Origin of the sequence: Corynebacterium sp. 51B, from assembly GCF_008930785.1 — a bacterium.
GTDB lineage: Bacteria > Actinomycetota > Actinomycetes > Mycobacteriales > Mycobacteriaceae > Corynebacterium > Corynebacterium megadyptis.
Genome location: NZ_PQMK01000006.1, coordinates 1 through 57671, shown reverse-complemented (window position 1 = coordinate 57671; position 57671 = coordinate 1). Strand labels below are relative to the sequence as shown.

Below are 57671 nucleotides of genomic sequence, written 5' to 3'. Positions count from 1 at the left end.
CCTCGAGGCATTGCGTGGACACGACAAGTTCCCCAGGTTTCGGAGCAAGGTCTTTTTCGTCACGGTCGACCATACGCACACGAGAGGTCACCAGCCGAACCTTCGTCTTAGGAAGCTTCTTAGCAAGCGCCGCCGCCACATCGGAGGCAGTCTGCACGGTATTCACGAAGACAATGGAGCGTGAGGTTTCCGTATGGGCGCGCGCAGCCTGTTTTACTAATTCCCTGACGGGAGAAGACGCCGTGCTACACACGATCGAGGCTAAACGCGGTGCATTGTATCTCTCCAGTGCTCCGGAGGTCTCCTGCTCGGGAAGAAACTGGATAGTGTCCTCCGCATCGGGGTCAAGTACATCAACGAGATGGTCGGGAATGGTGGCGCCGAGACACGTCAGCGTCGTGTTTGCCATCGTCGATACTTGCCGAAGTGTGTCGACCATTACGGTCGACAGATGGGGCTCATCGACAACCCACGCGGCATCGTGGCTAATCAACCCAGTGTGAATGATCGCGGTGTTGGGAGTCACGCCGGGAGCATGACCCAATACTCGGAGCACTAGCTGGGTAACGGTGGTGGTGATAATGGTCGCACCACGGGGCCTATCCAGCCACGTCCGGTCGTCACGCCGAGATCCATGAAAACTCGTGACGCCCAGTGGCTCGGCTCCTTCAGCAGCAAGCAGCAATAAGGCATCAGAGACCATGCGAAGGGCCGGTATGGATGGCTCGAGTAATGCCCGTTGCAACTGACGAACGTGAGCGTCCGCCCCGTCGACGACCGCTCGTCGTTCAACAGCATGGACGTAGCGCTGCCCCAGCTGGTGAGGCAAATCTGCGGCTGTGGCGCGGCCAAGCGCCCACACCCAGACGTCCGCTAACGCCGTTTTTCCTAAGCCTGTAGGAACATCAATCATGAGGGGAAGTCGACCCGTGCGAACTGCGTAGTTCGCCGCTTCTTCCTGCCACCGATAAGGCGGCACCCCATGGACCCCATGGAAGAACTCCGCGAAGCTCGGAAACATCGTGGCATCTCCCATTAGTCATCATCTCCTGTGTTAGTGCCAATGTTGCCGACGGGAACAAATAGCGAGTCCGTCGTCAGCGTAGGTCGAGTTTCTGGTGTGGGTGTCTCCACGGTGACCGCGTAAGGAACAAAACCACGTGGATGAAAAGGCATACTCATCGGCGCACAGCCCTTGAGTCTGGGCGAGGTTGATTGATGGCTGAGGAGATGTACTCCCGCCTTCGACGCGTAGTGCTCAAGATAGGCTGCTGCCACTGTTCGGTCGGCGGGACCATAGATGGGTACCGCCGTACGCCAGCGCTGAGACACAGCAAAATAACTGCTCAACCGAGTCCATACTCGACGATCCGCTGGGTCATAACGCAATCCGAGGTTCTCATCCTGCAGCAACCGGTGGGCGGCTGGAATTCCGCGAACGGCTACCCCCATGAGAGCTCCGTTTCCGTGCTCCGGATCCGCGTTTACCAACGGGAAAACATCACCATCACAACCAGCGACAGATCGTACATGGTCCACCGAAGCAGAGATTCTCCTCGTGTCCTTCACCGTCCGGTTAAACGTCAGCGGTATCCACCCGTCGTTATCTGGGTTCTGCGGATCGCGATGATCTGGAAGGTAGGAAACTTGACGTGCGGGCACTGTGGGAACATGAGCTCCAAGCTGATGCTCTTCCTCGAACCTTTTATCCAGTGCTGCCCCGAACCCAGGCTGCCACGTGCGCACCTGGCCGGCTGGGTTCTCCACTCCGACCCACCTCTGGGCGTTTTCTACTGCGCCGGAATCATCGCCTTCTACGACCTTCATGATGCAGCCGTCCATCGACGTGCCGAAGTAGCCGACTGCTGCGGCAGCTTTGTCTAGCAACTCCGCGTGCTCCGAAGAAACGTCTACCACGTACGTCACGCGAGTGGCGAGCACCGGTTCTGGAAGCCGGGCGGCTCTTTTCGCCTGCATTTTCGTCAATTGGCCCACAGAAGCAGACTTCCGAGGCAATCCCGAGGGCTTTTTCGCCACGAATGCATCAGTCCAATCGGCTTCTGGGAGCCGATACTGCCCAGTAAAGATATCCGGCGAGGCGCTACGCTCCACCTCTCGAAGGACCGCGCGAATAGCCTCGGTAGTGGAATCAGACAGCTGCGCGTTGTGGCAGCCCGCCACTAAAGCAGAGTAGAGCCGAGCTGGGGACGGTGGCCATTCCCTCTTCCCTTGGCGATCGGTACCGTGAAATGTCGAGTTAAAGTCGACATGGATGGTAATCATTGGCCGCCTCTACTCGTCGGTGGACGACTTCGCTGCAGTAGCCAGAAGTGCGTCTAGTACCACCTGTGCCATGCTCGACGACATACGCAGCTTGATCTTGCGCGCACCGCTGCCCTGCTCTGCCGCCGGCAAGAAGCCCGCCTTAACAGATTCCTCCAGCGCCTCTAGGGTCTCTTGGCGAAGCTCGTCTACGTCCGCCTCGATACGACGCGCTCCTCGCTGGCCGCGTACACGAAGCCCCCATGCCGGTGGTGCAATCTCGACGAGATCGCATTCGCTACGAATATGCCCGTCGTTTGCGACTAATTCGGTGGCCAGCATAGAGACTCCCAGTGCGGCTCGGATCACGGGTTCTTTGACCTCGTATCGATCGAGCGCTCGCAAGTCGGCTAGGGACACCGACGTCAATGATGCAATGCTCTCGCAGGTGTAGTGAATCGGAACGGAATCACCGGAAGTAATGATGGCGCCCAGACCAAAAGCTGACGGCTGCTTAGGTTTGATCCCCTTTACCTTGGAGTCGGACTCGACGACGGTGAGCTCTCCATCGTCTAGAACCAGTCGAGTACGACCGGAGGCAGGCAGTTTACCGGGCGTTTTGGTGGCGAACACGGGTGATGGTGACGCGCCGGTGCCGATGATTTGGGAGGAAATTGACCGTGCTCGTCGATGGGTGGACGTCGCTCCACTGGCCAACCAGTACCCCCAAATCACTGAGTTCAGGGAGACACCGGCGATCGTAGCGGCCTCTGAAGAAACGATCTCTCGATAGAGATCGCAGCTTGGCTGGGACCAGAGTGCTTTTCCGTTTTCCTCTGTCAGGCTGTAGCGCACCCAGCTATCAATGTGACGGTGCGACAGCTCCCACGAGGACGTCCGCAGCTGCTTCAGGACATCACCCAGCTCTGCTCGACGAGCCTGAGATTCTAGGCTGGGCATATTTTTAATCGCCCTAGCCATTGATTTTTCAACGGCTTCCTCGATGTCACTGTCGGAAGGCGCAGTGATTTCCACTGCGGGCAGCCAAGGATACAACTCAGGATCGTGGTAGATGACTGGCTCAGCACGCGTTGCCTCGCCTGCAACAGACGAGATGACAACCGATGGTGCTGTCCGTCCTGAGTTAGTGAACAAGAAGCCCTCATCATCGGGCAAGAGGACTGGCGCATTCTGGTTGATGCGATACGTGCGACCGTCGGTGTCACTGGGGTAGACAGCCGGAGCTACCGGCGTGGCTGGTCCGGCCGCCGGCTCAAGCTGGGCGTGACGAACAAGCGAGGGAGATTCAGAATGGAGGATATCCGAAAGCAGAGACATATACAGTGCCTTTCAAGAGTGTGGTTAGTGGATGGGGTGTACGTGAGCGAGGCCTAGTCCGTAGTTGAGGCCTCGCCCGAGGCCGTGACTGAGAACGTCATCGAGTTCAGCACCACCTCGGACAGTTGCGGTGATGGTCACTGCGGGAATGATTCCCGTGCGGCCAGCGGTTCGCCTGACATTGAACCTTTCGCCCACTGCCAGATCATCCGGTTCGAGGTTTCGCCGATTGAGGAGATCGAGAGCCCACTCATGGAGTTCATCTGGAGGAACCGGTACTCTACGCCCGCGAGGAGAATGTTGTTGGCGAACTTCTGGAGGTAGCGATCCCCTCTGGGAGCGTGCAACTAGGGCGTTAACAGTTACTTCAAGGTGGTATCGCTGTTCTGGATCTGTGGCTTGAAGCGCGCTGCGTTCCGCAGACAAGCCCGGTATCTGATGGTTGAGGTCGGGCCGGTGGCGCACGATAAGGTTATGCTCAGAAACGGCAAAAAGACATCTGGCGTCTGAACGAGGCATCGCCTCGTCCAACTGCCCATCTTCAAAACCGGACATCACTATTCTGTGGAGATCTTTCCTCGTGGCGTGTCTCAGATGGGATGGAAGCCCATATTGTAAGTCCACTCCAATACTGTCTTTGTGGCTCATGGTTTAACCATAGCTAGGCCCTCGGACATGTACTCAGAATTTGAACGCTTTTCGTATGTGTGTTCGCTTTCTCGAATCGGCATAAGTCTGGAAATCCTACGAAAGAATACCCTCGGCATACAGGTGTATGGCTAGGACATGATGGAGCAGTTCGGGGACTTATTGTGTGTGACTTATTTGTTTTGCCACGCGCCGCCGCGCGGGCAGCAACACGAGAAACCAACAACAGGCAAGGACCACCCCCACCACCGAATAGGGCCCAGAACCGCTCTCAATCACCGCCCAGGGCATGCCGGCAAAGAACTCGGCGCAGCGGTGAATCCACCACGTACAGGGTTCGATAATCCGCACTGCCACAGCGGCCAGCGGCTCCGCCCGCAGCGCCACTAAGACCACAGCGAACAAACCGACGATCGTCACCGGCGCCACCGCCGCGGCCACACACACATTGGCCGCCACCGCCACAGCAGAGACCCGCCCCACCATCAAGGCGAGCAGGGGCATAGTCACAATGTCCGCGGCAATCGCTACAGACAATGCTCGGATACACACATCAGGCAGCAGCAGCCATGCCAGCCGCGGGTAGAGATACGGGTGCAAGGCCACAATCCCTGCGGTAGCGGCACAGGAGAGGGCAAATCCATAGCTCACCGCCAGATCGCTGTCCCATAGCAACAGCCCCGTTATCGCCACAGCGAGCGCGTGCAGGGGTTCAGCCCGAGAGACACTCACCACCGCCACCAGCCCCACCACCCCGGTTACGGCCGCTCTTTTCACCGAGGGCTCCGGCCCCACCAGCACCACAAAGGCCACCAGCGCTATCCCCGCGGCCGCGCATTGCCAGCGCGGCCCGCAGCCGGCGAGCCGGCAGGCGATCACGCACGCGGTGGTCACGATGGCCACATTCGCCCCCGAGACGGCCGATAAGTGGCTGAGCCCCGTGGCGAGATAGGCCGCGGTTTCCTCCTCGCTTTGCAGGGAGGTATCGCCAAAGACCATGCCGGGGATGAGCCCCACCGAGCGCTGCCCCACGTTCTGCTGCACAAGCTCCATGAACCGTGCCCGCACGGTATGTGCGCAGTGGTCCCACCAGCTCGGCTCGCCCACAACACGGCCGTGCTGCAGCCGCGCCACCACGGCGTTCAGCCCGACGCGGGTGTCCTCCTGCAGCTGCACGCTGGCGACTACATGTTCGCCGCGATGGGGCTGCCAGCGTTCGCACGGGTGAAAGACGGGCAGCTCGGCTGGATAGCGAGCAAGGCGCAGGCGGGTAAGGCAGGTGCTGCCGCCGGATACGTCCGTGCTGCTGATTACTCGTCCCGCAAGCTCGTAGTGGCCGCGGGCCTGGGTTATGGGGTGCTGCTGGATGAGCAGGCGCCGCAGCTGGGCGACGCCACCGTGCACCACGACCGTAGCGGTCAGCAATAGGGCGCTTCCCGGCGCGCGATACGCCCACGCGGCGGCGACAGCGACCACCCCCAGCACCGCGAGGAGCAGCGGCCCATGCTCGGTGGCCACCACCACCCATGTGGATGCCCACGCCATGCAGGCGATCGGAATGAGGCGCAGCTCGATGAAGGCGACGGGAGGGTTCACAAGGTAACCAAGTCCTTTATTGCCTCGAATTTGGCGGGGCCGATTCCTTTGACCTCCAGCAGCTGATCGACGCTCTCAAAAGGCCCGGATGCCTCGCGATGGGCGATGATCGCTGCGGCGGTTGCTGCCCCCACCCCGGGCAGGGTCTCTAGTGCGGCGCTATCGGCGCTGTTGAGCGCTACCTTCCCGCCCGGCGCAGCGCCCGGTGCTGCGGGGTTGAGTGGGGCTGCACCGGCAATGGGGAGATCCTCCTCGGGGCCGGGCACATAGAGTTGCTGGCCGTCGCTGAGTTTTTGGGCCAGGTTGATTGCGCTGAGCTGCGCCTCCGGCAGCGGGGCGGCATGGCGGAGCGCATCATCGGTGCGCGCACCTGCGGGCAGGTGCTGCAGCCCAGGATTGGCGACGTGCCCGACCACGGCCACCACGATCTCCTTAGGTTGCTCGGTGGTGGTCTCATCTTCATAGACAGCCACCGATTCGACCGGCGGCGGGGATGCACCGCGGAGCTGGGGCACAAGAAATACCCCGCCGAGGAGCAGCAGTACCACGGCGGCGATCAGGCCGTGGCGCGGGCTCAGCCGCAGGCGGGGGTTATCGGGATAGCGGACCTGCAGGAGGTCTTCTTCGCCGGTGGGGCGAGTTAGCTCGCGCAGGCGATCAAGCGGAGAGGCGGAAGTCATGCCCCGCAGGCTAGGTGGCGGGCGAGGTGGCGTCGATAAGCGTGTGGTGCGGGCTGTGTACTACAGCTCCTTTTCCACAGCCAGGGCCTTGATGACGGCGCTGGGGTTGCCGCGAGTCACGCTCACCGCTATGGTGCCTGGCCCAGTATGGGTGGCGAGAGCCGGTTCGAGGCGATCCAGCCGCACCGTGGAATCAACATGGATGCGCTCCACGATGTGTATGGCCAGCTGGCGGGCGGATTCGCGGGCCTCGTGGTGCAGCACCGTCACCACCGCCGGTTCCTCGCAGCAATACAGCTCCACGACCTCGGCGAGCTTCGCTAGCGCCTTGGCTTGGGTACGGGTTTTCGCGGCGATCTCGATGCGGCCCTGTTTGAGATGCATGAGCGGGCGGATCGCGAGCGTGGCAGAGAAGAGCACATTGGCGGCCGAGAGACGCCCAGACTTGCGCAGCTCATCGATCTTGTGCACGTAAAACCACACCTCGGAGTGCTCGAGCACCTCCAAAGCGGCGTCATAGCAGGCATCAAGATCGGCGCCCTCGCGGGCCTTGAGGGCGGCGGCAATACAGGCAATACCAATGGTGGGCCCTAAGGATTCGGTGTCGAGCACGCGGACGCGGCTATCCTCAAATACCCCGGCGGCGGTGACGGCCGCGGACCATGTGGAGGAGATCTCCTTGGACATGTGCAGGGCGAGCACGCCCTCGTCGCCACCGCGTTCTAGCTGGCGGGCATAGGCGGCCACGAGCTCGAGCGCGGATAGCCCCGCGGTGGTGCGGTCTTTGTCCGAGTGGGTGACATGAATGTCTACCACCGTGATGCCGAGCTGCTCCGCGAGCGCGGGCGGCAGGCAGGCGGTGGAGTCGGTGACGATGCGCACCGTCATGGGTGCGTGCTTTCACACACCGTCAGCCCTGGGGTCACACCCACGTTCCATCCCTCGAGATACCACTGGGCATTGTCCAGATTGTCGGCGGTGAAGGACTGCGGCCGAGTGGAACCGGGGGCATAGTGCGGGCGGGCCTGTAGCTGCGCCCAGCAGGTATTAGACACCGTGGACAGCCGGGAGAATTCCTCGGCCGTAGCGAAGCCGAGCAGCGAGCCGGTGAGGGCGTTGATCGTGCCGCCGTGGGCGACAAACAGAATGGACTTGTCTTCCCACTCCTCTACCTCGGCCATGGCCTCATCCACTACGGCCCGCGCCCGAGCGGCAACCTCAAGGCGGGTTTCCCCACCCGGCGGCGCCCAAGACACATCATGGCGCCAACGAGCGCGCGCCCCAGGGGTGGCGGCGTCGATCTCCGCGTGGGTTTTGCCCTGCCACTCCCCGAGATGGGTTTCGCGCAATCGCTCATCGGTGATGAGGGGAATGTCCAGCAGCGTGGCGACTTCCCGCGCCGTATCGTGGGCGCGCTGCAAATCAGAGCAGACCACGCGCACAAAGTTCAGCCCCGATAGATAGCGGGCGGCTTGGCGCGCCTGAATCACACCACGCTCGCTGAGCTTCGTGTCGAGCTGACCTTGCATGCGAGCGGTGGCGTTATATTCGGTCTCTCCGTGGCGTAGCAGGACGAGTCGTCGGCCCATCGCGCTAGATTTCGTTCTCGGAGGGATCCTCGCCGGCGAGCGGGATCTGTCCGATGTCGTTGACCTCGCGGATATCCACCTCGTCGCCCCAGTCCTCGGGGCGGGTGAGCGTTTCCAAACCCTCGACGTCTACCAGCGGGCAGTCCGCCCAGAGACGATCGAGGCCGTAGAACTGACGCTCGGGGCCGCGGAAGATGTGGACCACGATGTCTTCATAATCCAGCAGCGCCCAGCGTCCCTCACGGGTACCTTCGCGGCGCGTGGGGTGGTTCCGGCCAGCCTTGGCCAGCTGGTCCTCCACCTCCTCCACGATGGCGCTGACCTGGCGCTCGTTATCGGCGCTGGCGATCACAAAACACTCGGTAATGGCGAGGCGCTCGGACACATCGATCACGGCGATCTCTTCGGCCAGCTTCTCGCTGGCGGCAAGCGCTGCGATCGACGCGTACTTAATGGCGGATTCTCGTGCTGTCACTTAATAAAACTCCTTAAAATTCTTCTTCTACCGTAATCTATCGACTGCCTTCGGCGTGAGTTTCCGCGCCCGCGCCCTCATAGGACGGCTGCGATAGGCGATCCCGCCCCTCGGGCCGGTAGAGCTGCCGCTTGGCTATGTATTGCACCACTCCATCCGGCACAAGGTACCAGACCGGCCGTCCGGCCCGCGCCCGAGCGCGGCAATCGGTGGAGCTGATCGCCATTGCGGGAATTTCCACGATGGATAGGTGCTCATGATCGACTTCGGGAAGAATATCCTCCTCCAGCTCATAGCCGGGGCGGCTGACACCCACGAAATGCGCGAGGTTAAACATCTCCTCCCAGTCCCGCCAGGTGACGATCTTCGCCAAGGCATCCGCGCCGGTAATAAAGAAGAGCTCGGCGCGGGGAAACTGTTCCCGCAGATCGTGCAGGGTGTCGATGGTATAGGTACTCCCACCGCGATCGATATCCACCCGCGAGGTCGAGAAGCGTGGATTGGAGGCGGTGGCGATCACCGTCATCAGGTAGCGATCCTCCGCATCAGAGACATCGCGCCCAGCTTTTTGCCAGGGCTGGCCGGTGGGAACAAAGAGCACCTGGTCCAGCTGGAAACGATCGGCCACTTCGCTGGCGGCTACGAGGTGGCCGTGGTGAATCGGATCGAAGGTGCCTCCCATGATTCCGATACGTGCAGGGGCGCTCACGGGCGGGTGTGGCCTTCCCCACGCACAATCCACTTGGTGGAGGTCAGCTCCGGCAGCCCCACGGGGCCGCGGGCGTGCAGCTTCTGGGTAGAGATTCCGATCTCCGAGCCGAAGCCGAACTGCTCGCCATCGGTAAAGGCGGTAGAGGCGTTGAGCATCACCGCCGCGGCGTCCACTTCGCGACCGAAACGCTCCACCACGCCGCTGTCTTGGGCGGCAATGGCCTCGGTGTGGCCCGAGGAGTGGGCGCGGATGTGCTCGATCGCCCCAGCGACACCCTCCACTACCACGGCGGTGATATCCATGGAGAGATACTCGGTGTCCAGGTCCTCCGCCGTGGCGGCCACGGCTTCATCGTTGAGCTCCAGCAGCTGCTCATCGGCGTGCACGCGCACCCCGGCAGCCACCAGGGCGTCGATGATGGCACGACGGCTGGAGGTGTCGAGGGCGGCGTCGATAAGCACGGTCTCGGTGGCGTTGCACACGCTCACCCGACGGGTTTTGCCATTGAGTAGCAGGGCGATGGCCTGCTCCAGATCCGCCGAGGCATCAATATAGAGGTGGCAGTTGCCGGTGCCGGTTTCGATGGTGGGCACCGTGGCGCCGGTGACCACAGCATCGATCAGGCCGGCCCCGCCCCGCGGGATCACCAGATCCACCAGCCCGCGGGCAGTGATCAGTTCAGTAACGCTCTCGCGGCTCTCGCAGGGCACCAGCTGTGCGGCGGCACGCGGCAGGTCATGCGCGGCGAGCACATCCTGCAGGATGGCCACCAGCGCCCGGTTGGATTCCACTGCGGACTTAGAGCCGCGCAGCAGCGCCACGTTGCCGGACTTCAGGCACAGGCCAAAGGCATCAACGGTGACATTCGGGCGCGCCTCGTACACCATGCCAATTACTCCGAGCGGCACCCGCACCTGGCTGAGTACCAGCCCATTCGGCAGAGTGTGGCCGCGGGTGATCTCCCCGACGGGATCGCTCAGCGCCGCCACTTGGCGCAGGCCATCAGCGATGCCGCTAATCCGCTCGGTGCTCAGAGCGAGGCGGTCGAGCAGCGCCTCCGAGGTGCCAGCAGCGCGTTCCCGTTCCAGGTCGCGCTCGTTGGCTTCGATTATCTCCTCGGCGCGCTCTTCGAGGGCCGCCGCGGCCGCCAGCAGCACCTCATCCTTCGCCGGGGTGCGCAGCTGCGCGATGCTCGTACTTGCCTCACGCGCGGCGCGGGCTAGGTCCAAAGTCGTTGTAGTAGCGTTCATAGCTCACAACTCTAGCGTGCACTGACGCTTGACGACGCCATCTCGCAGCCACAGCAGCCCGGCAGGCCACTAATAGCCCTGATCCACCGTCACCTCGGTGGGCATGGTCTCCCCCGCCTGATAGGCGGTGAAATTCTCCACGATCTGGGGAGCAATCAGCCGGCGGATTGAGTCCTTCGTATTGGCGGTATGAGGGGTGATCACCACCTGCTCCATCTCCCATAAGGGGTGGCCATCCGGCAGCGGCTCCGGCTCGGTCACATCGAGTCCGGCGCCGGCGATCTCCCCACGATTGAGGGCATCCACCAGGGCGTCGCTATCTACGAGCGGGCCGCGGCCAACGTTGATGAGCACCGCATGCTCGGGCATGAGCTTTAAGGTGCGCTCGTTGATCATGTGGTGGGTGTCGTCTGTGAGCGGGGCGGCGAGAATCACCGCGTCCGAGGAGGACAGCACCTCATCGCGATGCTCCGAGGAATAGGTCTTATCGGCCCCCTCCACGGGGTTACCGGAATTATTGACCGCGAGGACAGTGCAGCCGAAGCCTTTAAGCATGGGCACCAGCTCGCGGCCGATACCGCCGGCACCAATGATGCTCACGGTGCTATCGAAGAGCCAGCGGGTGGCGCTATCCACCTGCTTCTGGCAGCTCCACGACTGGGCGCGGGCCACCGGGGTGTGCTGGTGCAATTGGGCCAGCAAGAGCGCCACGGCGGACTCCGCCACTGGGCGGGCGAAGGTGCCGGAGCAATTAGAGTAGCGGCGCGAGCCATCGATAACGCCATGCGTGAAGTAGGCATCAATACCGGCGAGCCCAAACTGCACCCACTTCACGGAGTCGGGCAGCTCGGGAAAATCCTCGGCCGAGCCGTTGTATACGAGCAGCTCTGCCTCGGAGAGATCATCGGTCAACTCACCACCGACGGCAGCGAGTTGTTCTTCTACGGTGTCCCAGTGCGTCGGTCCCATTGCATATTTCATGCACCCCACACTACGCATGTGAGGAATAGCTCGACAGGTAATCCGCGTGGATTACCGGTCGCTTCATGCCCTCCGGCAGCTCGTGGGTGTGCTTGCCCAGCATTCCGTGCAAGGTCTTGGCATCATAGGAAACCTCGCCACGGGCGATGGTGGTGCCCTTGGGGTCCTGAATTTCCACAATGTCGCCGGAGCGGAACTCGCCATCCACCTCGGTGATACCCACGGCCAAGAGCGAGGAGCCGCCACGCTGCACCACGCGCGCCGCGCCCTCGTCCACGCGCACCACGCCAGAAACATCCGCGGCATAGAGCGCCCAGAAGTTCCAGGCCTTCAAGCGTCCCTGCTCCGGGTGGAATACCGTTCCCACCTGGGCAGAGGCGAGTGCCGGGCCGATATTATCGGCGCTGGCGAGCAGGACGGGGATACCGCCGCGGGAGGCGAGCCGGGCAGCAGATACCTTGGAGGCCATGCCGCCGGTACCCACCTTGCCGCCATCGCCGGCCACAACACCTGCGAGATCCTCCGGCCCAGTGACATCGGCGACAAACTTCGCTCCGGGCTCGGCTGGGTTGCGGTCATAGAGACCATCCACATCCGAGAGCAGCACCAGCGCATCGGCCCTGATGAGGTGGGCGACGATCGCCGCGAGGCGATCATTGTCGCCGAAGCGCAGCTCGGAGGTAGCCACCGTATCGTTTTCGTTGATGATGGGCACACAGCGCAGCTGCCGCAGCCGCTCCACGGTGCGCTGGGCGTTGCGGGCGCGGGAACGCTCCGCTGCGTCGGAGGCGGTGAGCAGCACCTGGCCGGTGGTGCGGCCATAGCGGGCGAAGGAGCGACCCCACTGATAGGCCAAGTGCACCTGGCCCACCGAGGCGGCCGCCTGCTTGGTGGCCAGATCCCCCGGCCGGCTTTTCAGGCCCATGGGGGCCATGCCGGCGGCCACCGCACCGGAACTGACGATAATCACATCGGTGCCAGCCTCCATGCGGGCTTGGCAGGCGTCCACGAAACGGTTGATCTTCTCCGCCGAGACCGCATAGTTCTCGTCTGTCACCGAGGAGCTGCCCAGCTTGACCACGATCTTCTTGGCCTTGGCAATCTCCCCACGCAGTCCTTCTCCAGCGGGTTCGTCGAGCACCGTCTCCGGTATTCCGGCGGGCGGGAACTCAGCCGTTGGGGTGTCCTGCAGGGCATAGGGGGTAGTGGGCAGCAGTGTATCTTCGTTCATCTATTCCTAACCCTCCCAGCGGTCGCGGGAGGCTTCTTCGTCACCAAAGTCGAACTCATCGATCAGGCCGCGGCGCGCCTGGGAGGCGCGCTTACGCTCTGCGGCGGTAGAACGGGTGGAACGCCCAATGCGGGCATCGGTGCCACGGGCGGTAGCTGGGGAACCGGACTCGCTGACACCAGCGGTGGTTAGCGGCTCCCACTCGAAGGTGATCTCACCAATGGTCACCTCGGCACCCTCGCGGGCGCCCATCTTATACAGAGCATCCTCTACACCCAACTTGGCCAGACGGTCCGCGAGATACCCCACCGCCTCGTCGTTCTCGAAGTCGGTTTGTTGAATCCAGCGGCGCGGCTTCTCGCCCAGCACCTCGTAGCCGCCGGGGTTATTCGGATCGGCCACCACGCGGAAATCATCTTTCTTATGGGCGTCCACCGCAACCGGGCGCACCACGGTGCGCTGTTGGCGCTGCTTGGGATGCTTCTTCCGGTGCTCCTTCACCAGCTCCATGAGGCGATAGCGCAGCGGGTCGAGGCCCTGATGCGCCACGGCGGAGATGATGAATACCGGCCAGCCGAAGGCCTCGCGGAGATCCTCCATTACGAACTCGGCCAGCTCCCGTGCCTCGGGGATATCGGCCTTATTCAAGATGATCACACGGGGGCGTTCGCGCAGATCGCCCAAGCCGGTGTCATGATCGAGCACCGACTGGTAGGCGGCCAGCTCATTTTCCAGCGCCTCGATATCTGAGACCGGATCGCGTCCCGGCTCGAGCGTGGCAAGGTCCACCACATGGGCGAGCACGGCGGTGCGTTCAATATGGCGCAAAAAGTCCAGACCAAGGCCCTTGCCCTCGGAGGCACCCGGGATCAGCCCCGGCACATCCGCGATGGTGAAGGAATCATTGCCCATGTCCACCACCCCAAGATTGGGCTGCAGGGTGGTAAAGGGGTAATCGCCGATCTTGGGTCGCGCCGCGGAGAGCACGGAAATCAAGGACGACTTACCGGCAGAGGGAAAGCCCACGAGCCCCACGTCTGCCATGGACTTTAGCTCCAAGATCAGATCGCGTTGCTCCCCTGGCTCGCCCTTCAGCGCAAAGCCCGGGGCCTTGCGCTGCTTATTGGCCAGCGCCGCATTGCCGAGGCCACCGAAGCCGCCCGAGGCGGCCACGAAGCGGGTACCCACGGCCACCAGATCCGCCAGCACCTCTCCGTCCTCATTGAGCACTACGGTGCCCGGCGGCACCTCGAGCACGAGGTCCTCGCCGCGGGCGCCATTGCGGTGATCGCCGGCGCCATTGTTGCCGCGGGAGGCCTTCAGGTGGGGGCGATAGTGGAAATCGAGCAGGGTGTGGGCTTGGTCAGAGACCTCAAGGATGATGTCTCCGCCATGCCCGCCATTGCCGCCATCCGGTCCGCCGAGGGGCTTGAACTTTTCGCGGTGCACAGAAGCACAGCCATGCCCGCCGTCACCAGCCTGCAGGTGCAGTACAACGCGGTCTACGAAACGGTTCATGTGGTCCTTTAGATCGAGGAAGGTTAAGCACCTGATTGTAACTCACAGCCGCAGCAATCCACACGATCCCCGATGCGGAGAGCACGGGCGGCACCTTCATGCCGGCCCTAACGCCGCGTGTAGCCCACCGGAGAATGATTAAAGCCGCCTGCCTCCCCGTGCGGGGAAACAAGCGGCTTAGATCTGAAGCTCTACAAGCTTTAGGCAGCTTCGGTCGGAACGATGTTCACCATGCGACGGTTGCGCTTGGTGGTGAACTCGACGGAGCCCGCTGCAAGAGCGAACAGGGTATCGTCGCCACCGCGGCCGACGTTCTCGCCGGGGTGGAACTTGGTGCCGCGCTGACGGATGAGAATCTCGCCTGCGTTCACCTTCTGGCCGCCGAAGCGCTTCACGCCGAGGCGCTTTGCTTCGGAGTCACGACCGTTGCTGGAGCTGGATGCACCCTTCTTGTGTGCCATGACGGTTTTTCTCCTTTAAGCCTTCTCGGCCTACTTGATGCCGCTAACCTTGATAACGGTCAGGTTCTGACGGTGACCCTGACGCTTCATGTAACGGCTCTTGTTCTTGTACTTCAGGTTACGGATCTTCGGGCCCTTGACGTGCTCGATAATCTCCGCGGAAACTTCCACCTTGGCAAGCTTGTCGGCGTCGGTGGTCACATTGGCGCCGTCGACGAGAAGAACCGGGGTGAGAGCCACGGACGAACCCGGCTCACCCTCGATCTTCTCGACCTTGACGAGGTCACCTTCGGCAACCTTGTACTGCTTGCCGCCGGTCTTGACGATCGCGTACATAGGAGGGCTACCCCTTTTTCTAAAAACTCGGCTCGGGCACTCGAGGCGCCCGATTTAAGGACTTGTACTTTATTTCATGCTGAACGCACTGCGAACAGCGACTGTCCAAGACTACCTTTATCGGCTAGCAAAACACAAACCGCTACTTTTTGTTTGTGCTCCGGCGTGTCGCGCGACGCCTCCGGCCCTTGCTTGTCGACGCCGCCTGGCGCTTCTCCGGCTGTCGCTTCTCGGACTGGCGCTTCTCCGACGCCTGCTCTCGCGCGGGTGCCTGCTCTGCACGGCTGTTCTTGCGCACCACCCGGCGACGACCACGCCGCCGCCGCGGGGACGAGTCCGAGGACTCCTCCTTATCCGCGCGCTGCTGCGGCTCGGGGACCGGCTCGGACTGCGGAGCGGGGCTACGGTTCTCCTCGGAGCAAGCGCCCCGAGTGGAGCTACGGCGCCTGCCGCCGCGGCTGCGCCGCGAGGACTGGCGACGGGAACCATCGCCGGAGTCGCGTGAGTCACGCGAATCCGCTGCGTCCTCGGTCTCCTCGGCCTTGTCAGCGCTGGGCTGGGCAGGCTCGAAGTCCTCTCGCTTGGGCGCGTGATCCGAGCGGGAGTTCCCGCGGGTCGCACGCTTGCGGCGCGGGGAGCGTTCGAACTCCGCCATGGCCTCGTCGAAGCTGGCCGGGGTGTAGTCCGCACCCGAGGGCTCGTCTGGGTCTTCCGCATCGGCGGTGTGGACCGCCTTGGCGGCGATGGCCTGCACATCCTCGGCGCTGCTCTCTTCGGCACGCTTCTTCTCGGAGCGCTTCTTCTTGGCCGGCTCCTCAGCCTGGGCAGAGTCCTTATTATCGGCAGCACGCTTCGTATTCGTGCGCTTGGTGCTGCGGCGACGGCCGCGGCGCTGACGCTTCTCGGATTTCTCTTCGCGCTCAGCGTTCTCCGCCGAGTCCTCCGTGTTCTCCGCTTGGGAATTGAGCGAGATGACGGCGTCGGCAAGCTCCTCGATGCTCTTCTCCGACTCCTCCTCGCGGTGCATCGCGAGGGCTGCGGGGTGCGAAGCCGGATCGTGGAAGGAGTGCTTCTTGTCCTGCTTGTCGTTCTTCTCGTTCTTCTCGCGACGCTCGGAGCGATCGGACTTGTCGCCCCTATCGCCGCGGCGGCGCGGCTTGTGCGCCGGCTGCTCGCTCTGCTCGACCGGGTCGGTGTGAATAATCAGGCCACGGCCATCACAGTGCTCACACTCGGTGGCGAAGGTATCGAGCAGGCCGGTACCCAGCTTCTTGCGGGTCATCTGCACCAGACCCAGCGAGGTCACCTCGGACACCTGGTGGCGGGTACGGTCCCGGCCCAGTGCCTCCTTGAGGCGGCGCAGCACGAGATCCTGGTTCTCGGGCAGGACCATATCGATGAAGTCCACCACGATCATGCCGCCGAGGTCACGCAGCCGCATTTGGCGCACAATCTCCTCCGCAGCCTCGAGGTTGTTCTGGGTGACGGTCTCCTCGAGATTGCCGCCGGTGCCGGTGAACTTACCGGTGTTCACATCCACCACGGTCATGGCTTCGGTGCGATCGATCACCAGGGTGCCGCCGGACGGCAGCCACACCTTGCGGGAGAGGGCCTTGGAGAGCTGCTCATCCACGCGGTAGTGCTCAAAGGCATCCACCCCACCGTGTTTGTTGGGGTCATACTTTTCCATGCGATCCTCCAGATCGGAGGCCACGGAGTGCACATAGGCGTAGACGGTGTTCCACGCCTTCGAACCATCCACCACGAGGTGGGAGAAGTCTTCATTGAAGAGGTCGCGGATCACCTTCACCAGCATGTTGGGCTCTTCATACATGGCGACCGGCTTCGAGCCCTTGGAGGACTTCTCCTTCTTGGTGCGCTCATCGATCTGCTCCCACTGGGCGTGCAGACGAGCCACATCAGCAGCGATGGCCTCCTCGCTCACCCCTTCCGCAGCGGTGCGGATAATGGCCCCACCCTGCTCGGGAACAACGCGCTTGAGAATGTCCTTCAGCCGAGCCCGTTCTGGGGCGGGCAGCTTGCGGGAAATACCTGCGGTACGACCACCTGGGACATATACCAAGAATCGACCGGCTAGCGAGATCTGGGTGGAGAGCCGTGCACCCTTGTGCCCGATCGGGTCCTTCACCACCTGCACGAGCACCTGATCGCCGCTCTTGAGAGCGTGTTCGATGGTGCGACGACGCCCGCCGAGACCGGCGGCACGCCAATCCACCTCACCGGCGTAGAGCACACCATTGCGGCCCTTGCCGATGTCGATGAACGCGGCCTCCATGCTGGGCAGCACATTTTGGACGCGGCCCAGATAAATATTGCCCACCATCGAGGACTGGGTATCGGAGGTCACGAAATGTTCCACCAGCATGCCGTCTTCCAGCACGCCCACCTGCGTCACCCGTCCTGGGTGATCGGTGCGTTCCTTTTCCCGCACCACCATGGTGCGCTCCACGGACTCGCGGCGCGCCAGGAACTCGGCCTCGCTGACGATATGGCGTTCATTCTTGCGCGCTTCTCGACGCTCACTCCGGCGGCGACGCTGCGCCTCCAAACGGGTCGAGCCCTTGATGGCCTTGGGCTCATCAATCGGTTCGGGATCGGCGTCCTTCTGTGGCGACTTCTTGGACTTTGCCGGCTTATCCTCGCGCTTGTCCTCATTCGACTTGCGGGACTTGCGCTCGCGCAGCTTGTCCTCGCGGCGCGGCTTCTCCTTCTCCGCGGCCGGTGCGGTCTCCTCCGGCGCGGCGGCGTCGACAGCGGGAGGGATGAACAGCGGCATGGGTGCCGCTGCGGCGGAAGGATCCTCCGGCGCTGGGGTGATCTCGGGGACGATCTCCTCGAGAAGCTCCTCGGAGGCATAGCTCGCGAGCTGCTTGTCCACCTTTTCTTCGATCTGGCTGATCTCGTTTTTCACGTTGTTTTCCACGCGCTTACGGATCCGCACCTCCGGGGATTCCTCCCCGTTGTTGGGCTCCGGATCTGGGGTGCCGCTGCGGAGGGCCTCGAGCAGCTGGGCGGCCTCGTCCTTGGTGAGCGAGGACTGCGCCACCTTGACCAGTCCGATCTTATCCAGCTCAATGATGAGTTCCTTGGAGCTCATGCCCAGCATCTTCGCCATGGCAAAGACTCGGGTTCGCTCCCCTAGCTGGTTGATATCAAGTTCAGTTGTGTTGGGCTTTTCGGCCACGTTCTACTCCTTTATACGAATCCGCGAGGGAGCTCGGCTCGACCACGCGCGATTCAGATGGGGATGAAAGTTCGGTGTGAAGTTATTGCTTGGTGAAATCTCCGTCTTCCTATTGTGGCACATCCCCGAGTCCACCCTTGGAGTTAGACCGGCCCGGCGTTGCAGATCGCCTGAACCGAACACATGTGTGGCAGGTAACACAGCTGGGGAGGTAGGGATCCTCTTCACGCCCGCGTTAATCTGAAGAGAAATTCAACACGTTGCATCAAGGTGAGGAGAAACAGCGTCATGCTGATAGGTATCCCGCGGGAGACCGATCCCGCACAACCCCTCGTCTCCGCCACCCCTGATACCGTCGCCAAGCTCTTAAAAAAGGGCTTTGAGGTGCAGGTTCAGCGGGGCGCCGGTGTGGCCAGCGCCTATCCGGACGAGCTGTATGAGCAGGCTGGGGCACAGCTGGTGGGAGAGGACGTGTGGCATGCAGACATCGTCACGTGTCTCGATACCCCGGACCACGAATCGCTCAGCGCCCTGCGGTCGGGGGCCACGCTCATCGCCCGCATGGACCCCGCCCGCAATGAGGATGTACTCACGTATCTGAGCGAACGCGGCATCACCGCGCTCGCTATGGATGCTATTCCTCGTATCTCTCGCGCCCAGTCCATGGATGTCCTCTCCTCCATGGCCAATATTGCCGGCTATCGCGCCGTGATTGAGGCGGCCACCGCCTTTGGTCGGCTCTTCACCGGCCAAGTCACCGCCGCCGGCAAGATGCCGCCGGCCACCGTCTACGTCATCGGCGCGGGCGTGGCGGGGCTTGCCGCCATCGGCACCGCCCACTCGATGGGCGCGATTGTGCGCGCTACCGATCTGCGCCCCGAAACCGCCGAGCAAGTGGAGTCCATGGGGGCCGAGTTTGTGCCCATCCCCGTGGCCGCGGAGACCTCCACGGATGGCTATGCCAAGGAGATGACCTCCGCCCAGGCCGAGGCCGCCGCCCAGCTCTACGCCCGCGAAGCCGCCGGCGCCGATATCGTCATCACCACCGCAAGCATCCCGGGCCGGCGCGCCCCGATCCTGCTGCGGGGTGAGGATGTGGCACAAATGGCTCCCGGCAGTGTGATCGTGGATATGGCCGCCGCCAGTGGCGGCAACTGCGAACTCACCCGCCCCGGTGAGGTCGTGACCACAGCCGGCGGAGTCACCATCTTAGGCTTCAAGGATCTGGCAGGCCGCCTGCCCGCGCAGGCCAGCCAGCTCTATGGCCAAAATATCGTCAACCTCCTCGGCCTTCTCTGCCCCGAGCGCAACGGCCAGATTGCCTTGGATCTTGAGGATGAGATTATCCGCGCCATCACCGTCACCCACGACAACCAGATCTACTGGCCGCCGCCTCCGGTGACGGTATCCCAGGCGCCGCAAGCGCCCGCGGCGGAACCGGCGCCAGCAGAACCTGCAGAAGAACCGAAGAAGACGTCCTCTCGCCTCTGGTATCTCCTCGGTGCCATAGCGGCGGTGGCATTAGTACTGTCCAGTCCGCTCGCGGTGGCCTCGCACTATATCGTGCTGCTGCTCGCGATCGTGGTGGGCTTTTATGTGATCACCGCAGTCACACACTCGTTGCACACACCACTGATGAGTGAGACCAATGCGATCTCCGGCATTGTGATTCTCGGCGCGATCCTGCAAGTGGGATCCACGAATGTGCTGGTATCGGCCTTGTCCTTTGTAGCCATCATGGTGGCCTCGATCAATATTTTCGGCGGGTTCCACGTGACCTCCCGCATGCTCACCATGTTCCGGCAGGAGGGGTAGACAATGGATAGCGCACTTCTTATCGAACGCATCACTCAGGTCGCCTATCTGGCGGCGGCGCTGCTCTTTATTCTCGCGCTGGCGGGACTATCGCGACAAAGCACCGCAGCCCGCAGTAATCGCTTCGGCGCCCTCGGCATGACCATCGCGGTACTTGCCACGATCGCCCAAGCATTGATGAACTCCACCGCTGACCCCGTCCACTACCGCTCTCCCGTGGTCACGCTGCTGCTGGTGATCCTGGCCATGGCGCTCGGCGGGCTCATCGGCTGGGTGCGGGCGAATAAGGTGGAGATGACCGGCATGCCCGAGCTCATCGCCGCCCTGCACAGCTTCGTGGGTCTCGCCGCGGTGCTCATCGGCTTCAATTCCTATCTGCACGCCCATGCCGTGCCCGCGGACATGCTGGGCTTCCACTTGGGCGAGGTGAGCGTGGGCATCTTTATCGGTGCCGTCACCTTCACCGGCTCCATCGTGGCCTATCTCAAGCTCTCCGCACGCATGAAGGGCGCACCGTTGGAGCTGCCCGGCCGTAACATGATCAACCTGGCGATCTTGGTGCTCGCGCTGCTGGCGACGGTGGTATTTATCCGCATTGGCGAGTCCCACTCGGTGTGGGCATGGTTGGCGCTGCTGCTGGTGACGATCCTCGCGCTGGCCCTCGGCCTGCACTTGGTGGCGGCGATCGGCGGCGGCGATATGCCCGTGGTGGTGTCCATGCTCAACTCCTACTCCGGGTGGGCTGCCGCAGCCGCCGGCTTCATGCTGAGTAATAACCTGCTCATTATTGTCGGCGCGCTCGTCGGCTCCTCCGGCGCCTATCTCTCCTACATCATGTGCCAGGCGATGAATCGCTCCTTCATCTCGGTGATCCTCGGCGGTTTTGGCGCCGAATCGGCCAGCTCTGGGGCGCAGCAGGACATGGGTGCGCATACGGAGACCACCCCCGAGGAGGTGGCGGAGATGCTGGCCACCGCGCGCACGGTGATGATCACCCCCGGCTATGGCATGGCGGTGGCTCAAGCCCAGTACCCAGTGGCCGCGCTCACCGCCACCCTGCAGGAGCGTGGCGTAGAGGTGCGCTTCGGTATTCACCCCGTGGCGGGGCGCCTGCCCGGGCATATGAATGTCCTCCTCGCCGAGGCCAAGGTGCCCTATGACATCGTGCTGGAGATGGACGAAGTCAATGATGACTTCGCTGATGTGGATGTGGTGTTGGTGATCGGCGCTAATGACACCGTCAATCCCATCGCCTATGAGCCGGGCTCCCCCATCGCCGGCATGCCGGTGCTCAAAGTATGGGAGGCACAACGGGTGGTGGTGTTCAAACGCTCCATGGGCGCCGGCTACGCCGGAGTGCCCAATCCGCTGTTCTACAAAGACAACACCGATATGCTGCTCGGCGATGCCCGGGCGTCCGTGGAGGCCATCCGCGCCGCCCTGGATTAGCCCGTAGACGCCCACAGCCCTCCCCGCCAAGCGGCGGGGAGGGCTGTATCTATGAAGCGCGGGGTTTAGAGGTTCGGGAACCAGATGGAGATCTCACGCTCGGCGGACTCGGGGGAGTCGGAGCCGTGCACCACGTTCTCGGCTACCTCCAAGGCGTAGTCGCCACGGATGGAGCCCGGGGCGGCCTTGGACACCGGATCGGTGCCGCCGGCCAGCTGGCGCCATGCCTCGATGGCGCGGGGCCCCTCCACTACACCAGCGATCAGCGGTGCGGAGGTGATGAAGTCCACCAGCTCGCCGAAGAAAGGCTTATCGGAGTGCTCTGCATAGTGCTTCTCGGCGGTCTCCTTATCGGCGACGCGCAGATCCAGTGCCGCGAACTTCAGGCCTTTGCGCTCGATACGGGCGATAATCTCGCCCACCAGTCCACGGTTCACACCGTCGGGCTTAATCAGGATGAGTGTACGTTCAGTCATGGTTTCCTACTCTAATGCACCAAGATCGCGCGCGGGCAGAATCCTCCCCAACGCCGGCGTGAATGCAGGTCAGAGCCCATCGACGTAGTCGATGGCCTCCCGGAGTGTGACCCGGCGGTCATAGCGCCGCACCTGTTTGACAGCGGCCGCGGTGTCCGTGGCTTTGAGCTCACGCACATGCCGACGCTGCTCCACGCCGAGCTCCACGGGGCGCGGGTTCTTCGACCGGGTGTACTGCGACCAGGAGGTGACCGCGAAGATCACCAGCAGGATGAGGCTGGCGATAAACATCCAGCCACCGAAGTTGCCGTCGATAAGCATGAGCACCACCCCGATGGCAGTGATCACCACTCCGAGGAGGCTGATCATTATTTCTTTATTCATGTCGCTCCTTATCGAGGGCGGCTTTGACCGCCTTGGCCCCGGCGCCGGGAAACCAATACGCGAGGCGGGTGGCCGCGGCGGGATCATCGAGCTCTGCCAGCTGCTTCCGCTGCTGCCGGGACAGCCGGATGATGCCGCGCTGCTCTTCTCGGCGATGCCGCGTCCATGCGGCGAGGATCACCGGCATGAGCACCAATAACGCCAAGGTAATGAGGGGATGCGCCCCGAGCACTGAGGCGCCCACGATCAGCGCCGATAGGCCGATGAGCTGATAGAGATCGCGTTGGGAATTACGCATAGGTCTTTCCCGCTCTAGGTGTGCTGGCTGGCGAGATAGCCGCGCCGCATCCGCTCAAGAATGTTCTTGCGCAGGTAGAACACATAGGCCCACACCACGATGAAGACCACGGCCATGACGCCCATGGACACGTGCACGATGATCCCTGCGAGGGCGAAGATTTGGAGCACCCAAATGGCGGGCAGCGCCCAGCGGGCTTTCATCATGAAGGCCAGCACCATATGCGCCACGCCGACCGCACTCACATATACCCAGTTGAAGGTGGTCCAATAGGAGCCGCCATCCACGCGCAGGATCACGGTGAGCACCAGCAGCAAAGAGATGGACTCCATGCTCAAAATGCCCGCCATCACCCCGCGCAGTCCCTTCATGGGGTCTTTATCGGGGGCGTGGCCTGGACCGAGGGGACCGTATTCCACGTTCTTGCTCATGTTGGTTCCTTTCCAAACAGGGCGCGGGCCTCCCCGGCGGTGACCACCGATCCGGTAATCACAACACCGGAGCCAGAGACCATCTCCCCTACCTCGCCGGTGTCTTCGGCCAACTCGATGGCCAGCTCGACGGCGGTGGGCAGCTGCTCGGCCACATGCACGCGCTCTTCCCCGAAGATTTCGCGGGCGGTCTCCGCGAGCTCATAGACATCGCTGGCCCGCGGCGAGGTGTTCTGGGTAATGACCACCTCGTCCAACACCGGCTCCACGGCCTGCATCAGGCCGCGGGCGTCCTTATCTCCGAGAATCCCGAGCACGCCGACGAGGCGGCGGAAGTTGAAGTCTCGGTCGAGTGCCTGGGCCAGCGCTGCCGCGCCGTGCGGGTTATGGGTGGCATCCACGAACACGCTCGGGGTGGAGCGCACGCGCTCCAAACGGCCAGGGGAGCTGACCGTGCCGAAGCCCTCACGCACCGTGTTCAGGTCGAGGGGGCGTCCCGGACCGGCGCCGAAGAATGCCTCCACGGCGGCCAGAGCGCAGGCGGCATTGTGTGCCATGTGGGCACCCGAGAGCGGCAGGAAAATATCCTCATAATCCCCAGCCAGGCCGCGAATGCTGATGTCTTGGCCGCCCACGGCCACCGTGGAGCTGAGCACGCCACACTCGTGGCCATAGCGGGCCACGGCGGCATCGGATTCCACGGCGCGGTGCAGCACCACGTCCATCGCCGCCGGCTCCTGATTGCCCACGACCACCACGTTGTCGGGCGGGGTGAGCAGATCGGAGGCATCCCAGCGGGGCTTGATGATGCCAGCTTTTTCCGCGGCGATCTCCTCGAGGGTGTCGCCGAGATAGTCGGTGTGATCGACCCCGATGGGCATAATCACGGCCACATCCGCGTTGATCACGTTGGTGGCGTCCCAGCGGCCGCCCATGCCCACTTCCACCACGGCGACGTCCACGGGGGCGTCAGCGAAGGCGGCGTAGGCCATGGCGGTGAGCACCTCGAACTTAGACATGGGCACCTCCGAGGAGGCGTCCACCATCTCCACGTAGGGCTTGATCTCCTCCCAGGTGCGCACATAGTCGCGCGGGTGGATCGGCTGGCCATCGATGGCGATGCGTTCGGTCACCAGCTGCAGATGCGGGCTGGTCGTGCGGCCGGTACGCCGGTGGAACGCCCGCAGCAGGGATTCGATCATCCGCACCGTGGAGGTTTTACCATTGGTGCCCGCCACGTGAATGGTGGGATAGCTGCGCTGCGGCGAGCCCAGCAGATCCATGAGCTTTTCGATGCGCTCCAAGCTGGGGTCCAGCTTGGTTTCTGGCCAGCGCAGATCCAGCTCCGCCTCGCAGGCGGCGAGTGCCTGCATATCCGCAGGCGTGATCTCCTGGGATTCCGGCTGCTCTACCTCCTGGTTGACGTCGATAGGCAAACTCAACCCGGTCTCGGAGAGTTCTAGCTCTCCGAATTCTTCCTGATCCTTCATGAGAGCTGCTCAAGTCGCTTGCTAATGCGGTCAAACTCTTCGCGGGCCACCTGCTGGCGGGTGCGAATCTTCTCCACCACGGCCTCGGGGGCCTTGGCGAGGAAGTTCTCATTGCCCAGCTTCTTCGCGGTGGTCTCGAGTTCCTTCTCGGCGTTCTTCAGATCCTTTTCCAAGCGCTTGCGCTCGGCCGCGGTGTCCACGGTGCCGGAGGTATCCAGGTCCACGCTGACGGTGGCGGCGCTGAGGCGCACCTCCACGCTGGCGCTGGCATTGAAGCCCTCACCGGGGGCATCGAGGCGCGCCAGGGAGGTGATGATCTCGCGCTGATTATCGAGGTCGGCGCGGGCGAAGTCCACCCGAGCCGGCACCTTCTGCGAGGGCTTGACGCCCTGATCGGAGCGGAAGCGGCGGATCTCGGTGATGAGCTTGACCGTATCGTCGATGCGGCGCTGCGCGGTCTCATCGCTGTCCCGCTCCTCGGCCTCCGGCCAGGAGGCGATCACGAGGCTCTCGCCATCAGTGAGCGCGGTCCACAGCACCTCAGTGACGAAGGGCATGGTGGGGTGCAGCAGCCGCAGCACGGTATCGAGGGCGTGGCCCAGGACCCGCTGGGTGATGGCGCCACGGTGGCGCTCGGCCTCGCTGGCGGTGTCGTTATCGCGCGGGATCTGCACCTTGGCGATCTCGAGATACCAGTCGCAGAGCTCGTCCCAGGTGAAGTGGTAGAGCTCCTCATTCGCCTTCGCGAATTGATAGTCGTCGAGATAGCGATTGACGGTGCCCACCACCTCGTTGAGGCGGTCGAGGATCCACCGGTCGGCATCGCTCAGCTCGGCGCGTGCGGGCAGCTCGCCCACCTCGGCGCCATTCATCAGCGCGAAGCGGGTGGCGTTGAACAGCTTGGTGGAGAAGTTGCGGGCGCTCTGGGCGGCGTCCTCACCGAGGGGCAGATCCACCCCGGGGTTGGCGCCGCGGGCGAGGGCAAAGCGCAGGGCATCGGCGCCGAAGCGCTCCACCCACTCCATCGGATCAATGCCATTGCCCAAAGACTTCGACATCTTGCGGCCGCGCTCATCGCGCACCAGACCGTGCAGGTAGAGATCGCGGAAGGGAATCTGCGGACGCCCCTCCGCCGCGGTACCCAACCCGGTTTGGGTGGCGGCGAAGGTGCCGAACATCATCATGCGCGCCACCCAGAAGAAGAGGATGTCATAGGCGGTCACCAGCACCGAGGTGGGATAGAACTTGGCCAGCATCTCGGTATCGGCGGGCCAACCCATGGTGGAAAACGGCCACAGCGCCGAGCTGAACCAGGTGTCCAATACATCGGGGTCCTGCTCATAGCCGGCGGGGGCCTCTTCGCCCGGGCCGAGGCAAAGCACATCGCCCTCGGGGCCGTACCAGATAGGAATGCGGTGGCCCCACCACAGTTGGCGAGAGATACACCAATCGTGCATATTGTCGACCCACTCGAAGTAGCGCGGCTCCAAGGAGGTGGGGTGCACGGCAGTATCGCCCTCACGGATCGCGTCGCCGGCCATGCGGGCCAGCTCCTCGACCTTCACCCACCACTGTTGGGACAGGCGCGGCTCGATCGGCTCACCGCTGCGCTCGGAGTGGCCCACGGAGTGCACATAGGGCCGGATTTCCTTGACGATGCGCCCCTCGGCGGCGAGCGCCTCGCGCACGGCCACGCGGGCCTCTTCGCGGGTCAGGCCATCGAACTGGGTGCCGGTATCGGCGATGCGGCCCTTCTTGTCCATGATGATGGGCATGTCCAGATCGTGGCGCAGGCCCATCTCATAGTCATTGGGATCATGCGCCGGGGTGATCTTCACCGCGCCGGTACCGAATTCCGGGTCCACATAATCATCGGCGATGACCTGCAGGGAAAGATCATCACGGAAGGGGTGCGGCAAGGTTGTGCCGACGAGATCGCGGTAGCGCTCATCATCGGGGTGGACGGCCACGGCGACATCACCGAGCATCGTCTCTACACGGGTGGTGGCCACAATGACGTGCGGCTCGGCATCGTCGAGGGAGCCATAGCGCATGGAGACGAGCTCGCCTTCCACATCCTTGTACTCGACCTCGATATCGGACACGGCCGTCTCCAGCACCGGCGACCAGTTGACCAAGCGGTTCGCGCGGTAGATCATGCCGGCGTCATAGAGCTGCTTGAAGATGGTCTGTACCGCCTCGGACAGCCCCTCGTCCATGGTGAAGCGTTCCTTGGACCAATCCACGGAGTCACCGATGGCACGCATCTGGCGGGTAATGGTGCCGCCGTATTGGCGCTTCCACTCCCAGACCTTCTCGACAAACTCCTCGCGGCTGTAGTCGAAGCGATCCTTGCCTTCAGTTTCCTTCAGCATCGCTTCCACCTTGGTCTGGGTGGCGATACCGGCATGGTCCATGCCCGGCAGCCATAGCACCTCATAACCCTGCATGCGCTTGCGGCGCACGATGGAGTCCATCAGGGTGTGGTCGAGCGCGTGGCCCATGTGGAGCTGGCCGGTGACGTTCGGTGGCGGCAGCACTATAGAAAACGGCGGCTTCTCGGAGGCCGGGTCCGCAGTAAAGTATCCGGCGTCTACCCACCGCTGGTAGAGCTCGGGTTCAACGGTCGATGGGTCCCAGCTTTTTGGAAGCTGCTCGCTGCGGTTGGCCATACGGGTTGGCACTCCCCCTTCAAGATAGAAGTCGTTCGTATTTCTCCCATCTTAGCCCGTCGCTTATCGACGCCCACCCGAGCCTTTAAGGCATGAGTAAACGAGCCAAATGGGCGAACTGCTCATCGCTGATGGTGTAGCGCACCCGCCGACCCTGCTGATAACGATGAATGAGCCCCACCTCGTGCAACTTCTTGAGGTGATGGCTCACTGTGGGCTGGGAAATCTCCAGAATCTCTTCTAATTGTGCCGAGGACATCGAGCTATCCGAGGCCACGAGGGAGAGCAGGCGCAGGCGGGTGGGATCACCCAAGACCTTGAAGGCTGCGGCAATGGCCGCGGACTCGCGTGGGGAGAGGTGGTGGCTATTGAGCGAGCGCTCAACCGGAAGCTCACTGGTGCGCGTCGGGGCGCTCATCTTAGTCCTCCTAATTTTAGGTTTGGCTAACTTTGTCTAATGTACATCGCCGCAGGAGAGGGAAGCAAGCAAAAACCGCCAGATCCCACATAGGGCAATCTGGCGGTAGGAGGAGTACGCACCCGACAGGGCGCACGAGATGTTAGAGCAGGCCGGCGTTCTCTACGGCGGCGCGCTCCCCGAGTAGCTCCTTGACGTTCGCGGCAATACGCTCAGCCTGGAACTCGGAGATATCCAGCCCCTCGACGATCTTCCACTCACCGTTCTCGCAGATGGTGGGCTGACCGGCAAGGATACCCTCGGGCACGCCGTAAGCGCCGGTGCCCGGAACGGCGGCGGAGGCCCAGCGGCTGGTGCCGTTGATCCAGTCGTGCATGTGGTCAATGGCGGCGGAGGCGGCGGAGGCAGCGGAGGACTTGCCGCGCACCTCGATAATTTCCGCGCCACGCTTGGCCACGCGCGGCACGAACTCGTTGACATACCACTCGTGATCCACCAGGTCGGAAACCTTCTCGCCATTCACGGTGGCGTAGGTGATGTCCGGGAACTGGGTGGCGGAGTGGTTGCCCCACACGACCATGTTCTCGAAGTCGGCGGAATCCTTGTCCAGCTTGGTGGCCAGCTGCGAGATGGAACGGTTGTGATCCAGGCGCATCATGGCGTTGAAGCGCTCGTGGGGCACATCCTTGGCGGCGGACATGGCAATCAAGGCGTTGGTATTGGCCGGATTCCCCACCACGAGCACGCGCACATCATCAGCGGCGTGATCGTTAATAGCCTTGCCCTGCGGGCCAAAGATCTTGCCATTGGCTTGCAGCAGCGCGGAGCGCTCCTCGCCCTTGCCGCGCGGCTTGGCGCCCACAAGGAACGCTGCATTAGCGCCATCGAAGGCCACAGCGGCGTCATCGGTGATGTCGATGTTCTTCACCAGCGGGAAGGCGGAATCCAGCAGCTCCATGGCCACGCCCTCCGTGGCCTTGACAGCCTCAGGAATCTCGAGGAGCTTTAGCTCCACGGGAACATCCTTGCCGTAGACATCGCCGTTGGCGATGCGCCACAGCAGGGAGTAGGAGATCTGGCCGGCGGCACCGGTGACGACGATTTTCTTGGGGGACTGGGACATGATGTGGCCTTACCCTTTCTTAGTAGAGTACTTTGAGCCCAGCATAGCGAGTCCGATCGCGTTTTGCTTGTTTGATTGCACACATCACATGTCTGAAATCTGGGATAATACCCACGGAAACACCACAAACTCGGAACTTTCCTGTCCGAACCCTTGTGTGCAGGCCAATAAAACGGACATGCCGCTGGCCCCGCCGAGTGAGCGTCGATCAGCGAAAAAGTACGGATCTAACACCACACGCGGGTGAGGGAATACCAACCCCTAAATGGTGTGATGAGCTTCGTACTCGCGGTCGGAGGAATATGCGGGTAGTACCATAATTTGGGGTGGAAAGGACGCCACCCCTGTCCGTTGTGCTTCACCGCGAGGAGCGTGAGGGCACGATTGAATAGTTGAAGAAACACCGCACGTGACGGCCGCACGACCCACTCAGAACGGACGTCAGTGGCCCGATCTCAAGGAGGATAGCGCAATCATGACATCTGACTCCTCGCCCTATAAATACACCTCTACGGACGCCGCTCAGTCCTCAGTGTACGAGGGAGAAGGTCTCGCTCCCTTGAAGTTCGAAGACGGCAGCATGCCACTACCCACCACCCCCGAGGCGGACTCTGCTGCGGCCACCGCCCCAGAGAATGAGGAGGGGGTCACTCCGGAGCATGTGGTGAAGGTAGCGCTGCGTACATTCGCCACGCACGGCTTCAAAGACTCCCGGCTCAAGGCCATCGCCAGCGAGTCCGGGATGTCCAAGCGCATGATCCACTATCACTTTGGTGATAAACGCGGGCTGTATGTGCGGGTGATCCAGCGTGCCATCGCCGATCTGCGCCCAGTCATTGATGAACAGGCCCTCGAGACCGCCGTGCCGGTGGAGGGTATGCGCTCCATGGCGGAAGCGATCTATGACCAAATCACCGCACACCCACTGGCGGCACGGCTCTTGGTGATGGAATCCCAGCAGAATCAGGCCAACATGGAGCTCTCCGGCCCCTTCGCGGATCAGTCCCAGGCGATGCTGCACATGGAGAAGCTACTGATGCTCGGCCAGGATTCGGGAGCATTCCGGCCGGGGATTTCGGTGATCGATATCTACACCATCATCATCGCGCCCACGCTCATGCGCAGCACTTACTATTCCGCATACCTCAATCTCTACAACGTGAACCTATTGTCCCAGGAGAATACCGAGGGCATGCGCCGCATGGCGGTGGATACCGTGTTGAGCTTCTTGACCTCTAATATGCAGTCCAGCGGCGGGATGAGCTATCTCAGCGCCGATGCCACCACGCATCTCAAACACGACAATCAGGCCGGCGGCGAGGACATCTATTCCATGGAAGACAGCCTCTACGGCAGCTCTTAGCAGCGGCGCTTATCGACGCTGCTCTCCCCCAGCCATCCTCAAGCACACGAAAAGCCAGCCCCTCGGGGCTGGCCTTGGTGCATCTGCCAGTGTGGCGCGTCCGTCCTTAGGCAGTTTTTTCCGCGCCGTCTCCCTCTGCGGAGTACTCCGGCTCTTCTTGCCCACGGGCGGCAGCACCGGTGATGGTGACGGTGGAGACATCCTCCCGGTCGGGGACCGTGTACATGATCGGCACCAGAATCTCTTCCATGATTGCGCGCAGGCCGCGGGCACCGGTCTTGCGCTCCAGAGCCTGATCGGCGATGGAAGCCAATGCCTCCTCCGTGAAGTGAAGCGACACGCCATCCATCTCGAAGAGCCGCTCATACTGCTTCACTAGGGCGTTGCGCGGCTCGGTGAGGACCTTCACCAAAGCCTCGCGATCGAGGTTGCCCACCGATGCCACCACGGGCAAGCGACCAATGAACTCGGGGATCAGCCCGAACTTCACCAGATCTTCTGGACGCACCTCAGTGAAAATATTCTCCGTGGTCTCCGGCTTGAGAGAGCGCACCTCAGCACCGAAGCCCAAGCCCTTCTTGCCACGGCGCTCCTCGATCACCTGCTCCAAACCAGAGAACGCACCGGCCACGATGAAGAGAATATTCGAAGTATCGAGCTGGATGAACTCTTGATTCGGGTGCTTGCGCCCACCCTGCGGGGGAATAGCAGCCACGGTGCCCTCCAGGATCTTCAGCAGAGCCTGCTGCACGCCCTCACCCGAGACGTCACGGGTGATGGAGGGGTTTTCGGACTTTCGCGAGATCTTGTCGATCTCATCGATGTAGATGATGCCCGTTTGGGCGCGATCCACGTCGAACTCTGCGGCCTGCAGCAGCTTCAACAGAATGTTCTCCACGTCCTCGCCCACATAGCCGGCCTCGGTGAGCGAGGTGGCGTCGGCGATCGCGAAGGGAACATTGAGCAACCGGGCCAAGGTTTGGGCGAGATAGGTCTTGCCCGAACCGGTGGGCCCCAACATGAGGATATTGGACTTGGCGATCTCCACCTCGTCCTCATTCATGGAGAAGGAGGCACCGACCTGGCGCATGCGCTTGTAGTGGTTGTACACAGCCACCGCGAGAACCCGCTTGGCCTCGTCTTGGCCGATCACGTACTCATCAAGGAACTCCGCGATCTCCCGCGGGCGAGGCAGGCGGCTCTCCTCCGCTTCCTCTTGGGCGACGGTATTGAGCTCCTCCTCGATGATCTCATTACACAGCTCGATACACTCATCGCAGATGTAGACTCCGCCACCTGCAATGAGCTTTTTCACCTGCTTCTGGCTCTTTCCACAGAAGGAGCACTTCAACAGGTCAGCAGTCTCTTGCATATGTGCCATAAGCTGGAAAAACCCTCATTTAAGTCTCGTGTGTTGTGCGGCAGGAGCCGAGTGCGTCCTCCCCACTCTAGCGCCTCCACCCCCACGAGAGGCAGCGGCAGCGCCGAGCACATCCTCCTTCAACCATTCTGTGCTCGGAGCTATTCCTCCTCATATCGCGCACGGCCCTAGCCCGCACTGCTGCGGGACCGTGCGGCCGAAATAAATTAAGAAACGCAACCCTTTGTTTAACGTGACCTATATCTCGCCTTAATTGCAAATAAGGAAGATTAAAGGCAGGTCTGGGTGAAATATGGCGATTGCGCACAACTTCCTTAATCGTCACATATCTATAACATTCTCAGATTTAGTTTGATATTAGGCGAATGAGCACTACAGTTAGTGCCGAAGGTCTGCTGTACGGCTGATCAGCCCAGCATGGCCCGATTTTCTCAACAAACCTATTTACTCAAGGAGTTATATTATGCGTAAAAACACCCTGCGCACCGTTACCGCCATCGCTGGTTCCACCCTTTTGCTCGGCCTTGCCGCTTGCTCTACCGATGACGCCTCTGACGCTGTATCCGATGCCACCGATTCCGTAAGCTCTGCTGCCTCTGAGGTCAGCGACGCTGCCGGTGACGCCAAGGACGAAGCCGAGGATGCCGCTGGCGACGCCAAGGACAAGGCTGAGAACACCATGGACGACGCCAAGGACAAGGCTGACGGCGCTATGGACGACGCCAAGGACGCTATGGATCACAAGGATGCCATGGATGTCGCCGAGGCTGATCTGCCCTCCGAGATCACCGAGGCCGCCGAGTCCTACGACATGTACGGCGAGAACGCCGGAGCTTTCGTCTCCGCTTATGAGCGCGACGGCGTGACCGTTGCCGAGTACGAGAACGCTGCCTTCGTGAAGAGCGACGCCGGCACCTACCCCGTCATCGGCGGTATGTGGAAGGTATGGCAGAACGAGGGCGGCCTGGATTCCGAGATCGGCGCCCCGACCGAGGCTGAGCGCGAGGTTGATGGCGGCTGGGAGCAGACCTTCACCGGCAAGACCATTCACATCATGCCGAATGACGAAGGCACCTTCGTTGAGTCCTTCAGCTAATAAGCATTCGCTGAGCATCCACCCCCGCCGTTAGGCGGACCCACCTGGGTGCTCGCACACAGCTCCCCTCCTCGCCGATGCGAGGAGGGGAGCTGTTGTCTGTGTGGTGCATGCGCGCTCCGGCAGCCGCCGCTGACGCCGCCACGGCATAACAACGGCGGGCGATACCCCCTGTCAGGGAAGGCATCGCCCGCCGTTGTGTGCAGGCTCTGGACGGACTAGCCGTTGAGCTTGCGGTAGTCGAAGACTTGGTCCACGATGCCGTAGTCCTTGGCCGCCTCGGCGGTGAGGATCTTATCGCGGTCGGTATCAATACGGATCTGCTCCGCGCTCTGACCGGTGTGGCGGGCCAGCGTCTCCTCCATGAGGGTGCGCATGCGCTCGATCTCGGCGGCCTGGATCTCAAGGTCCGAGACCTGGCCCTGAATGCCCTGGGTGGCGGGCTGGTGAATAAGCACGCGGGCATTCGGCAGCGCGGCACGCTTACCGGGGGCGCCGGCGGCGAGCAACACGGCGGCCGCGGACGCAGCTTGGCCGAGGCAGACGGTGGAGACGTCGGGGCGGACGTACTGCATGGTGTCATAAATCGCCATCAGCGAGGTGAAGGATCCGCCGGGGCTATTGATGTACATGGTGATATCGCGGTCCGGGTCCTGCGACTCCAGCACTAGCAACTGCGCCATGATGTCATTGGCCGAGGTGTCATCCACCTGGGCGCCGAGGAAGATGATGCGCTCCTCGAAAAGCTTGTTATAGGGATTCGACTCCTTGGTGCCATAAGCGGACTGCTCAAGGAAGGACGGCAGGATATAGCGGGACTGTGGCATCTGCATAGTGAAAGGCTCCTTATTCATGGTGGTGGATTAGTTATTAATAGCGCCCTTGGCGGACTCGATCACGTGATCCACGAAACCATAGTCCTTTGCCTGCTGGGCGGTGAACCAGCGGTCACGGTCGGAGTCTTTCACAATCTGCTCCACGGGCTGGCCGGTGTGCTCGGCGATGAGCTCAGCCATTTCCTTCTTGGTATAGGCGAACTGTTCCGCCTGAATAGCGATATCCGCCGCGGTGCCTCCCACGCCTGCGGAGGGCTGGTGCATCATGATGCGGGCGTGGGGCAACGCGAAGCGCTTGCCCTTGGTGCCGGCAGAAAGCAGGAACTGCCCCATCGATGCCGCGAGGCCCATGCCATAGGTGGCAACGTCGCACGGGGCGTACTTCATGGTGTCGAAGATAGCCATGCCGGCGGTAACGGAACCGCCAGGGCTGTTGATGTAGAGGGAAATGTCCCGGTTGGGGTCCTCTGCCGAGAGCAACAAAATCTGGGCGCAGAGCTTGTTGGCAATCTCATCGTCCACCTGGCTTCCGAGGAAGATGATGCGCTCGCGGAGGAGGCGCTCAAAGACGGAGTCGCTCAGGTTGAGTCCTGCGGCTGCGTTGGTCATGTGTGGGGTGGTCATTGTTTCTCCTTTGAATCCCAATATCTCGTCACTTCAGGCTACCGCTGTGGCGGGAGCCGAGTCAGCTTTGTTCGCTCACAGCTTAGGGGTGTCTCCCACAGTGCCACGACGTACAGAAGAAAACGAAAGGCAGCACCGCACCCATGCGGTGCGGCACTGCCTCAAGGCTTTGCGCTGCAGTCTCGAATTTACTCGGACTCAGCTTCCGACTCGGACTCCGGCTCCTCATCGCCGAAGTACTGGGCCGGATCCACCTCGTTGCCTTCGGTGTCCTTAACGCTCACCTTGCAGATGGCCTCGGCGAGAGCCTTGCCGCGGCGCACATCAGCGAAGAGCGCGCCGAGCTGGCCGGACTGCTGCAGCTGGCCGAAGAACTGGGCCGGCTCCATGCCGTAGCGCTGGGCGGTGAACATGATGTGATCGGACATCTCCTGCTCGGTGACCTCCGGCTCGAGCTCCTCGGCCAGACGGTCGAGGAAGAGCTGGTTGCGCACTGCATCCTCGGCGGAGTTGCGGGCGTCCTCGTCGAACTTCTCACGGCTGGTGCCCTGAGCCTCGAGGAGGGTGTCCAGGATCTTCTCGTCGCCGCCGACCTGCTGCAGCAGCTGGTCGCGCTGAGCCTTGACCTGCTCCTCGACGACGCCTTCCGGCAGCGGGAACTCGGACTGGGAGAGCGCTGCGGAGAGAACCTCATCGCGAATAGCGGCGGCCTGGCCGCCCTTGGCGTCCTCTTCCACCTTTTTCTCGAGGGACTCGCGGAGCTCCTCCACGGTGTCGAACTCAGAGGCCATCATGGCGAACTCATCGTCCACCTCGGGAAGCTCACGCTCCTTGACGGACTGCAGGGTGACGGTGATCTCGCCCTGCTCGCCGGCATGCTCGCCCATGTGCAGCTCGGACTCGAAGGTGGCGGACTCGCCAACGGAGAGACCAGTGAGGGCCTCGTCCAGACCCTTAATCAGGTCATCGGAACCGATGTTGTAGGACATGCCCTCGGTCTTGGAGTCCTCGATGACCTCGCCGTCGACCTCGGCGTGGAGGTCGATGCTCACGAAGTCACCCTCCTGAGCGGCGCGCTCCACGGTCTTGAGGGTGCCGAAACGGGAACGAAGCTCCTCGAGCTCCTTCTCCACAGCGGCATCCTCTACCTTCAGCGGCGGCACCTCGACGTTAATGTCCTCGAAGGACGGGAGGGTGATCTCGGGGCGGACGTCCACCTCGGCGACGAACTCGACGAGCTCGCCGTCTTCGATCTTGGTGATGTCGATCTCGGGCTGGCCGAGCACCACGAGCTCATTTTCTTCCACAGCCTGGCTGTAGCGAGACGGCAGCATGTCATTAACAACCTGCTCGATCACAGGGCCGCGGCCGAAACGGGCATCGATGAGCTGGCGGGGAGCCTTGCCCTTACGAAAACCGGGAACCTGCACCTGCTGCGCAATAGCCTTATAGGCCTGATCGAACTCGGACGAGAGTTCCTCGAAGGGAACCTCAACCGTAACCTTAACGCGGGTGTCGTTCAGCTTTTCGACGGAACTCTTCACGAGTCACTCTCCTGAATTTTCTTACTGCGTACGATGATGATCTGTTATGTCTGAGGGCCCGTAGTAGCCGCGCTCTCTTGCGGTGTCACGTTGGTATTTCACCGGCTGAAGCGTAGTGCCCCTACGAGCCCTCATTGTCGATATACGTGAACATCTCGCGCCGAAGCGCTCGATGCCCCTCGTCGGGACGACAGGATTTGAACCTGCGACCCCCTGCTCCCAAAGCAGGTGCGCTACCAAGCTGCGCCACGTCCCGTTGGTGTCGTGCGAGCCCGATGCCCTCGAGCTCCTACGTAGTTTACAAGTACCAACACTACCCGCCGCACAATAGGGTGCCCACTACCTACATTTACCCCGCTAAAACAGCTTTTATCTCTAGCCATCGCACTGCCGCCGCACCATATAACTGTGCCGTTTTCCCGCATCACGCCCCAACCGCACGGACGCCCCTCGCACCCGCCCCACTCACGCACACCCAGCCATGTCACAGCATCGCCCCGGCTGGCTGAGAATTTGCTAAGACAACCCTCACGCCACTCCCCGCCTGTCCCACAATGAGGGATAGACATCCCATGAGCCTCTCCACCGATTCCCACCCGTTCGAGGGGGGCCTCTCGCCCCCGACCCCACATTGCAGACACGACCCTCCAGTCACCACACCCGCAGTAGTGAAGGGCACAGGCCCGCGAACACCCCTTAGCATTACCTAATTCGACAGCCTAGGTGTCGAATCCCATCCATGTCTGGACCCCTTTCGCCGCAGTTCATAGCTTTTTTCGCAATCTTTGAGCGGCGAACACCACGCTTCCGCCAACCCTTACGGAGGGGCAGATTGCACGCGAGGCGGCGCCGCCATAGGTGTACGCGCATTCACCCCCCTGAAGATGAACCTGCCCGACACTCTTCGGATGTGGCAGTAGTCACTTTAGTGCTAATATCTTCCTAAGATACCTCAGCGGCTGTCTAGCATTTCCAGTCATCCGCGTGTGATCGACAGGATCCGATGATTTCGAGGAGATAACTGCAGCGGCCCGCCGCTGCCCGACACCGGTACCAAAGCGACAATGAAGGGATGCGCCCCTATGGCGAAGTACCTACTAAAGAAGATCGCTGGTTGGTTCGCGATGATTTTCATCGCGGTCAACATCACTTTCTTTTTGGCCTCCGCATTCCTCGACCCTCGGTCGAACTACGCAGGTAGGCGCCCAGCTATTCCGGAGGAGAGGATCGACGCCATCCTCGCCCCGAAAAATCTCAACGATAAGGACCCCATCCTGGAACGGTGGTGGACCTGGCTGACGGATATTTTGTTCCACTGGAACTGGGGCCTCTCCCCGCTCGGAGATTCAGTCAATGACGAGATTTCCTACCGCATCTGGGTGTCCGCCCGACTGCTTCTGCTCGCCACCATCCTGTCCGTTCTCATTGGTGTGAGCATCGGCGTGTTCACGGCATCTCGCCAGTACAAGCCAGGCGATCGCTTCTTCCAGTTCTTCTCGATTGTCACCATGAACATCCACGTTGTCGTGGCATCGATCTTCTTTGTGTGGGCGGCTGTGAAGATCAACCAGCAGGCGGGAAAAACCATCTTCTATGTCACAGGGGCTTCATCAATCGGAGTCGAAGGCGTTATTCCGAAGATTATTGACGCAGCCCAGCACCTCGCTCTGCCAACGATTTCGCTGGTGATCATCTCCTATGCGGGCTATCACTTCATGCAGCGCTCCATGCTGCTCGACAATATCGACGCCGACTATGTGCGCACAGCTCGCGCAAAGGGCATGACGCGCAACCAAGCTATCCGCCGCCATGCACTGCGCACCTCCGCCATTCCGGTGGCAACGTCCGTGGCCTTCTCCATTACCGGCGTGTTCACCGGCGCGATCATGACCGAAACGATCTTCGCGTGGAACGGCATGGGCAAGTACTTCCTGCAGACCCTCAACAGCAATGACATCCATGGCACCGTGGCCGTGGCCGCTTTCGGAGCGCTCATGACCGCGATCGGCGCGATCCTTTCCGACATCCTGGTTGTCATCCTTGATCCTCGAGTGCGGGTGAACTAACAATGCGCAAAGAATTCCGAAACAATGGCGCCGATGACTCTGAGGATGTCAACGCCAACGCCCTCCCAACTAATGACTTCACGGCAGCGAGCTCGCCGTCGACGCAGAGCGCCATCGCCTCTGTGACCGAAGAGGAGATCGATAAGGCACAAACCCAGCTCGAGCACGATCACCTTGCTGGGGGCAAGCCGATTTCGCGCCTCAAGCTCTACGCTCGCCGCTTCATGCGGAACAAAATGGCGGTTGTCGGCGCCGTGGTATTCCTTCTTCTCGTTGTCTTTGCCACGGTGGGCCCGCTGACTGCGAAGTACGCCTATGACTTTTCCGACTTCACCGCTCTCGGCGTCCAGCCCAACTCCGAGCATTGGTTTGGCACCAGCGCCTCGGGCAATGACCTCTACGCCATGGTGATCCAGGGGTTGCGGCGCTCGCTCGTGATCGCCGTCATCGTCTCTGTGGCCACCACCGCTCTGTCCGCACTGATCGGAACCACAGCTGCTCTTCTTGGTGGACGCCCAGAGAAAGCCATCTTGGGAGTGATTCACTTCCTGCTCGTGGTGCCGACCTTCCTCATCCTCGCCCTCTTGGTCTCCGGATCTGGTGGCGACTGGAAGATCCTGATTGTCGTGCTGATCGCCTTCGGCTGGATGTTCCCCGCCCGTGTCATCTGGTCCATGACCATTTCCGTACGGGAACGTGAGTACGTTAAGGCGGCCCGCTACATGGGCGTCTCCAATGCCCGCATCGTGGTGCGCCACCTCATTCCGAACATCGGCTCACTGCTGGTTATCAACCTCACGCTGGGAGTGGTCAGCGCCGTGATGAGCGAAACCGGTCTCTCCTTCTTGGGACTCGGTGTGAAGCTGCCCGACGTCTCGCTCGGTACGCTCCTCTCCTCTGGCGCATCGAGCGTTCAGGTCTCGCCATGGGAGTTCTACTTCCCCGCAGCGGTACTCACCCTCCTGACCGTGTCCATGGCGTTCATCGCCGATGGTCTGCGTGACGCCCTCGACCCCAACTCCGCCGCAGCAGGAAAGGCATAACACATGACTACGCCAGTCCTCTCAGTCAAAGACCTTCACGTCGCATTCCCCTCCGAGGCGGGAAACGTCGACGCCGTGCGCGGTGTGTCCTTCGACCTCAAGCCCGGCCAGACACTCGGCATCGTTGGCGAGTCCGGCTCCGGCAAGTCCGTATCCTCCCTCGCAGTGATGGGGTTGCTCCCGGATTATGCGAAGATCACTGGCTCCGCCACCCTCGGCGGGCGGGAACTCCTCGGCCTCAGCGACACAGAGATGTCCCAGGTCCGAGGCAAAGAGATCGGCATGATCTTCCAGGATCCGCTCTCCGCACTGACTCCCGTGTTCGATGTCGGAACACAAATTGTGGAGGCCATCCAGTGCCACGAGAAGATCTCGAAGGCGCGAGCCTGGGACCGTGCCGTCGAACTGCTCGATCTCGTGGGTATTCCGGATCCGAAGCGGCGCGCTAAGGCGTTTCCGCACGAGTTCTCCGGCGGTATGCGGCAGCGTGTGGTGATCGCTATTGCCATCGCCAACAACCCCTCGGTTCTCATTGCCGACGAGCCCACCACGGCTCTCGATGTGACCATCCAGGCGCAGGTGCTGGAGTTGATCAAGAAGGTCCAGCAGGAGACCAACGCGGCTACCATCATGATCACCCACGATATGGGCGTGGTCGCGGATATGGCCGATGACGTGATGGTGATGTACGCCGGCCGCCCCGTCGAGCAGGCCCCAGTCCAGGAGCTCTTCGATAACCCGAAGATGCCCTATACTGTGGGTTTGTTGGGCTCTATTCCCTCGGCGGCGAAACGCGACTCCTCGTCGTTGACCTCGATCGAGGGAAATCCCCCGATCGCTATCAACCTCCCCGATCAGTGCACCTTCGCGCCGCGCTGCCCCATCGCCACCGAGCAGTGCCTCCAGACCGAACCGAGCCTGCGCAGCATTGCGCCGGGACATGACGCAGCGTGTGTGCGTAGTCATGAGATTGAGCGCCGGACGATCGACGGCGCAGATATCTTCCCTCCACCACAGATCGCGGACAACACCCTGGCGCATATCCCCCGCAAAGAGCGCGAGACGGTGCTCGATGTACAGAACCTGCAGAAAACCTTCCCGCTGATCAAGGGCGCCTTGTTAAAGCGCAGGGTGGGCGATGTACACGCGGTCAAAGACGTGTCCTTCAACATCCGCGAAGGCGAGTGCTTCGCCATCGTGGGCGAGTCCGGTTCCGGTAAGACCACGACCCTCCTGGAAATCATGGACTTGGCCCCCAGCGAACCAAGCAAGGTGGTCATTAGCGGCAAGGATGTCACCACTCTGAAACGCAAGGAGCGTCGCCTGCTCCGCCGCGATATCCAGATTGTGTTCCAAGATCCAATGGGGTCGCTGGATCCTCGCTTGACCGTGGCGGATATCATTCGCGAGCCGCTCGACGCTTTGGAGTGGGAGGGAGATAAGAACGAGCGCATCTATGAGCTCATGCGGCTTGTGGGGCTCAACCCCACCCACGTGGATCGCTTCCCCGGCCACTTCTCGGGAGGTCAGCGGCAGCGTATCTCCCTCGCCCGCGCTTTGGCTGCAGAGCCCAAGCTCATCGTGTTGGACGAGCCGGTGTCTGCACTGGATGTCTCCATCCAGGCCGGCATGCTCAACCTCCTCGATGACCTCAAGGCTCGGCTGGGTGTGAGCTATCTCTTCGTGGCCCACGACCTGTCGGTGGTTCGCCATATTTCCGATCGAGCCGCAGTGATGTATTTGGGCGAGTTCGTGGAGAAGGGCGATACTGACGAGCTCTTCGATAACCCCCGCCACCCCTATACCCAGGCGCTTCTCTCGGCCATTCCGCTTCCCGACCCGGTTGCCCAGCGCAATCGCACGCGGACGCTATTGAAGGATCACCTGCCTTCTCCCACCGAGAAAATCAGCGGTTGCCCCTTCCGCACTCGCTGTCCTCTCTACGAGGAACTCGAGGAGTCGAATCGCACGATCTGCGAATCGACCACTCCTGATCTGCGCCCTGTAGACGGCGCCGATCACTACCAGTCATGTCTCATGCGGTAGTGCTCGGTTGCTTATAACTTCATATTGCCCTAGTTCACATTCCCTCAAGAGAGATGAGTGACACCATGAAATTACACACCCCAACCAAGAAGTTGGTGGCAGTGCTCTCTGCCTCAGCCTTGGCACTCGCTGCCTGCGGGGACGATGGCTCTGGATCCGTGTCCACTACGGATGGAGCTGGGGTCCCGGACGCCGACTTCAATGAGCAAGACCGCGATAATCTCAAGGACGGCGGTACCCTGACCACCGCTATCGGCGAGATTTCCGAGCAGCAAAACCCCTTCCACGCAGACGGCACGCTGTATACAAATATTGTGTGGTCGTGGTACAACCCCATGACCGTCCACTACTCTCCTGAGGGCGAGTGGTCAACCGATCCGAACTACATCCTCGATGTGAAGGAGGAGGAAGAGGACGGCAAGACCAAGCTCACCTATGAGATCAACGAGGACGCCACCTTCAACGATGGCACCCCGATTGACTGGCGCGCGTGGGAGACCACGTGGAAGATCAATGAAGGCAAGGACGAAGCCTACACTCCTAGCTCTACTGATGGATACGAGCAGATCACATCGGTGGAAAAGGGCGAGACCGATAAGGAGGCGGTGGTGACCTTCGCGGGCACCTACCCGTGGTGGCAGGGCCTCTTCAACTTCATCGCTCACCCCGAGCTGGCGAACCCAGATAACTACAACTCCTATTTGAAGGAAGTACATCCCGAGTGGGGCGCAGGCCCGTTCAAGATTGAGGATGTGGACTTCCAGAACGGAAATGCCACCTTCGTGCGCAACGAGAAGTGGTGGGGCGACACCGCGAAGCTAGAAAAGCGTGTTCTGCGCCAGATGGAGTCCCAAGCAGCGATCAACGCCTTCAAGAATGGTGAGATCGACGCGGTCAGCGCCAGCTCCCGCTCCGAGTATGCGGCAGTGAAGGATCTCGCCGACACCGAGATCTATGTGGGACGCGCCCCCAAGAACACCCTCTTCTTGCTCAACGGCGAGTCTGACATTCTCAAGGACATCAAGGTACGTGAGGCCTTCGCTAAGGGACTGGATCGAGAACAGCTCGCGGATATCTGGTACCAGGGCCTGCCCGCGAAGCTGGAGAACCCCGGTTCCTTTATCTTCTACCCCTTCCAAAACGACTACGAAGATAACTTCGAGGCTGTTGCCGGCTACCACCCCGAGGAAGCTAAGCAAATCTTGGACGAAGCTGGCTGGACCGAGGGCGCCGATGGTATCCGCGAGAAAGATGGCGAGAAACTGACTCTGCGCTACGTACTCGTGGGCGAGTCTGACCTCGTGAAGTCCTCCGCGCAGGCTACCCAGCAGATGCTGAAGAATATCGGTATCGACATCTCTATCGACGTCCGTCCGAGCTCTGAGTTCTCCAAGACCCTGCAGAGCAAGAACTACGACATCTTCCCGATGGGCTTTAGCTCGAGCGATCCTTATGGTGTGGCGTACTTCGGCCAGACCTATCGCTCTGACTCTCAGCTGAACCGCTCCAACACCGGCACCCCGGAGCTGGACGAGAAGATCGCAGAGCTGCAGAAGCTGCCGACCCGCGAAGAGCAGATCAAGCGAAGCAATGAACTGGAGAAGGAAGCACTTGCCCTTTATGGCATCCTTCCGATCAACACCGCTCTCGGTGTCTCCGCCGTCAAGAGCGGCCTGGCCAACGTTGGCCCCATGGCCTTCGGTGACGTGCCAATCGAAAACATCGGCTGGGTCAAGGAGTAACCCACCCCGTTACTGACCTAGATTGTGTATCACAGCGCCGAGCACCAGCTGCTCGGCGCTGTTTCTTATTGCACTGGAGACAGTAGGCCCGTTCCGGATCTTCTCAGAGGTCCACGACAGCCGCCCCGTCACCGTCTCGGATGGAGCGAGAATAGACATGCTCATGGCGTCAATAAGCGCTTGCTTGCGTCTGACGCCGCGTCAACCTCGATGCTGATAGTCGGGCGCACGCATCAGCGGCGCGCTGTGAAGATCAAAGAAAGGACACCTGCAGATGGACGAGTTCACAACCGGTGATGTCGCCGAGCTTCTGGGGGTGAGTACGCGCACGCTGCGCTATTGGGACCAGATTGGGCTGCTGAGCCCCACCCAGCGCACGTGGGCTGATCATCGCCTCTACACCCTGCGCGATGTGCACCGCGGCATGGCGGTCCTAATTTTTCGTGCCACTGGCATGTCTTTGCAGGCAGTGGCGGAAATTATGGACGATCCTTCCGCAGTGCGTTCTTCCTTGCGCGCGCAACGACGCCATCTCGCCGCCGATGCAGCCCAGCTGCGCGCCCGAGTGCGCGCAGTGGACAACCTATTGGACTACCTAGTCGAGGAGAACTCAATGTCTCACACAGATTCCGACCCCACTACCCGCCTAGCGCGAGACGCCGCTGCCTGGAAAGCCGAGTGGGAGCGCCATCAGGATGAAGCGGAGCAGCGCTGGTCCCACACCCCAGAATGGTCGGCCAGCCGCGCCGCAGCCGAGAGCATGGATGAGGCCGGCTGGGCGCACATGAAAAAGAACATGGATGACTTTGTCGAGGATCTCGTGGCGGCAGCGGAGGCAAAGGTGAGCCCGAGCTCGCCCGCAGCGGCTGCACTGGTAGATCGTCATGCTGAGCTCATCAGCCACTACTACGAGTGCACCCTAGCCAAGCAGGTGCTGCTCGCCCGCATGTACGAAGCTGATGAGCGCTTCGCCTCCTACTATCGCGGCGCCGCGCCCTTCCTGCGGGCATGCGTGGAGCAGCAGGCAACCCAGCGCGGCATCGATATCGACGCGGTGGAGTGGGAGGACACACCTCAACCCGGCGCCGAGGTATAAGGCTGCACAAAAAATCTCCCGCGGTATCTGTCGGTGATACCGCGGGAGATTATTTAGAGAGGGAACGACGGGAATCGAACCCGCGTCTTCAGCTTGGAAGGCTGAGGTATTAGCCACTATACGACGTTCCCTTGGTGCTGGGTTATGTTAGCGCATGGATTCCGCACAACGCAAAAAGGGGTGTTTCTTAGTTACCAGACAGAACAAGTGCACTCTGCGTATGCTGGGGGTATGCGCCCCAAAATCATTGATGAAGATACTGGACACGAATTGTGGACTGCGTCTGAATGTGCGGACTACTCCGGCACAGCCCGTGGCACGTTCACCAGTTATGCCACCCGAGGCCGCGCCCCCAAGCCAGTAACGAAGCTCCATGGCCTCACCCTCTGGGATTCCACCGTGGTGCGCGAGTGGGTAGCGGAAAGGTCCGGCTCCTCCAACTAGCCGAAGCGGCACCACTGGCTGTCCTGCCGGCACCCCCCACGGGAACCTCTGAGCCGTTTCCGTCGTTTTCTCCAGTGAACCCTTGTTCAAGGATGCTCTCTGCAGAAAGTTTAGGTGAAAACCCAGTGTCAGCTTGGATTTTAATTGCGGTGTCGATTGTCCTCGTTGTGTTTCTCATCAACCGCGTGCAGCAAGGCCAGAACCAGAAGCTCACGCAAACGGACATGGATGATGCCGTGGCAGATGCGCGGCGCTGGATCGAAAGACTCGGCTCCCAAGTGCTGTCGCTGACTGGCTCGGACGCCGCCTCTACCCAGGCGTTGGCGGATGCCTCGGAGCGCTATAACGCAGCCAGTTCGCAGATCTCCACGGCGAATACCCCACAGCAGGCCCGCTTGGCCCGCGAATCTGCCTTGGAGGGCCTGCACTATGTCAATGCCGCCCGCGAGATCATGGATATGCCCGCAGGGCCAGAGTTGCCGCCGCTGGAGGGCCAGCGCGCCGCCGGTAAGGTGACCGAGCCGCGTACCATCCAGCATGAGAACAGCACCATTTCTGCCTCTCCGCACGCTAGCGCGGATACTCCGCACTATTACCCCGGCGGCACTGTCGCAGGCCGCCCCGTTCCAGCCGGCTGGTACTCCAGCGCATGGTGGGGCCCTGCGCTTGCCACCGGCATGTGGACGGCCGGCTCCGTCATGATGTTCTCTGCCTTGTTCTCGGGGATGTCGGGAGTGCACTATGGCGCGGACCAGTTCGCTGATGGCACCGCGGAGGGCAGCGACGACTTCGGTGACGCAGGTGACGCAGGCGAAATGGGAGACGGCGCCGATATGGGCGATGACGGCGGCTTCTTCGACGGCGGCGATGGGGGCATCTTCGACGGCGGCGGCTTCGATTTTGATTTCTAGGCCCAGCGCCGCGCCACAGCCCTGCTAAGCAGAACAACCCCGAGCATCACGCTCGGGGTTGTTCTGTGTCTTTAGGCCTCGTCTTTATGCCTCGGGGGCCACGCCGGTCTTTTCGTAGTCGGCGATGATATCGATACGCCGCTGGTGGCGATCCTCTTGGGACCATTCCTGATCGAGGAAGGCATCCACGATAGACAGGGCCTCCTCCTCGGTGTGCATACGACCGCCGAGGCCAATGAGCTGGGCGTTATTGTGCTCGCGAGCCAAGCGAGCGGTCTCCACGGACCACGCTAGCGCGCAGCGCGCGCCCGGCACCTTATTGGCGGCGATCTGCTCGCCATTACCGGAACCACCGAGGACGATGCCGAGCGAACCCGGATCGTTCACGGTGCGCTGTGCAGCCTCGATACAGAAAGCGGGATAGTCGTCAGCCGCATCGTAGGTGTGAGCACCACAGTCGATCACCTCGTGCCCCTTGGACTCGAGATGGCTTGCAATAATGTTCTTCATGTCGAACCCAGCATGGTCCGCTCCGAGATAAACGCGCATGGCGTTCAGTGTAGACGAAAAGTGAGGTCCTCAGCCGTGAAGAAAACTCTGGCAACGCTCTGTGTTGCCCTTCTGCTCGGAGGATGTTCCACCGATGCGGAGATAGAGCGCTTCTCCACCTCATCGGCGCCCGGCTCTTCCGCTACCGAGAGCACCACAGAGAGCACACCGGCCGCCACAGAAACCACGCCAGAGTCCAACACAGCTGGCGAGCTGCCCGCCGAGGCCGTCGCGGCTGCGGCACTGCTGGATCAGCTGGAGGTTAAGGGCCGCGCCCCCACCACCGGCTATAGCCGCGAGCAGTTTGGCCAGCGCTGGAGCGATGATGTGACTGTGGAGTATGGCCACAATGGCTGCGATACCCGCAACGATATTCTGCGCCGCGACCTGGTGGAGACCACTCTCAAACCGAATACCCGGGACTGCGTGGTGCTACAGGGGCAGCTGCTGGATCCCTACACCGGCGAGTGGATGGATTTTGAGCGCGGCGAGCGCTCCGCCGAGGTTCAAATCGATCACGTCGTGGCACTGTCGAATGCGTGGCAGACTGGGGCGCAGCAGCTTTCACCGGACACTCGGCGCAACTTTGCCAATGATCCCCGTAACTTACTGGCTGTTAGTGGGTGGCAAAACCAGCAAAAAGGGGCTGGAGATGCTGCGACGTGGCTGCCGAAGAACTCCTCGTTCCGTTGTTCTTATGTGCGCTCCCAGATCGAGGTCAAACACGCCTATGCGCTATGGGTGACGCCGCCGGAGAAAGCGGCGATGGAGCGCATTCTGCGGCAGTGTCCTGCCGGCGACGCACACCCTACATCTACTGTGCCCGCACAGCCCGCCACCCCACCGGCGCAGGACACCGCGCCGGCCCCAGCGCCAGACACCGAACACATTCCCGCAGCCCCGGCCGGGGCAACGGAGTATGTGCGTAACTGTGCGGAGGCACGGGCGCGCGGTATGGCACCGCTGCTGCGCGGCGAGCCTGGTTATCGGCCGGGCCTTGATGGCGATAATGACGGCATCGCCTGCGAATAGCAGCCGCTTTATACGCAGGGGCGGGACGTGCTCCAGATAGGGCCGCGGTCTTGTTGTCGTGGGGTTTCTTCCCGCTGCACACGGTGGGTAGGGTTGAGAGAGAACACATCATGTGCCGTTATGAGCAGCACAGAGGACGCAGAGAGGATTCATGTTGGCCAGCACGCACGGCCCCAGCGGGGTGCACCATGATCTGTCCTCGATGCACAATCCCGCGCATAGCCTTCCCGCCACTCAGAGTGTGCCGTGTTTTCTCGCAGACGAAAACACCCAGTTTCCCCGCACGGAGGAGCTGCAGGCTGCCGCAGAGCCGAGAGCGGACCACTCCCCCAGCCCTGCGCCCGCTGCTGCGGATAGTGCCGCTGCTGGAGACGATGAGGCCCGCCCGTGGTGGCGAACCATGGCCGGCATCATCGGCATCTTCATCGTGATTAATCTGATCGCCTTAGGCTTTGGCTCGCTGTTCTTCTGATCGCGCCGCCTCAGCGCGATTTAAACACGCCACCTAAGCGCGCCCACCACGATCGTCGAGCTGCGGCCCTTCGGTGCGGGAGCGCTTGAGCTCGAAGAAGTAAGGGTAGCCGGCGAGCGTGCAGGAGGCGTCGAATAGCTGCCCTGCCTCTTCGCCCCGCGGCACTCGGGTGAGCACCGGGCCGAAGAAGGCGACATCGCCGAGTTCGATGACGGGGGTGCCCACCTCGTCGCCCACTTTGTCCATGGCGCGCTGTTGATAGGCGCGGAGGGCATCATCATTGCTGTCGGTGTGGCCGGCGTCGAGCAGCTCAGCCGGAAGCCCCACCTCGGCGAGGGACGCCGCGATCACCTCGTCGGCGGCATGGTAGCCGCGAACGGTGATCTCCCCACCGTGGTGAATGCGGGTGCCCATGGCGGTGTAGAGCGCGTCGAGTTTCTCTGGGTGCTGCTCTGCCACGGCGACGAATACACGGGCAGGCGCCCAGGTGGCCTTCATCATCTCCTTGTAGTCCTCGGGCAGCTCATCGCGGCCCTCATTGAGGACTGCCAAGCTCATGGGCTGCCAGTTGACGCTGATATCGCGGACCTGTTCTACCTCCTTGATCCAGCGGGAGGTAATCCAGCAGAAGGGACAGGTGACATCGAAATAGAAAGTAATAGAGCGCTTATCGTTCATGCCCGCCCATGCTAATGCACAACGCGCCGCCGGCTCTGCGCAGCCTCCATGCAACACCCACATACCCCGCCGACAACGCGATCTGCGTCACGCTACTACTGTGGTGCGCATGACAAGTGTGAACCTAACCAGAGATGAAGCGCGCGCCCGCGCGGCCATGCTACAGACCGAGCACTATGACATCGCGCTCGATCTGACCACCTCCGACGAGACTTTCCGCTCCACCACCACAGTGCACTTCACGGTGAAGGAGGCGGGTGATAGCTTCATCGATCTCCGCGACGCCCACATCCATTCCGCGTCCCTTGATGGCGAGGACTTCACACCGGAGTATTCCTCCGAGCACGGGCTGCAGCTGAAGCAGCTGAGCGTCGGCGAGCACACCCTCGTGGTCGACGCCGACTGCACCTACTCCCATTCCGGCCAGGGCCTGCACCGCTATGTGGACCCGGCCGATGACAAGGTGTACCTGTACTCCCAGTTCGAGACCGCCGATGCCAAGCGGGTCTATGCCTGCTTCGACCAGCCCGATCTCAAGGCCACCTATCGCCTCAGCGCCGTCACCCCGCAGGACTGGATTGTGATCACCAATGGAGAGACCACCTGCACCGAGTCCGAAGGAAAGCGCGTACACACGGCGGACTTCCCCTATCCGATCTCCACCTATATCGCTGCGGTGTGTGCCGGCCCCTATCACGAAGTACGGGAGACCTGGACGGGCACGCTCACCCACCACCCAGAAACCCCTGCCGATCAGCCCACCGATCTGGAGATCCCGATGGGCCTGTACTGTCGCGCCTCGCTGGCGGACTCGTTGGATGCTGAGCGCATCTTCACCGAGACCCGGCAGGGCTTCGATTTCTACCACCGCAACTTCGGCGTCGCCTACCCCTTTGGCAAGTACGACCAAGTGTTTGTGCCCGAGTTCAACATGGGCGCCATGGAAAACGCCGGATGCGTGACCCACCGCGACGAGTACGTCTTCGACTCCCAGGTGACGCACTACATGTACGAGCGCCGCGCCGATACCATCCTGCACGAGATGGCCCACATGTGGTTCGGCGATCTCGTGACCATGGAATGGTGGGACGATCTGTGGCTCAACGAGTCCTTCGCTACCTGGGCCGCGGCGATCTCCCAGGCTGAGGAAACCCGCTATGACACGGCGTGGACCACCTTCGCCTTTGTGGAGAAGTCCTGGGCCTATAGCCAGGATCAGCTGCCCTCGACGCACCCGATCTCCACAGATGCCTCCGATATTGAGACCGTGGAGCAGAACTTCGACGGCATTACCTACGCCAAGGGCGCCTCGGTGCTGAAGCAGCTGCAGGCCTATGTCGGGCGCGAGGAGTTCTTCGCCGGAGTGCGCCGCCACTTCGCGCGCCATGCTTTCGGCAATGCCACCTTCGATGATCTGCTCGCCTCTTTGGAGGAGGCCTCGGGACGCGATCTGTCGGATTGGTCCAGCCAGTGGTTGAAGACCACCGGCATCAACTCCTTCTCAGTGGAGTCCACGAGCAGCGATGGCGTCTACGATTCCTTTGCCATCGTGCAGTCCGGAGCCACCCCCGGCGCTGGCGAGACCCGCACTCACCGCCTTGCCGTGGGCCTTTACAACCTCCAGGATTCCGCTGTGGTGCGCACCCAGCGCATTGAGCTGGATGTGGACGGCGAGCGCACCGAGGTGACGGATCTCATCGGCACCCCGGAGGCAGATCTGGTGCTGGTCAATGACGATGATCTCACCTACTGCCTCTACGAAGCCGATGAGCAGAGCTTGGCTTTTATTGGCGAGCATATCGACGCCATCGAGGATTCCATGGCGCGGGCACTGTGCTGGTCGGCCGCCAGCCAGGCGACGCGCGATGGCCGTATGCCGGCCCGCGACTTCCTCGCACTCGTGCAGCGCGGTATCACCTCCGAGACCGAGTTGGCCGTGCTGGAGCGCATCTTGCTGCAGGCGCGCATCACCCTGCGTTCCTACGCCGATCCGGAGTGGGCAGAGCAGGAAGGCAAGCAGGCCTTTGCCCGCACGCTTTTCGACGCCCTCTCGCAGCCCCACGACCTCGCTGCCGGCACTGATGCCCAGCTGCCCTTCTTCAAGGCGCTGGCCCAGGTGGAGTTCGGGGATAACGAAGCCGCATTCTTCCGCTCCATCCTCGAGGGCACGTGCACGGTGCCGGAGCTGGAGGTGGATAGCAATATCCGCTGGAGCGCCCTGACAGCCTTGATCGCCCGCGGCGATATCGCGGACCCAGAGGCCGCCATCGCCGCAGAGCGCGAGCGCGATGCCACCGGCTCGGGCCAGAAGTCGGCGTGGCGCGCCGCAGCGGCCATCAATACCGCAGAGAACAAGGCCCAGGTATACGAGCGCCTCAGCACCGCGGCCGGCGAGATCTCGAACCTCGAGCTACGCCACACTCTCGAAGGCTTGCTCTTTGCGGGCTCGGCGCCGAACTTGGAGCAATTCAACGAGCGTTTCGTTGAGCTCGCCCCGCAGCTGTGGGCCGATCTGCCGAATGAGACCGCCCAGCCGCTGCTCGAGGGCATCTACCCCAGCTGGGATATCAGCGCTGAGGGCATCGAGCGCTCCACGCAGCTATTGGATGCGGATATTCCGAGCGCCTTGGCCCGTTTGGTGGCAGAAAACGTCGATGCGCAGCAGCGAGCATTGCGTAACCGCGAGGTGGATGCACGCGCTGGAGAGCGGCGATAAACCCCGCCAATCTTAGGCGCCACTAAGCAGAGGGTGGTCAATATCTCCCAGCTCAGGGGCCGTTTCTGTTGGCGCGGCGCGGCTGTGCTGTCTTAATCTTGAAGGTGCCTGTGTTTTCTGGGCGCTGATGCTGCTCGGAGGGCACGATCGCCGAAGACGAGAGGGAGCTCAGCACTGTGAAGCATCGCATGCCGGTTGTGCGCACGGTCCGCCACGACATCAACCAGAAGCCGTTCATTGTTATCTGGGAGGTCACCCGCGCCTGCGCCTTGGTGTGCAAGCATTGCCGCGCCGATGCCCAGCATCACGCCGCTCCTGGCCAGCTCACCACGGCCGAAGGCAAGGCACTGCTGGAGCGCCTCGCCGCGTATGAGCATCCCCGTCCTTTGGTGGTGCTCACCGGTGGCGATCCTTTTGAGCGCGATGATCTGGTAGAGCTCACCGCCTATGGCACGTCCTTGGGGCTGAGCATCTCGCTCTCACCCTCGGTCACCCCGAAGCTCACCCGCGAACGCATTAGCGCGCTGCGCGAGGCGGGCGGCAAGGCCATGTCCATGTCGCTCGATGGCGCCTTCCCAGAGACGCATGACGCCTTCCGTGGTTTCTCCGGCACCTTCGAAAAGACCGTCGAGATGGCCCCCATCATTACTGAGCTGGGCTATCGTTTGCAGATCAATTCCACGCTCACGAAGTCCAATATCCACGAAGCCCCACACCTGCTCAAACGGGTTATCGATATGGGGGCGAAGATGTGGTACGTCTTTTTCCTCGTGCCTACTGGCCGCGGCGCAGCGTTGAACTCCCTCTCGCCTCAGGAGCGCGAAGACGCCCTGCACTGGCTACATGATGTATCAAATCGCATTGCCATTAAAACCACGGAGGCACCGCAGTATCGGCGCGTCGTACTGCAGGCCCAGCAGGCGAAGGAAGAGGGACGCCCCAGCTATGAGGGCGGCCCGTTGTACCGCGAGCTCACCGAGCTCACCACCGAGCTTCTTGGCAAGTACCCCGCCGCGCCGCGTCGCCCCCGCGCCCCGATGGCGGTGAACTCCGGCTCTGGTTTCGCTTTCGTGGACCATGTGGGCGATGTGTATCCAAGCGGATTTTTGCCCATGCACTGCGGCAATGTGAAAGAGCGCGACTTCCACGATATTTACGCCAACTCAGAAGCCTTTCAAGCATTGCGCGATCCCGACCACTGGCACGGCAAGTGCTCGGTCTGTGATTTCCACTCCGTCTGCGGCGGCTCGCGTTCCACCGCCTATGCGCTCACCGGCGATTACCGCGCCTCCGACCCCACCTGCGCCTATATTCCGCCGGCGTGGGCGGAGGAGCATCCCCACGATTGCGGCGTAGATCGGGCAGCGCTGGAAAAACTCATCGGAGCCGAAGCGCTACGCAGCCACTCCCCTGCCCACGACACGAAGGCCGCTTCCGAGCTCACTGCGTCAGCAACGCCCTAAGAATGAGAGAGATCTTTCTCACAGCTCACCTGAGACTAGGCTAAAGACATCCCATGTCTCATGGGGCTATGGACTCCCTTTATGAGACAATCTTAAAAAAGTCACTTTTCGGCCACTAATGGATTCATTGTGCATTGGGAATGCGTCATGCTCTCCCGCTACAAATAGTTTCCACCAGGGTTGCCCATCCCGTGCGACCCCCGTGCCCGGAAAGGACACCATGAAGACACTCTCGCAGCGCCCGCTTTTGGCTAGCTTCGGCGTTGTTGCCATTGCCCTTCTAAGCCTCTACTTGGGAAGTGTTGTGACTGGTAAACCCGCAATTAACACCGGTCCAGCCCTCTTAGCTTATGTTATTCCGCTCATCGTGGCGGCTGGCGGTCTGTGGTGGTTGAGACTCGGCAAACTTGTCTCCCCAGCTGGCTTCCACGCCAAGGATCCGTTGTGTCTCGGCTGGCCACTCTTCGCAGTATCGGCAGCGTTCCTCGTGGTGAATATACTCTTCACAGAGGAACCCACCGCGCAGCAAAGTGAGGGGGCTATGAAGCGCCTTATGTTCTTCGTTCTCATAACGGCTGCCACAGCGTTCTTTGAGGAAGTCATCTTCCGCGGCATAATCCTGCACATCCTACTCAACAACTCCACGTTCCCACCTACCCGTGCCGTCATCTTCAGCGCCGTGTTCTTTGGACTGACCCACCTTGCCAACCTGACGCGTTACCCCGAAATAATCATCGGCACCTTTAGCCAAGTGTTCTACACCTTCGCGCTGGGAATCTTCCTCGGAGCACTGATGCTGCATACTCAAAACCTGTGGGTGCCTATCATCGGCCACTTAGTGTTCAATGTGCTCGGTAGCTTTACCAGCATTTACGTCCTGCCAGACACAAGGCTCGAGGATATTACGATCTTCGGTGCTCTCCTGCAGCTCGTGTTGGTCTCTCCCCTCCTCTTCATCGGACTTCGCTGGTTGAAAAAGGCCCACGGTTAGCACCCATCAGATACTGTGCGGGACGCAACTCACTTAATTCTCACCCATCTGGTGTTAGGCGAACACCTCCTCTATGGTGGTTCGTCGTGAATACAGAGATTTCCTACCCCAACTCTTTGACCTTGCCCCCCGATACGCTCGTACAGGCGGCAATGACGTCCACGGTGGATACCACTGTCGATACCATCGGCTCGTGGTGGGATCAGCCACTGGTGCAAGAGTGGCTGATTTCCAAGCCGATCCACATTGTCATCATTGTGATCGTGGCGATCGCCCTTAACTATTTCCTCCGTAAGCTCATCACTAAGGTGTCCGAGAACGCCGCCAGTGATAAGCGCTCCAAGATCGGGTTTAGTTCCGCCCACAATGATCCCGCCGAAGAGGAAGATGATCCGAAAAAGGCCGAGCTGCTTCGCCAACAGCTTGCCGCTCAGGATAAAGCTCGAGCGCAGCGTCGTGAAGCGCGCATGATGACTCTCGCCACGGTGGGGCGCTCGGCCGTGTCCATCGTGGTGTGGGTGTGGGCGGCGCTCGCGATCCTCGATGAGGTGGGCGTGAATGTGACCCCGCTGATCGCCTCCGCTGGTGTTGTGGGTGTGGCCCTCGGCTTCGGCGCCCAGGCGCTGGTCAAGGACTTCCTCTCCGGCATCTTCATGATGATCGAGGACCAGTACGGCGTGGGCGATACCATCTCCGTCGGCGATGTCGCCGGCGATGTGGAGGATGTGTCGCTGCGTGTGACCACCGTGCGCGATGTGGACGGTGTGCTCTGGTTCGTGCGCAACGGCGAGATTCTCTCGGTGGGTAACTATTCCCAGGGCTACTCCATCGCGCGAATTGAAATCCCCGTGTCGCTGTCTGCAGATGTTGATGCCGCGCAAAAGACCATCTTCGACACTGTGCAGCGCTCTGCTGCCGCCGAGGAATACCGCGCCGATATTCTGGGTGATCCCGAGTTGGCGGGCATCTCCAAGTTCAATGTGGACCACATGGTGGTGCGCGTGAATATCAAGGTGATGCCGGCTAAGAAATGGGCGGTGGAGCGCGCCATGACGGCCGAGATTATGAAGGCCATGCACGCTGCCGATATCCACGCTCCCTACCGTTTTGGTTATGGTTTCGGCGCACCTGGCGCCCCAGCGGGCCTCGATTAGTCACCTTGGCTCTACTCTCGCTGTGGCGTGGTGCCACGGTTTATCAGAGAGTAGATATCCACAGCAGCAGGTCTTCATAGACCTGCTGCTTATTTGTTTCCTGCAGGATTTCGTGTCGCTTACCCGGGTACACCACGGCGCTGACGCGGTCGACTCCCGCGGCATCGTAGCGATTAGCCACTTGGGTGGCTCCGGTAGCCCCGCCTACCGGGTCCTTGGCCCCAGAGACCACCAGAATGGGCAGGTCGCGAGGGGTGGCGCTAAACGTGGCGCGAGTATTTACCCGCCTATGAGCGCTGAGAAAATCGGCGAAGAATTGATTAGTAGGCACGAAGCCGCACAGCGGATCAGCGCGATAGCTATCCACCACCGCAGGATCGGAACAGAGCCAGTCCACACTGGTGCGACGCTCGAAGCCCTTGTTATAGCCGGCAAAAACCAGGTTGTTGAGCAGGTGTGCCGTGCACCGCGGTTTCCGCTCGGCCAGGGCAGAGGCCAGCAGCAGACCCGGGGAGGCATAGCACGGCCACCGGCCAGTACCCACGAGAATCGCCCCCGCGAGGGGCTGATAGCCGCGGGTGAGGTAGTCACGGGTGGCGAAAGACCCCATGGAGTGGCCGAGCATAATCCACGGCACATCTGGGTAGGTGCGCTGGAAATGCGTGCGCACCAAGGAGATGTCCTCCACTACGCGCGACCAGCCATTCTCATCCGCGAAGTGGCCGAGCACGCCGCTGGTGACGGCCTCGGGTCCATGGCCGCGATGATCATGGGCCACCACCGCAATATCGTTGCTATTCAGAAACTGCGCCAGCTCATCGTAGCGGCCTGCGTGTTCGGCCATGCCATGCACGATCTGCACCACCTGGCGCGGCTTGGCGGCCGGCCAGTGATAGGTGCGGGTTCTGATTCCATCGTGAGTGATCACACCGTTGATCATTGGGTACTCTCGCCACACATCCTTGTTCTTCACACGTGCCGCGCTTCTCGACGCCGCCCTCGAGTGTTTAAGCCTAGCCGCAGCAGCACACGTGGTGCTGCTAGCGCGGCTTAAATCACGTAGTGCACATAGCGCTGCTCCTCCAAACGGGCGCGGAGCACCCGCCCGGGAATGGCGTGCACCAGCCTGCGGGTGAAATCATCGGAGGGGTTGTCGAATACCTCGGCCACCGGTCCATAGTCCACCTGGCGTCCGCGTTGCATCACCGACACCGTGGAGGAAATAGCGCGCACAACCGCGAGGTCGTGGGAAATAAACACATAGGTCAGCCCCAGCTCCTCTTGGAGATCGTGCAAGGTTTCGAGAATCTGGGCCTGCACCGTCACATCGAGCGCGGAGACCGCCTCATCAAGCACGATGAGCTCGGGGCGCACCACGAGGGCACGGGCGATCGCGGCGCGTTGCAGCTGCCCGCCGGAGAGCTCCCGCGGGCGGCGATACGCCAAGGCGGGATCGAGGTGCACCTTGCTGAAGGCCTCTTCCACATGGTCCTGCCGCTCCCGCCGCCGCCGCACGTGCCCGAAGTTGCGCAGCGGCTCCGCCACCGACTCCCCCAGGCTCAACCGCGGGTCGAAGGAGGAATAGGGGTTTTGATAGACCAGCTGCACCCGCCGGCGCAGCGCGCGCACCTGCGCGGGCGAGGCATCGCTGAGCGAGGCATCACCGAGGAGCACCTGGCCCGCAGAGGGGGTGTGGAACATGGAGATGATGCGCCCGATCGTGGTTTTCCCCGACCCCGACTCGCCCACCAGCCCGTGCGTGGTGCCGCGGCCGACCTCGAAGGAGACATCATCCACGGCCGTCACCCCCGGAAAGCTCTTCGAGAGCCGCTCCACGCGCAGCAAGGGGGAGGTCTCTGTCGGCTCTACTGCCGCAGGCGTGGTGGGGCTATTCAGTGAGGGCGCATGAGAGATGAGCCGCTGGGTGTAGTCCTCCCGCGGGGCACCCATCACTCGCGCGGAGGTGCCGGACTCCACCACCTGTCCCTTATTCATCACCATGATGCGATCCGCGCGATCGCCCGCCACCGCGAGATCGTGGGTAATGAGCAGCACGCCGGCCCCGAGCTCGCGGGTCATCTCGGCCAGCACATCGAGCACCACATCCTGCACCGTCACATCCAGCGCCGAAGTGGGCTCATCGGCGATGATGAGCTCCGGTTCGCCGGCGATGGCGGCGGCGATGAGCGCGCGCTGGCGTAACCCACCCGAGAGCTCGTGCGGATATTGGCCATAGCGCAGCTCGGGTCGATCCACCCCCACCTTGTCCAAGAGCTCCACCACCCGCTGCCGAGTGGCGCCGCGCGGGTTATGAATAGCGATTGCCTCGGCGATCGTTTCGCCGATGGTGTGCACCGGGTTGAAGGAATTAGTGGGATCCTGCGGTACCAATCCGATGCGCCGGCCGCGGATGGTGCGGAGAAAGCGCTCCTCACGCCCCACGAGCTCTTCCCCGCAGAGCGTGATCGAGCCATGGGTGATGCGGGCGTTATCCCCTAAAAGCCCCACGATGGCCTGCGCCGTGGTGGTTTTACCGGAGCCGGACTCACCCACGATGGCCAAGGTTTCGCCAGCCTGCAGGGTGGCGTCGATAAGCGAAATGGCGGGAGTGTTCCCATAGGAGACGCTGAGGCCATCGATGGAAAGTAGCGGAGTATCAGACATCTAGATCGCAACCTTTCTGTGCACGAGTCGGCTGAGCCGGGTGACGGCGAGCACCGTGAACACCACGATGAGGCCAGGAAGGACGGTGAGCCACCACGCGGTGACCACATAGTCGCGTCCGTCGGCGACGAGCAGACCCCACTCGGGTGTGGGTGGGGTGGCGCCATAGCCGAGGAAGCCTAGGGTGGAGATTTGGAGGATGGCGCTGCCGAATTGCAGCGCCGCCAGAGCGATCACTGGGGTGAGCGAGTTGGGCAGAACATGCCGGAGCAAGGCGCGGGGAAAACTAGCCCCAGCACCGAAAGCCGCCTCCACATAGTCGGCCTGCATCACGCTCAGCACCTGCGAGCGGGCGAGGCGGGCGAACATGGCCACGGTGGTCACTCCCACCGCGATCGAGGCGTTGATCGTGCCAAAGCCCACGATAATGATTATGGACAGGCTCAACAGCAGAGCCGGGATGGCCAGCAGCACATCCACCACACGCATGAGCACGGTTTCGACCCAGCCGCCGCGGGCGCCGGCGAGCACGCCGATGGCGGTGCCGACGATCACGCCCACGAGCACGGCGATCAACGCTCCCGCCAGGGAATGACGGGCGCCGTAGACCACGCGGGCGTAGACATCACGGCCGGTGGCGTCGGTGCCAAACCAGTGCTCCGCCGATGGCGGCTGCAGCGACTGCGAGGTTACTGCCAGCGGGTCGGCCTGAGCGAAGATCCCCGGCAGGGCGGCCCAACTGATCATGAGCAGGAGAAAAATACCCGCAAGGGCCGTGCTGAGCGTGCTCGCACCGCGGGCCACGACGCGGGCCACGTCGGCAGTGGACGAGGACTGGTGAGGGGCAGCGGTTGAATCGGCTGCGGGGTGCTGTGCGGTGATTGTCGTCATCGTGTCTCCTCTTCGGTGGCGGGGGCGGCCG

Annotated in this window: 51 protein-coding genes and 2 tRNA genes (1 of these 53 running past the window's edge); 17 read left to right on the top strand and 36 right to left on the bottom strand. The window is 61.9% G+C overall.

Annotated elements, in window-relative coordinates:
• The 17 genes from GBB14_RS07990 to GBB14_RS07910 all read right to left on the bottom strand — a co-directional run.
• Positions 1–913, bottom strand: partial view of an HD domain-containing protein gene (locus tag GBB14_RS07990; RefSeq protein ID WP_192796119.1) — the start only. Its footprint begins 2261 nt before the window's first position; only the first 913 of its 3174 coding nucleotides appear in the window; its start codon is at positions 911–913; its stop codon lies off the left edge, out of view.
• 122 nt (positions 914–1035) lie between these two features.
• Positions 1036–2283, bottom strand: coding sequence for a type I-U CRISPR-associated protein Csb2 (gene csb2 / locus GBB14_RS07985; protein WP_151529132.1), 1248 nt, complete (start codon positions 2281–2283; stop codon positions 1036–1038).
• 9 nt (positions 2284–2292) lie between these two features.
• Positions 2293–3600, bottom strand: a complete 1308-nt coding sequence (locus GBB14_RS07980; RefSeq protein ID WP_151529131.1) for a type I-U CRISPR-associated protein Cas7 — start codon at positions 3598–3600, stop codon at positions 2293–2295.
• Positions 3601–3624: 24 nt separating this feature from the next.
• Positions 3625–4155, bottom strand: coding sequence for a type I-E CRISPR-associated protein Cas6/Cse3/CasE (locus tag GBB14_RS10820; RefSeq protein ID WP_192796250.1), 531 nt, complete (start codon positions 4153–4155; stop codon positions 3625–3627).
• Between the two features lie 252 nt (positions 4156–4407).
• Entirely contained in the window at positions 4408–5844 is a 1437-nt protein-coding gene (locus tag GBB14_RS07970; protein ID WP_151529129.1) for a ComEC/Rec2 family competence protein, read from the bottom strand.
• Positions 5841–6524 (bottom strand): ComEA family DNA-binding protein, encoded by a 684-nt coding sequence (locus GBB14_RS07965; RefSeq protein ID WP_151529128.1) that lies wholly within the window; start codon positions 6522–6524, stop codon positions 5841–5843. Before GBB14_RS07965 ends, GBB14_RS07970 begins: the two co-directional genes overlap by 4 nt.
• 60 nt (positions 6525–6584) lie before the next feature.
• On the bottom strand, positions 6585–7412 hold the full coding sequence (locus GBB14_RS07960) for a DegV family protein (RefSeq protein ID WP_151529127.1): 828 nt from the start codon (positions 7410–7412) through the stop codon (positions 6585–6587).
• Positions 7409–8113 (bottom strand): histidine phosphatase family protein, encoded by a 705-nt coding sequence (locus GBB14_RS07955; RefSeq protein ID WP_151529126.1) that lies wholly within the window; start codon positions 8111–8113, stop codon positions 7409–7411. The genes GBB14_RS07960 and GBB14_RS07955 overlap by 4 nt, the downstream gene beginning before the upstream one ends.
• A 4-nt stretch (positions 8114–8117) precedes the next feature.
• Positions 8118–8588, bottom strand: a complete 471-nt coding sequence (rsfS, locus tag GBB14_RS07950; protein WP_151529125.1) for a ribosome silencing factor — start codon at positions 8586–8588, stop codon at positions 8118–8120.
• A gap of 37 nt (positions 8589–8625) precedes the next feature.
• Positions 8626–9297, bottom strand: coding sequence for a nicotinate-nucleotide adenylyltransferase (gene nadD / locus GBB14_RS07945; RefSeq protein WP_151529124.1), 672 nt, complete (start codon positions 9295–9297; stop codon positions 8626–8628).
• Positions 9294–10550 carry a glutamate-5-semialdehyde dehydrogenase gene (locus tag GBB14_RS07940; RefSeq protein WP_151529123.1) on the bottom strand — a complete coding sequence of 419 codons (1257 nt, stop codon included), beginning with the start codon at positions 10548–10550 and terminating at the stop codon, positions 9294–9296. The genes nadD and GBB14_RS07940 overlap by 4 nt, the downstream gene beginning before the upstream one ends.
• 69 nt (positions 10551–10619) lie before the next feature.
• Complete coding sequence (locus GBB14_RS07935) at positions 10620–11531, bottom strand: D-isomer specific 2-hydroxyacid dehydrogenase family protein (RefSeq protein ID WP_151529122.1); 912 nt, start codon at positions 11529–11531, stop codon at positions 10620–10622.
• 10 nt (positions 11532–11541) lie between these two features.
• Positions 11542–12762 (bottom strand): glutamate 5-kinase, encoded by a 1221-nt coding sequence (gene proB, locus GBB14_RS07930; protein ID WP_151529121.1) that lies wholly within the window; start codon positions 12760–12762, stop codon positions 11542–11544.
• A gap of 6 nt (positions 12763–12768) precedes the next feature.
• On the bottom strand, positions 12769–14280 hold the full coding sequence (obgE, locus tag GBB14_RS07925; RefSeq protein ID WP_151529120.1) for a GTPase ObgE: 1512 nt from the start codon (positions 14278–14280) through the stop codon (positions 12769–12771).
• A 200-nt stretch (positions 14281–14480) separates the two neighbouring features.
• Positions 14481–14741, bottom strand: a complete 261-nt coding sequence (gene rpmA, locus GBB14_RS07920) for a 50S ribosomal protein L27 (RefSeq protein ID WP_151529119.1) — start codon at positions 14739–14741, stop codon at positions 14481–14483.
• Positions 14742–14771: 30 nt separating this feature from the next.
• Positions 14772–15077 carry a 50S ribosomal protein L21 gene (gene rplU / locus GBB14_RS07915; RefSeq protein ID WP_151529118.1) on the bottom strand — a complete coding sequence of 102 codons (306 nt, stop codon included), beginning with the start codon at positions 15075–15077 and terminating at the stop codon, positions 14772–14774.
• 142 nt (positions 15078–15219) lie between these two features.
• Positions 15220–18282 carry a translation initiation factor IF-2 N-terminal domain-containing protein gene (locus GBB14_RS07910; RefSeq protein ID WP_151529117.1) on the bottom strand — a complete coding sequence of 1021 codons (3063 nt, stop codon included), beginning with the start codon at positions 18280–18282 and terminating at the stop codon, positions 15220–15222.
• 288 nt (positions 18283–18570) lie between these two features.
• Here GBB14_RS07910 and GBB14_RS07905 point away from each other — a divergent pair, with 288 nt between their 5' ends.
• Positions 18571–20097 carry a Re/Si-specific NAD(P)(+) transhydrogenase subunit alpha gene (locus tag GBB14_RS07905; protein WP_151529116.1) on the top strand — a complete coding sequence of 509 codons (1527 nt, stop codon included), beginning with the start codon at positions 18571–18573 and terminating at the stop codon, positions 20095–20097.
• A gap of 3 nt (positions 20098–20100) precedes the next feature.
• Positions 20101–21546, top strand: a complete 1446-nt coding sequence (pntB, locus tag GBB14_RS07900; protein ID WP_151529115.1) for a Re/Si-specific NAD(P)(+) transhydrogenase subunit beta — start codon at positions 20101–20103, stop codon at positions 21544–21546.
• Between the two features lie 65 nt (positions 21547–21611).
• On the opposite strand, the gene ndk is transcribed toward pntB, so the two are convergent.
• The 8 genes from ndk to GBB14_RS07860 all read right to left on the bottom strand — a co-directional run bounded on the left by ndk (position 21612) and on the right by GBB14_RS07860 (position 28838).
• Positions 21612–22022: a nucleoside-diphosphate kinase gene (gene ndk, locus GBB14_RS07895; protein ID WP_151529114.1), complete on the bottom strand. Its 411-nt coding sequence runs from the start codon at positions 22020–22022 to the stop codon at positions 21612–21614.
• Between the two features lie 69 nt (positions 22023–22091).
• Positions 22092–22406: a hypothetical protein gene (locus GBB14_RS07890; RefSeq protein ID WP_151529113.1), complete on the bottom strand. Its 315-nt coding sequence runs from the start codon at positions 22404–22406 to the stop codon at positions 22092–22094.
• Positions 22399–22704, bottom strand: a complete 306-nt coding sequence (locus tag GBB14_RS07885; protein WP_151529112.1) for a hypothetical protein — start codon at positions 22702–22704, stop codon at positions 22399–22401. The genes GBB14_RS07890 and GBB14_RS07885 overlap by 8 nt, the downstream gene beginning before the upstream one ends.
• 14 nt (positions 22705–22718) lie before the next feature.
• On the bottom strand, positions 22719–23135 hold the full coding sequence (locus GBB14_RS07880) for a DUF4233 domain-containing protein (RefSeq protein ID WP_151529111.1): 417 nt from the start codon (positions 23133–23135) through the stop codon (positions 22719–22721).
• Complete coding sequence (locus GBB14_RS07875; protein ID WP_151529110.1) at positions 23132–24625, bottom strand: folylpolyglutamate synthase/dihydrofolate synthase family protein; 1494 nt, start codon at positions 24623–24625, stop codon at positions 23132–23134. The genes GBB14_RS07880 and GBB14_RS07875 overlap by 4 nt, the downstream gene beginning before the upstream one ends.
• On the bottom strand, positions 24622–27297 hold the full coding sequence (locus GBB14_RS07870; RefSeq protein ID WP_151529109.1) for a valine--tRNA ligase: 2676 nt from the start codon (positions 27295–27297) through the stop codon (positions 24622–24624). Before GBB14_RS07870 ends, GBB14_RS07875 begins: the two co-directional genes overlap by 4 nt.
• Before the next feature lie 85 nt (positions 27298–27382).
• A complete protein-coding gene (locus tag GBB14_RS07865; protein WP_151529108.1) occupies positions 27383–27715 on the bottom strand; it encodes a helix-turn-helix transcriptional regulator in 333 nt (110 codons plus the stop codon).
• A gap of 142 nt (positions 27716–27857) precedes the next feature.
• On the bottom strand, positions 27858–28838 hold the full coding sequence (locus GBB14_RS07860; RefSeq protein ID WP_151529107.1) for a malate dehydrogenase: 981 nt from the start codon (positions 28836–28838) through the stop codon (positions 27858–27860).
• A gap of 475 nt (positions 28839–29313) precedes the next feature.
• Here GBB14_RS07860 and GBB14_RS07855 point away from each other — a divergent pair, with 475 nt between their 5' ends.
• Entirely contained in the window at positions 29314–30201 is an 888-nt protein-coding gene (locus tag GBB14_RS07855; protein ID WP_151529106.1) for a TetR/AcrR family transcriptional regulator, read from the top strand.
• A gap of 106 nt (positions 30202–30307) precedes the next feature.
• Here GBB14_RS07855 and clpX read toward each other — a convergent pair whose 3' ends face one another.
• Positions 30308–31582 carry an ATP-dependent Clp protease ATP-binding subunit ClpX gene (gene clpX, locus GBB14_RS07850; RefSeq protein WP_151529105.1) on the bottom strand — a complete coding sequence of 425 codons (1275 nt, stop codon included), beginning with the start codon at positions 31580–31582 and terminating at the stop codon, positions 30308–30310.
• A gap of 463 nt (positions 31583–32045) precedes the next feature.
• Between clpX and GBB14_RS07845 the strand changes: the two genes are divergently transcribed.
• Entirely contained in the window at positions 32046–32678 is a 633-nt protein-coding gene (locus GBB14_RS07845) for a YtxH domain-containing protein (protein ID WP_151529104.1), read from the top strand.
• 218 nt (positions 32679–32896) lie between these two features.
• Here the strand turns inward: GBB14_RS07845 and GBB14_RS07840 are convergent, their stop codons facing one another.
• The 4 genes from GBB14_RS07840 to GBB14_RS07825 all read right to left on the bottom strand — a co-directional run bounded on the left by GBB14_RS07840 (position 32897) and on the right by GBB14_RS07825 (position 35938).
• Positions 32897–33511: an ATP-dependent Clp protease proteolytic subunit gene (locus tag GBB14_RS07840; RefSeq protein ID WP_018018933.1), complete on the bottom strand. Its 615-nt coding sequence runs from the start codon at positions 33509–33511 to the stop codon at positions 32897–32899.
• Positions 33512–33541: 30 nt separating this feature from the next.
• Positions 33542–34138 carry an ATP-dependent Clp protease proteolytic subunit gene (locus tag GBB14_RS07835; RefSeq protein WP_151529103.1) on the bottom strand — a complete coding sequence of 199 codons (597 nt, stop codon included), beginning with the start codon at positions 34136–34138 and terminating at the stop codon, positions 33542–33544.
• A gap of 188 nt (positions 34139–34326) precedes the next feature.
• Positions 34327–35682 carry a trigger factor gene (gene tig / locus GBB14_RS07830; RefSeq protein WP_151529102.1) on the bottom strand — a complete coding sequence of 452 codons (1356 nt, stop codon included), beginning with the start codon at positions 35680–35682 and terminating at the stop codon, positions 34327–34329.
• 182 nt (positions 35683–35864) lie between these two features.
• Positions 35865–35938 (bottom strand) — tRNA-Pro (locus tag GBB14_RS07825).
• Between the two features lie 826 nt (positions 35939–36764).
• Here GBB14_RS07825 and GBB14_RS07820 point away from each other — a divergent pair.
• The 5 genes from GBB14_RS07820 to GBB14_RS07800 all read left to right on the top strand — a co-directional run bounded on the left by GBB14_RS07820 (position 36765) and on the right by GBB14_RS07800 (position 43675).
• A complete protein-coding gene (locus GBB14_RS07820) occupies positions 36765–37748 on the top strand; it encodes an ABC transporter permease (RefSeq protein WP_151529101.1) in 984 nt (327 codons plus the stop codon).
• 2 nt (positions 37749–37750) lie between these two features.
• Positions 37751–38791: an ABC transporter permease gene (locus tag GBB14_RS07815; protein ID WP_151529100.1), complete on the top strand. Its 1041-nt coding sequence runs from the start codon at positions 37751–37753 to the stop codon at positions 38789–38791.
• Positions 38792–38794: 3 nt separating this feature from the next.
• Positions 38795–40837, top strand: coding sequence for a dipeptide ABC transporter ATP-binding protein (locus GBB14_RS07810; protein WP_151529099.1), 2043 nt, complete (start codon positions 38795–38797; stop codon positions 40835–40837).
• A 65-nt stretch (positions 40838–40902) separates the two neighbouring features.
• Positions 40903–42579, top strand: coding sequence for an ABC transporter family substrate-binding protein (locus GBB14_RS07805; protein WP_151529098.1), 1677 nt, complete (start codon positions 40903–40905; stop codon positions 42577–42579).
• A gap of 274 nt (positions 42580–42853) precedes the next feature.
• Positions 42854–43675, top strand: coding sequence for a MerR family transcriptional regulator (locus tag GBB14_RS07800; RefSeq protein WP_151529097.1), 822 nt, complete (start codon positions 42854–42856; stop codon positions 43673–43675).
• 59 nt (positions 43676–43734) lie between these two features.
• Here GBB14_RS07800 and GBB14_RS07795 read toward each other — a convergent pair.
• Positions 43735–43806 (bottom strand) — tRNA-Gly (locus GBB14_RS07795).
• Positions 43807–43906: 100 nt separating this feature from the next.
• On the opposite strand from GBB14_RS07795, the gene GBB14_RS07790 reads away from it, so the two are divergent.
• Together GBB14_RS07790 and GBB14_RS07785 are read left to right on the top strand one after the other, a co-directional pair.
• Positions 43907–44119: an AlpA family transcriptional regulator gene (locus GBB14_RS07790; RefSeq protein WP_151529096.1), complete on the top strand. Its 213-nt coding sequence runs from the start codon at positions 43907–43909 to the stop codon at positions 44117–44119.
• 125 nt (positions 44120–44244) lie between these two features.
• The gene (locus tag GBB14_RS07785) at positions 44245–45030 is read left to right on the top strand and encodes a DUF1542 domain-containing protein (protein WP_151529095.1); all 786 of its coding nucleotides are present in this window, start codon (positions 44245–44247) and stop codon (positions 45028–45030) included.
• Between the two features lie 84 nt (positions 45031–45114).
• On the opposite strand, the gene GBB14_RS07780 is transcribed toward GBB14_RS07785, so the two are convergent.
• Entirely contained in the window at positions 45115–45579 is a 465-nt protein-coding gene (locus GBB14_RS07780; RefSeq protein WP_151529094.1) for a ribose-5-phosphate isomerase, read from the bottom strand.
• A 36-nt stretch (positions 45580–45615) separates the two neighbouring features.
• Here GBB14_RS07780 and GBB14_RS07775 point away from each other — a divergent pair, with 36 nt between their 5' ends.
• Together GBB14_RS07775 and GBB14_RS07770 are read left to right on the top strand one after the other, a co-directional pair.
• Positions 45616–46611, top strand: a complete 996-nt coding sequence (locus GBB14_RS07775; RefSeq protein ID WP_225976653.1) for a DUF1524 domain-containing protein — start codon at positions 45616–45618, stop codon at positions 46609–46611.
• 151 nt (positions 46612–46762) lie between these two features.
• Positions 46763–47083 carry a hypothetical protein gene (locus GBB14_RS07770; RefSeq protein WP_151529092.1) on the top strand — a complete coding sequence of 107 codons (321 nt, stop codon included), beginning with the start codon at positions 46763–46765 and terminating at the stop codon, positions 47081–47083.
• Between the two features lie 33 nt (positions 47084–47116).
• Here the strand turns inward: GBB14_RS07770 and GBB14_RS07765 are convergent, their stop codons facing one another.
• Positions 47117–47761 (bottom strand): DsbA family protein, encoded by a 645-nt coding sequence (locus GBB14_RS07765; protein ID WP_151529091.1) that lies wholly within the window; start codon positions 47759–47761, stop codon positions 47117–47119.
• Between the two features lie 109 nt (positions 47762–47870).
• Between GBB14_RS07765 and pepN the strand changes: the two genes are divergently transcribed.
• From pepN to GBB14_RS07745, 4 genes are all read left to right on the top strand, one after another.
• The gene (pepN, locus tag GBB14_RS07760; RefSeq protein WP_151529090.1) at positions 47871–50477 is read left to right on the top strand and encodes an aminopeptidase N; all 2607 of its coding nucleotides are present in this window, start codon (positions 47871–47873) and stop codon (positions 50475–50477) included.
• Positions 50478–50665: 188 nt separating this feature from the next.
• Positions 50666–51940 (top strand): TIGR04053 family radical SAM/SPASM domain-containing protein, encoded by a 1275-nt coding sequence (locus GBB14_RS07755; RefSeq protein ID WP_151529258.1) that lies wholly within the window; start codon positions 50666–50668, stop codon positions 51938–51940.
• 220 nt (positions 51941–52160) lie between these two features.
• Positions 52161–52931 carry a CPBP family intramembrane glutamic endopeptidase gene (locus tag GBB14_RS07750; protein WP_192796117.1) on the top strand — a complete coding sequence of 257 codons (771 nt, stop codon included), beginning with the start codon at positions 52161–52163 and terminating at the stop codon, positions 52929–52931.
• 86 nt (positions 52932–53017) lie between these two features.
• The gene (locus tag GBB14_RS07745) at positions 53018–54085 is read left to right on the top strand and encodes a mechanosensitive ion channel family protein (RefSeq protein ID WP_151529088.1); all 1068 of its coding nucleotides are present in this window, start codon (positions 53018–53020) and stop codon (positions 54083–54085) included.
• Between the two features lie 43 nt (positions 54086–54128).
• Here GBB14_RS07745 and GBB14_RS07740 read toward each other — a convergent pair whose 3' ends face one another.
• The 3 genes from GBB14_RS07740 to GBB14_RS07730 form a co-directional block, all read right to left on the bottom strand.
• Positions 54129–55058: an alpha/beta hydrolase gene (locus GBB14_RS07740; RefSeq protein ID WP_151529087.1), complete on the bottom strand. Its 930-nt coding sequence runs from the start codon at positions 55056–55058 to the stop codon at positions 54129–54131.
• A 77-nt stretch (positions 55059–55135) separates the two neighbouring features.
• Positions 55136–56749 carry an ABC transporter ATP-binding protein gene (locus GBB14_RS07735; RefSeq protein WP_151529086.1) on the bottom strand — a complete coding sequence of 538 codons (1614 nt, stop codon included), beginning with the start codon at positions 56747–56749 and terminating at the stop codon, positions 55136–55138.
• Entirely contained in the window at positions 56750–57640 is an 891-nt protein-coding gene (locus GBB14_RS07730; protein WP_151529085.1) for an ABC transporter permease, read from the bottom strand.
• Between the last annotated feature and the right edge of the window lie 31 nt (positions 57641–57671).

Coding starts and splice junctions, on each gene's coding strand:
- csb2 (WP_151529132.1), bottom strand. CDS start 2,283: ATGATTACCATCCATGTCGACTTTAACTCGACATTTCACGGTACCGAT.
- GBB14_RS07980 (WP_151529131.1), bottom strand. CDS start 3,600: ATGTCTCTGCTTTCGGATATCCTCCATTCTGAATCTCCCTCGCTTGTT.
- GBB14_RS10820 (WP_192796250.1), bottom strand. CDS start 4,155: ATGTCCGGTTTTGAAGATGGGCAGTTGGACGAGGCGATGCCTCGTTCA.
- GBB14_RS07965 (WP_151529128.1), bottom strand. CDS start 6,524: ATGACTTCCGCCTCTCCGCTTGATCGCCTGCGCGAGCTAACTCGCCCC.
- GBB14_RS07960 (WP_151529127.1), bottom strand. CDS start 7,412: ATGACGGTGCGCATCGTCACCGACTCCACCGCCTGCCTGCCGCCCGCG.
- GBB14_RS07955 (WP_151529126.1), bottom strand. CDS start 8,113: ATGGGCCGACGACTCGTCCTGCTACGCCACGGAGAGACCGAATATAAC.
- GBB14_RS07940 (WP_151529123.1), bottom strand. CDS start 10,550: ATGAACGCTACTACAACGACTTTGGACCTAGCCCGCGCCGCGCGTGAG.
- GBB14_RS07935 (WP_151529122.1), bottom strand. CDS start 11,531: ATGAAATATGCAATGGGACCGACGCACTGGGACACCGTAGAAGAACAA.
- proB (WP_151529121.1), bottom strand. CDS start 12,762: ATGAACGAAGATACACTGCTGCCCACTACCCCCTATGCCCTGCAGGAC.
- obgE (WP_151529120.1), bottom strand. CDS start 14,280: ATGAACCGTTTCGTAGACCGCGTTGTACTGCACCTGCAGGCTGGTGAC.
- rpmA (WP_151529119.1), bottom strand. CDS start 14,741: ATGGCACACAAGAAGGGTGCATCCAGCTCCAGCAACGGTCGTGACTCC.
- rplU (WP_151529118.1), bottom strand. CDS start 15,077: ATGTACGCGATCGTCAAGACCGGCGGCAAGCAGTACAAGGTTGCCGAA.
- GBB14_RS07905 (WP_151529116.1), top strand. CDS start 18,571: ATGCTGATAGGTATCCCGCGGGAGACCGATCCCGCACAACCCCTCGTC.
- pntB (WP_151529115.1), top strand. CDS start 20,101: ATGGATAGCGCACTTCTTATCGAACGCATCACTCAGGTCGCCTATCTG.
- ndk (WP_151529114.1), bottom strand. CDS start 22,022: ATGACTGAACGTACACTCATCCTGATTAAGCCCGACGGTGTGAACCGT.
- GBB14_RS07890 (WP_151529113.1), bottom strand. CDS start 22,406: ATGAATAAAGAAATAATGATCAGCCTCCTCGGAGTGGTGATCACTGCC.
- GBB14_RS07885 (WP_151529112.1), bottom strand. CDS start 22,704: ATGCGTAATTCCCAACGCGATCTCTATCAGCTCATCGGCCTATCGGCG.
- GBB14_RS07880 (WP_151529111.1), bottom strand. CDS start 23,135: ATGAGCAAGAACGTGGAATACGGTCCCCTCGGTCCAGGCCACGCCCCC.
- GBB14_RS07875 (WP_151529110.1), bottom strand. CDS start 24,625: ATGAAGGATCAGGAAGAATTCGGAGAGCTAGAACTCTCCGAGACCGGG.
- GBB14_RS07870 (WP_151529109.1), bottom strand. CDS start 27,297: ATGGCCAACCGCAGCGAGCAGCTTCCAAAAAGCTGGGACCCATCGACC.
- GBB14_RS07865 (WP_151529108.1), bottom strand. CDS start 27,715: ATGAGCGCCCCGACGCGCACCAGTGAGCTTCCGGTTGAGCGCTCGCTC.
- GBB14_RS07860 (WP_151529107.1), bottom strand. CDS start 28,838: ATGTCCCAGTCCCCCAAGAAAATCGTCGTCACCGGTGCCGCCGGCCAG.
- GBB14_RS07855 (WP_151529106.1), top strand. CDS start 29,314: ATGACATCTGACTCCTCGCCCTATAAATACACCTCTACGGACGCCGCT.
- clpX (WP_151529105.1), bottom strand. CDS start 31,582: ATGGCACATATGCAAGAGACTGCTGACCTGTTGAAGTGCTCCTTCTGT.
- GBB14_RS07845 (WP_151529104.1), top strand. CDS start 32,046: ATGCGTAAAAACACCCTGCGCACCGTTACCGCCATCGCTGGTTCCACC.
- GBB14_RS07840 (WP_018018933.1), bottom strand. CDS start 33,511: ATGCAGATGCCACAGTCCCGCTATATCCTGCCGTCCTTCCTTGAGCAG.
- GBB14_RS07835 (WP_151529103.1), bottom strand. CDS start 34,138: ATGACCACCCCACACATGACCAACGCAGCCGCAGGACTCAACCTGAGC.
- GBB14_RS07820 (WP_151529101.1), top strand. CDS start 36,765: ATGGCGAAGTACCTACTAAAGAAGATCGCTGGTTGGTTCGCGATGATT.
- GBB14_RS07815 (WP_151529100.1), top strand. CDS start 37,751: ATGCGCAAAGAATTCCGAAACAATGGCGCCGATGACTCTGAGGATGTC.
- GBB14_RS07810 (WP_151529099.1), top strand. CDS start 38,795: ATGACTACGCCAGTCCTCTCAGTCAAAGACCTTCACGTCGCATTCCCC.
- GBB14_RS07805 (WP_151529098.1), top strand. CDS start 40,903: ATGAAATTACACACCCCAACCAAGAAGTTGGTGGCAGTGCTCTCTGCC.
- GBB14_RS07800 (WP_151529097.1), top strand. CDS start 42,854: ATGGACGAGTTCACAACCGGTGATGTCGCCGAGCTTCTGGGGGTGAGT.
- GBB14_RS07790 (WP_151529096.1), top strand. CDS start 43,907: ATGCGCCCCAAAATCATTGATGAAGATACTGGACACGAATTGTGGACT.
- GBB14_RS07780 (WP_151529094.1), bottom strand. CDS start 45,579: ATGCGCGTTTATCTCGGAGCGGACCATGCTGGGTTCGACATGAAGAAC.
- GBB14_RS07770 (WP_151529092.1), top strand. CDS start 46,763: ATGTTGGCCAGCACGCACGGCCCCAGCGGGGTGCACCATGATCTGTCC.
- GBB14_RS07765 (WP_151529091.1), bottom strand. CDS start 47,761: ATGAACGATAAGCGCTCTATTACTTTCTATTTCGATGTCACCTGTCCC.
- pepN (WP_151529090.1), top strand. CDS start 47,871: ATGACAAGTGTGAACCTAACCAGAGATGAAGCGCGCGCCCGCGCGGCC.
- GBB14_RS07755 (WP_151529258.1), top strand. CDS start 50,666: ATGCCGGTTGTGCGCACGGTCCGCCACGACATCAACCAGAAGCCGTTC.
- GBB14_RS07750 (WP_192796117.1), top strand. CDS start 52,161: ATGAAGACACTCTCGCAGCGCCCGCTTTTGGCTAGCTTCGGCGTTGTT.
- GBB14_RS07735 (WP_151529086.1), bottom strand. CDS start 56,749: ATGTCTGATACTCCGCTACTTTCCATCGATGGCCTCAGCGTCTCCTAT.
- GBB14_RS07730 (WP_151529085.1), bottom strand. CDS start 57,640: ATGACGACAATCACCGCACAGCACCCCGCAGCCGATTCAACCGCTGCC.